This is a genomic window from Candidatus Eisenbacteria bacterium (assembly GCA_026388185.1).
Lineage (GTDB): Bacteria > Eisenbacteria > RBG-16-71-46 > JAFGJU01 > JAFGJU01 > JAPLKG01.
The window spans coordinates 57,672-113,977 of record JAPLKG010000020.1; the positions used below are offsets into that span (position 1 = coordinate 57,672).

The 56,306-nt window shown below is 56.7% G+C and carries 48 protein-coding genes (1 of these 48 only partly in view); 26 read left to right on the forward strand and 22 right to left on the reverse strand.

Annotation, left to right across the window (positions count from 1 at the left end):
• The 9 genes from NTX17_10865 to NTX17_10905 form a co-directional block, all read left to right on the forward strand.
• Positions 1–404 carry the end of a PP2C family protein-serine/threonine phosphatase gene (locus NTX17_10865; GenBank protein MCX5801868.1) on the forward strand. Its footprint begins 901 nt before the window's first position, so the window shows 404 of its 1,305 coding nt (coding positions 902–1,305); its start codon lies off the left edge, out of view; it ends in the stop codon at positions 402–404.
• An 82-nt stretch (positions 405–486) separates the two neighbouring features.
• Positions 487–612, forward strand: coding sequence for a hypothetical protein (locus NTX17_10870; GenBank protein MCX5801869.1), 126 nt, complete (start codon positions 487–489; stop codon positions 610–612).
• A gap of 2 nt (positions 613–614) precedes the next feature.
• Complete coding sequence (locus tag NTX17_10875) at positions 615–1,550, forward strand: phosphate ABC transporter substrate-binding protein (protein ID MCX5801870.1); 936 nt, start codon at positions 615–617, stop codon at positions 1,548–1,550.
• A 280-nt stretch (positions 1,551–1,830) separates the two neighbouring features.
• A complete protein-coding gene (locus NTX17_10880) occupies positions 1,831–3,075 on the forward strand; it encodes a fibronectin type III domain-containing protein (protein ID MCX5801871.1) in 1,245 nt (414 codons plus the stop codon).
• Between the two features lie 110 nt (positions 3,076–3,185).
• Entirely contained in the window at positions 3,186–3,848 is a 663-nt protein-coding gene (locus NTX17_10885) for a hypothetical protein (protein ID MCX5801872.1), read from the forward strand.
• An 18-nt stretch (positions 3,849–3,866) separates the two neighbouring features.
• Positions 3,867–4,742 carry a hypothetical protein gene (locus NTX17_10890; GenBank protein ID MCX5801873.1) on the forward strand — a complete coding sequence of 292 codons (876 nt, stop codon included), beginning with the start codon at positions 3,867–3,869 and terminating at the stop codon, positions 4,740–4,742.
• 12 nt (positions 4,743–4,754) lie between these two features.
• Positions 4,755–5,387 (forward strand): hypothetical protein, encoded by a 633-nt coding sequence (locus NTX17_10895; protein ID MCX5801874.1) that lies wholly within the window; start codon positions 4,755–4,757, stop codon positions 5,385–5,387.
• Between the two features lie 38 nt (positions 5,388–5,425).
• The gene (locus tag NTX17_10900) at positions 5,426–6,955 is read left to right on the forward strand and encodes a TldD/PmbA family protein (protein MCX5801875.1); all 1,530 of its coding nucleotides are present in this window, start codon (positions 5,426–5,428) and stop codon (positions 6,953–6,955) included.
• A gap of 22 nt (positions 6,956–6,977) precedes the next feature.
• A complete protein-coding gene (locus NTX17_10905; GenBank protein ID MCX5801876.1) occupies positions 6,978–8,327 on the forward strand; it encodes a TldD/PmbA family protein in 1,350 nt (449 codons plus the stop codon).
• A 50-nt stretch (positions 8,328–8,377) separates the two neighbouring features.
• Here the strand turns inward: NTX17_10905 and NTX17_10910 are convergent, their stop codons facing one another.
• Positions 8,378–9,826 carry a sodium:proton antiporter gene (locus NTX17_10910; protein ID MCX5801877.1) on the reverse strand — a complete coding sequence of 483 codons (1,449 nt, stop codon included), beginning with the start codon at positions 9,824–9,826 and terminating at the stop codon, positions 8,378–8,380.
• A gap of 404 nt (positions 9,827–10,230) precedes the next feature.
• Between NTX17_10910 and NTX17_10915 the strand changes: the two genes are divergently transcribed.
• Genes NTX17_10915 through NTX17_10935 form a run of 5 tightly spaced genes read left to right on the forward strand, consistent with a single transcriptional unit; the run spans position 10,231 to position 16,920 of the window.
• Positions 10,231–10,797, forward strand: a complete 567-nt coding sequence (locus NTX17_10915; protein ID MCX5801878.1) for a multiheme c-type cytochrome — start codon at positions 10,231–10,233, stop codon at positions 10,795–10,797.
• A gap of 3 nt (positions 10,798–10,800) precedes the next feature.
• The gene (locus tag NTX17_10920) at positions 10,801–12,159 is read left to right on the forward strand and encodes a cytochrome c biogenesis protein ResB (protein MCX5801879.1); all 1,359 of its coding nucleotides are present in this window, start codon (positions 10,801–10,803) and stop codon (positions 12,157–12,159) included.
• A gap of 47 nt (positions 12,160–12,206) precedes the next feature.
• Complete coding sequence (ccsB, locus tag NTX17_10925) at positions 12,207–13,007, forward strand: c-type cytochrome biogenesis protein CcsB (protein MCX5801880.1); 801 nt, start codon at positions 12,207–12,209, stop codon at positions 13,005–13,007.
• A gap of 29 nt (positions 13,008–13,036) precedes the next feature.
• Positions 13,037–14,500, forward strand: coding sequence for a cytochrome b/b6 domain-containing protein (locus tag NTX17_10930; protein MCX5801881.1), 1,464 nt, complete (start codon positions 13,037–13,039; stop codon positions 14,498–14,500).
• Positions 14,497–16,920 (forward strand): fused MFS/spermidine synthase, encoded by a 2,424-nt coding sequence (locus NTX17_10935; protein MCX5801882.1) that lies wholly within the window; start codon positions 14,497–14,499, stop codon positions 16,918–16,920. The genes NTX17_10930 and NTX17_10935 overlap by 4 nt, the downstream gene beginning before the upstream one ends.
• Positions 16,921–17,010: 90 nt before the next feature.
• Here NTX17_10935 and amrS read toward each other — a convergent pair whose 3' ends face one another.
• From amrS to hpt, 20 genes are all read right to left on the reverse strand, one after another.
• A complete protein-coding gene (amrS, locus tag NTX17_10940) occupies positions 17,011–18,222 on the reverse strand; it encodes an AmmeMemoRadiSam system radical SAM enzyme (protein ID MCX5801883.1) in 1,212 nt (403 codons plus the stop codon).
• A gap of 6 nt (positions 18,223–18,228) precedes the next feature.
• Entirely contained in the window at positions 18,229–19,296 is a 1,068-nt protein-coding gene (locus tag NTX17_10945; protein MCX5801884.1) for a DUF362 domain-containing protein, read from the reverse strand.
• Between the two features lie 116 nt (positions 19,297–19,412).
• Entirely contained in the window at positions 19,413–20,927 is a 1,515-nt protein-coding gene (gene amrB / locus NTX17_10950) for an AmmeMemoRadiSam system protein B (GenBank protein ID MCX5801885.1), read from the reverse strand.
• 167 nt (positions 20,928–21,094) lie between these two features.
• On the reverse strand, positions 21,095–21,568 hold the full coding sequence (locus NTX17_10955) for a dCMP deaminase family protein (protein MCX5801886.1): 474 nt from the start codon (positions 21,566–21,568) through the stop codon (positions 21,095–21,097).
• Positions 21,569–22,831, reverse strand: a complete 1,263-nt coding sequence (locus NTX17_10960; protein MCX5801887.1) for an MFS transporter — start codon at positions 22,829–22,831, stop codon at positions 21,569–21,571.
• A 118-nt stretch (positions 22,832–22,949) separates the two neighbouring features.
• On the reverse strand, positions 22,950–23,519 hold the full coding sequence (locus NTX17_10965; protein ID MCX5801888.1) for a hypothetical protein: 570 nt from the start codon (positions 23,517–23,519) through the stop codon (positions 22,950–22,952).
• A gap of 113 nt (positions 23,520–23,632) precedes the next feature.
• A complete protein-coding gene (locus NTX17_10970) occupies positions 23,633–24,994 on the reverse strand; it encodes a hypothetical protein (protein MCX5801889.1) in 1,362 nt (453 codons plus the stop codon).
• Positions 24,995–25,262: 268 nt separating this feature from the next.
• Positions 25,263–26,171, reverse strand: a complete 909-nt coding sequence (locus tag NTX17_10975) for a lamin tail domain-containing protein (GenBank protein ID MCX5801890.1) — start codon at positions 26,169–26,171, stop codon at positions 25,263–25,265.
• Positions 26,172–26,376: 205 nt separating this feature from the next.
• Positions 26,377–28,311 (reverse strand): T9SS type A sorting domain-containing protein, encoded by a 1,935-nt coding sequence (locus tag NTX17_10980; protein ID MCX5801891.1) that lies wholly within the window; start codon positions 28,309–28,311, stop codon positions 26,377–26,379.
• A gap of 681 nt (positions 28,312–28,992) precedes the next feature.
• The gene (locus NTX17_10985) at positions 28,993–29,634 is read right to left on the reverse strand and encodes an MBL fold metallo-hydrolase (GenBank protein MCX5801892.1); all 642 of its coding nucleotides are present in this window, start codon (positions 29,632–29,634) and stop codon (positions 28,993–28,995) included.
• The gene (locus NTX17_10990; GenBank protein ID MCX5801893.1) at positions 29,631–30,467 is read right to left on the reverse strand and encodes a purine-nucleoside phosphorylase; all 837 of its coding nucleotides are present in this window, start codon (positions 30,465–30,467) and stop codon (positions 29,631–29,633) included. Before NTX17_10990 ends, NTX17_10985 begins: the two co-directional genes overlap by 4 nt.
• 82 nt (positions 30,468–30,549) lie before the next feature.
• A complete protein-coding gene (locus NTX17_10995; GenBank protein ID MCX5801894.1) occupies positions 30,550–31,464 on the reverse strand; it encodes an ABC transporter permease in 915 nt (304 codons plus the stop codon).
• Between the two features lie 3 nt (positions 31,465–31,467).
• Complete coding sequence (locus NTX17_11000) at positions 31,468–32,556, reverse strand: ABC transporter permease (protein ID MCX5801895.1); 1,089 nt, start codon at positions 32,554–32,556, stop codon at positions 31,468–31,470.
• A 43-nt stretch (positions 32,557–32,599) separates the two neighbouring features.
• Positions 32,600–34,090: an ABC transporter ATP-binding protein gene (locus NTX17_11005; protein MCX5801896.1), complete on the reverse strand. Its 1,491-nt coding sequence runs from the start codon at positions 34,088–34,090 to the stop codon at positions 32,600–32,602.
• Positions 34,091–34,127: 37 nt separating this feature from the next.
• Entirely contained in the window at positions 34,128–35,171 is a 1,044-nt protein-coding gene (locus NTX17_11010) for a BMP family ABC transporter substrate-binding protein (protein MCX5801897.1), read from the reverse strand.
• Positions 35,168–35,824 (reverse strand): thymidine kinase, encoded by a 657-nt coding sequence (locus NTX17_11015; protein MCX5801898.1) that lies wholly within the window; start codon positions 35,822–35,824, stop codon positions 35,168–35,170. Before NTX17_11015 ends, NTX17_11010 begins: the two co-directional genes overlap by 4 nt.
• A 94-nt stretch (positions 35,825–35,918) precedes the next feature.
• Entirely contained in the window at positions 35,919–36,533 is a 615-nt protein-coding gene (gene udk / locus NTX17_11020; GenBank protein MCX5801899.1) for a uridine kinase, read from the reverse strand.
• Positions 36,534–36,549: 16 nt separating this feature from the next.
• Positions 36,550–36,834 (reverse strand): EutN/CcmL family microcompartment protein, encoded by a 285-nt coding sequence (locus NTX17_11025; GenBank protein ID MCX5801900.1) that lies wholly within the window; start codon positions 36,832–36,834, stop codon positions 36,550–36,552.
• Entirely contained in the window at positions 36,785–37,486 is a 702-nt protein-coding gene (locus tag NTX17_11030; GenBank protein ID MCX5801901.1) for a deoxynucleoside kinase, read from the reverse strand. Before NTX17_11030 ends, NTX17_11025 begins: the two co-directional genes overlap by 50 nt.
• Before the next feature lie 11 nt (positions 37,487–37,497).
• Positions 37,498–38,025 (reverse strand): hypoxanthine phosphoribosyltransferase, encoded by a 528-nt coding sequence (gene hpt, locus NTX17_11035; GenBank protein ID MCX5801902.1) that lies wholly within the window; start codon positions 38,023–38,025, stop codon positions 37,498–37,500.
• A gap of 243 nt (positions 38,026–38,268) precedes the next feature.
• Here hpt and NTX17_11040 point away from each other — a divergent pair, with 243 nt between their 5' ends.
• From NTX17_11040 to NTX17_11070, 7 genes are all read left to right on the forward strand, one after another.
• Positions 38,269–39,687 carry a 5'-deoxyadenosine deaminase gene (locus tag NTX17_11040; GenBank protein ID MCX5801903.1) on the forward strand — a complete coding sequence of 473 codons (1,419 nt, stop codon included), beginning with the start codon at positions 38,269–38,271 and terminating at the stop codon, positions 39,685–39,687.
• A gap of 236 nt (positions 39,688–39,923) precedes the next feature.
• Positions 39,924–40,355, forward strand: a complete 432-nt coding sequence (rpiB, locus tag NTX17_11045) for a ribose 5-phosphate isomerase B (protein ID MCX5801904.1) — start codon at positions 39,924–39,926, stop codon at positions 40,353–40,355.
• Positions 40,356–40,595: 240 nt separating this feature from the next.
• Positions 40,596–43,478 carry a TonB-dependent receptor gene (locus NTX17_11050; GenBank protein ID MCX5801905.1) on the forward strand — a complete coding sequence of 961 codons (2,883 nt, stop codon included), beginning with the start codon at positions 40,596–40,598 and terminating at the stop codon, positions 43,476–43,478.
• Between the two features lie 60 nt (positions 43,479–43,538).
• Positions 43,539–44,585 (forward strand): PorV/PorQ family protein, encoded by a 1,047-nt coding sequence (locus NTX17_11055; protein MCX5801906.1) that lies wholly within the window; start codon positions 43,539–43,541, stop codon positions 44,583–44,585.
• Positions 44,586–44,601: 16 nt separating this feature from the next.
• On the forward strand, positions 44,602–45,582 hold the full coding sequence (locus NTX17_11060) for an NHL repeat-containing protein (GenBank protein ID MCX5801907.1): 981 nt from the start codon (positions 44,602–44,604) through the stop codon (positions 45,580–45,582).
• A gap of 8 nt (positions 45,583–45,590) precedes the next feature.
• Complete coding sequence (locus tag NTX17_11065) at positions 45,591–47,603, forward strand: hypothetical protein (protein ID MCX5801908.1); 2,013 nt, start codon at positions 45,591–45,593, stop codon at positions 47,601–47,603.
• Positions 47,604–47,644: 41 nt separating this feature from the next.
• Positions 47,645–49,075 (forward strand): hypothetical protein, encoded by a 1,431-nt coding sequence (locus tag NTX17_11070; GenBank protein ID MCX5801909.1) that lies wholly within the window; start codon positions 47,645–47,647, stop codon positions 49,073–49,075.
• An 87-nt stretch (positions 49,076–49,162) separates the two neighbouring features.
• Here the strand turns inward: NTX17_11070 and NTX17_11075 are convergent, their stop codons facing one another.
• Positions 49,163–49,576 (reverse strand): AraC family transcriptional regulator, encoded by a 414-nt coding sequence (locus tag NTX17_11075; protein MCX5801910.1) that lies wholly within the window; start codon positions 49,574–49,576, stop codon positions 49,163–49,165.
• Between the two features lie 423 nt (positions 49,577–49,999).
• Between NTX17_11075 and NTX17_11080 the strand changes: the two genes are divergently transcribed.
• The 5 genes from NTX17_11080 to NTX17_11100 form a co-directional block, all read left to right on the forward strand.
• Entirely contained in the window at positions 50,000–51,211 is a 1,212-nt protein-coding gene (locus NTX17_11080) for a 2,3-bisphosphoglycerate-independent phosphoglycerate mutase (GenBank protein MCX5801911.1), read from the forward strand.
• A 14-nt stretch (positions 51,212–51,225) separates the two neighbouring features.
• Positions 51,226–51,807: a tetratricopeptide repeat protein gene (locus NTX17_11085; protein ID MCX5801912.1), complete on the forward strand. Its 582-nt coding sequence runs from the start codon at positions 51,226–51,228 to the stop codon at positions 51,805–51,807.
• Positions 51,807–53,615, forward strand: a complete 1,809-nt coding sequence (gene sppA, locus NTX17_11090) for a signal peptide peptidase SppA (GenBank protein MCX5801913.1) — start codon at positions 51,807–51,809, stop codon at positions 53,613–53,615. Before NTX17_11085 ends, sppA begins: the two co-directional genes overlap by 1 nt.
• A 241-nt stretch (positions 53,616–53,856) precedes the next feature.
• A complete protein-coding gene (locus tag NTX17_11095) occupies positions 53,857–54,477 on the forward strand; it encodes an MBL fold metallo-hydrolase (GenBank protein ID MCX5801914.1) in 621 nt (206 codons plus the stop codon).
• Between the two features lie 285 nt (positions 54,478–54,762).
• A partial coding sequence (locus NTX17_11100) for a hypothetical protein (protein MCX5801915.1) occupies positions 54,763–56,306 on the forward strand: 1,544 nt, incomplete at its 3' end.

Sequence of the window (56,306 nt, forward strand, 5' to 3'; positions counted from 1 at the left end):
CCACTCTGTTCTATGGAGTTCTGGACGCCGAGAGGCACGAGCTTTGCTATTCGAACGCCGGACACGAGTGGCCGTTTCTTTTCGGCACAGCGAAAGACCCTGCGCGACTTGAAGTGGGAGGCATGGTTCTGAGTTGTATGGAGAACTCCCAGTACGACGAGGCCGTCGTTCCTATCAATCCGGGGGACTTGCTCGTAATCTTCTCCGATGGAGTGACGGAGGCTGCGAATGAAAGCTGGGAGGAATTTGGCGAGCAGGGCCTTGCCGCGGTGATAAGAGAGAATTTGTCGGAGACTTCACGCGGGCTGATCGAGAAAATCGTGACCGCGGTAAAACGTCACGCAGGGAATCTACCGCAAACGGACGACATTACTCTTGTAGTAATCAGAAGAGAGAGGGCGTGAGCCCGGGGCGATTGCGGGGAGGAAGAAGGAAGCGTACGAATGGCTCGAGAGAGCCGTCGCTGCAGGGTGGAGAGACTATCAGATGTGCCAGATCGACCCGTGGCTTGAGAATGTGCGTAACGACGAACAGTTCAAACAGGTGATGGCACAACTGAAAGGGAAAGTGGACGAGATGCGTAAACGCGTGGAAGAAATGGAAGAGGAATAACCATGGAAGGAATGCGCAAGGCAGGCAGGGGTTTTCCGGGGCGCAGCGCACGGATTCTGGTTTTCGCGGTCGTCGTGCTGGTTCTGGCAGTCTTCGTTCTCGTCGTGGAAGGTTGCGGTAAGAAAAGCGAGAAGAAAGTCGAGACAGAAGGAACAGAGGCACGAACGCTCACGATAAAGGGGTCCGACACCATGCTGCCCTTGCTTACGGCCCTGGCGGAAGCGTATCAGAAGATACACGTGGACGCGCAAGTCTCCGTCGCGGGCGGTGGCTCAGCCCTGGGAATCGCGGCCCTGCTTGATGGTGCCACGGACCTCTGCATGTCCTCGCGCGGACTAAACGAAGAGGAAACCAAGAAGGCCGATTATCGCCAGACTGCCCCCCAGGACGTTGTGATCGCACGCGACGGCGTTGCCGTAATAGTGCACCCGCTCAACCCCGTGAGCGAGCTCACGATCAATCAACTGCGGCAGATCTTCAACGGCAAGATCAAGAACTGGACGGCAGTGGGTGGACCCGACCAGGCCATTCGCGTGATCTCACAAGACTCTGACTCCGAGACTGCCGCATTCTTCCAGGAACGTGTGCTTCAGGGGGAACACTACAAGCACGGAATCCAGCTGGCGGCGTCCAGCGCGGCGGTTGTTCAGTCCGTGAGCCGGGAACTCTGGAGCATCGGGTATGCGAGTTATGTCTTCACTCAGGGAACAGAAATGAAGATAATCGGTCTGAAGAAAGACTCTACAAGCCCTGCCGTATTGCCCGCGCCCGAAACGCTGCTTGACGGCAGTTACGCTCTGGAGCGGCCGCTCCACCTCTACGCCGGCAAGACGCTCGACAGCCTGACGCTGGACTTTCTTGAGTTTGTGCTCTCCGTCCGGGGTCAGCGAATCGTCAAGGAAAACGGGTTCGTCCCCGTGGGTCCGCGACCGGCCTAGAGTGGCGACGCCCCGATTATCCCAGCCCTCCTTTTATGTTGACCCAGGGGCTATCTAATTGTAACGTTTTCACATCTGTTCTTTCACAATCTGCCGCACCGGGCTCGCGTTGCCGGACGGCAAACATTTTGGCCCTGAGGAAGTGCTTAGCTGGCTTGCGATCTGAGCCAAACACGGTTAGCTCCGAAAGGAGGATGGGATGCCCAATCGCCCTCGTCATGCCAGGCTTCTGTCACCGCTGCCTTGTCCTCTACTTCGTTTTTTGAGAACAAGGAGGGTAGTGCCGAGAGACTTTCCCCCGCGGAGTTTCTCGGCAAGAGTTCCATCCCTGCTGTTTCTTGCCTGCGTTCTTGCTGCTCTCTTCTTTCTTGTTTCCACCTCTCAGGCCCAGAGCCAGGCTGCCGTGACGCAAGCCGAGGAAGTCCCGGCTCAGGCGACCGATCTGGTTCAACCTGCGCCGCCCCCGGTTACAGACCTGAGAGCCATTGATACTCCCAGCGACGAGGGTGGTTCGATAACTGTGAGGTGGACCGAACCCGCAAACGCCGAAGAACTGGGGCTCACGTATCAAGTGCTGCGCTCCGACAAGCCCGACGGTGGGTACGCGCCGGTGGGTCAAGCTGGAGCAGGCGAGCAAGAATTCGTGGACATGGGCCTCACTGACGGGCAGGCATACTACTATAAAGTCCGTTCAGTGCTCGGCGCGGGTGTCGCGGAGTCGGAAGCTACTCGGGCAGCCCAGGCCAAGGGCAATTGGTTCAGGTCTTACAGGCTCAACGCACTCGTGCTTCTGGTTGTTTTCTCTTCCTCGGTGCTCTACTACATCACGCGCGCTCGAAAGGCCAAACCGATATACATTAGAAAAATCGCAGGGCTTGACGCCGTGGATGAAGCCGTGGGAAGAGCGACCGAGATGGGTAAGAAGATGTTCTACATCCCGGGCATCATGAGTGTCGACGAGATACAGACTATCGCGAGCCTGGCGATACTCGGCCACGTCGCGAAGCTCAGTGCCACGTATAACGCCGATCTGGAAGTCCCCAACAAGGATCCTCTCACCTTCGCAGCGGCCCGGGAGACCGTGAAGGAGGCCTATCTCGAAGCAGGACGGCCCGACCTCTACCGCGAAGAGATGGTGAACTACGTCACGTATGACCAATTCGCGTACACGGCTTCGGTCACAGGGAAGATGGTCAGAGAGAGACCCGCCACAAACTTCCTCATCGGCTCATTCTACGCAGAGAGTTTGCTCCTGGCGGAGACGGGTCAATCAATCGGCGCCATCCAGATATCGGGTACTGCCGAGGTCGCACAGTTGCCGTTTTTCGTGGTGGCGTGCGACTACACCCTGATTGGCGAGGAGCTCTACGCTGCGAGCGCCTACCTTTCCAGAGAACCGATCCTTCTCGGAAGCATAAAGGGGCAGGACATAACGAAGTTCCTGTTGATCGTGGCGTTGGGACTGGGAGTCGTCCTTGAGTCCATTGGAATAAAATTCATGTCTGCTGCGTTCAGAATGAAGTGATGCAAGAGTAAATACTTGTGATGAGTTCGCGGAGATGCATAGCGGAGATACCAGGCGCCGCCCGAACCGGGCGGGCAATTGATACGTGTAGGCCATAGGGAGGTTAGTAGATGAAGAGGCAGCTTCCACTTTTGTTGACTTTCCTTGCGGGCACGATTCCCATCGTCGCTTTTTTTGTGCCGGAGAGACACGTGGGTCTTGTGAGCACGACGCTCGATTCCTGGCTGATTATTGTGGCCGGGTTCGCCCTGCTTCTTGGCGTCGTGAACGTCATCCAGATGAACGCAAACAAGATCCACAGGAGATCGTCCGGCTGGCCGTACGCAATCGTTCTTCTCTTGTCTCTTGCGATAATGGGATTCTTTGGTTTTGCAGGTGCGTTCGACATGTTTGGCGGTATTGCCACAAGGCCCGACGGTTCCTCCACGCCGTTTGACTGGCTTTATAAGTTTGCCTTCCTTCCCCTTCAGGGCACAATGTTTGCGCTGCTCGCCTTTTTCATGGCAAGCGCTTCATACAGAGCCTTCAGGGCAAGAAACGTGGAAGCCACCATACTGCTGATAGCAGCGTTGTTGGTCATGTTCGGAAGGATTCCATTCGGCGAGATGGTTTCCAAGTGGTTCCCGCTCGCCACGGAATGGATTATGGGCAAGCCTAACATGGCCGCCCAGCGGGGTATCATGATAGGCGCCGCTCTTGGCGCGGCCTCCATGGCGCTGAGAATAATTCTTGGAATAGAGCGCTCGTATCTCGGTATCGGAAAAGGCGAATAGGGGCGAAAGGAGAATCCGATGAATCTAGAAAGAGTAATGCAGGTTGACAGGCGGATTATCTACCTCTTCGTCGCCATAGGGACTATCCTTCCGATCATTTTTGTGATAGGCCTTCCGGTTTCCATCACACCGCCTGTGCAAATGGCGTTCGATAGAATTGAAAATGAGTTGCAAACAGGTGATATAGTCCTGATGTCCTTCGACTACGGGCCGTCATCGGCTCCAGAGAATGCGCCGATGGCCGACGCCATGCTGAGACATTGTTTCTCGAAGGGAATAAAGGTAGTCGTGATTGCGCTGTATCCGCTGGGCGGTCTTTCCGAAGCGGTGAACGAACTGAACAAGGTGACGGCGGAATTCCCCGAGCTAAAGTACGGGGTTGACTACGTTAACCTGGGATACAAGGACGGGGCCCAGGCTGCCATGAAAAAGATGGCCGAGAACATTCATGAAGTCTTCCCGACGGACGTGAACGGTACTCCGTTGGACCGGCTTCCCATCATGAAGAACATAAGGACCTACAGGGACATGAAACTCGTGGTGAGCCTTGCCACCGGGATAATCGGTGAATGGTGGGCGAATCTTGTGAATGCCCAGTTCGGGATTCCCGTGATCGTCGGGCCGACGGCAGTGTCAGCGCCCAAATACTACGCGTACCTCGAGGCCAAGCAGATGGCGGGTCTCTTGGGAGGGCTGAAGGGTGCTTCGGAGTATGAACGGCTGGTGGTAAACAGATATCCGAAGCTCGGCGAGGTATACGCGACTCCGGGCCTCTACACTGCAACAAAGGGCATGGATGTTCAATCCATCGTTCACTTGATCATGATTGCGTTTATCGTCTTAGGGAACGTCGTGTACTTCACCACAAAACGAAAACCGCGCAAGGCGAGCTAGGGAGGTCACGTCATGCCAAGCTTGGGAACATGGCTAGCAGCGTTTTTTACTCTCTGCATGCTCAGCTTTCTCTATAAGGACAATCCCTTCTTTAGGCTGGCGGAGAGTTTTTTCGCAGGACTTTCTCTGGGTTATTACATCGGCATCGTCATGAATCAGACGCTCAAGCCGAACCTTGTACTTCCTCTCATCCAAGATTTTCACGCCAACTGGAACCTGGTTTTTGCTGCGGGCCTCGGCGTCATACTGTACTTCCGCTACGTCAAGCGGGTTGCCTGGGTGAGCAGGTGGGCCCTGGCAGTGTACGTAGGCTACTACGTCGGCGTGAACATGATGCAGAAGCTTCATGGAGAGGTAATTCCACAGATAGGCAACACCATGCTGTCCCTGAGATACAGCGGCGTTGACACTCTGTCGAATCTCGTAATGGTCGTGGGCGTTCTAGCCGTTCTGATCTACTTCTATTTCTCGGCAGAGCACAAGGGCGTCGTCGGAGGAGTTTCGAGAATCGGAATCTGGTTCTTGATGATCTCGTTCGGTGCGGCCTTCGGCTACACGGTGATGGGTCGTGTATCGCTTCTCATCGGACGAATGGTTTTTCTCGTCAACGAGTGGGCCAGACCCTTGATAGGCTCGATAACTTGAGTGAGGTGGGTGGATCACATAAGTGAGAAGGGGGAAACATGGGTATTGACGAAATACTCGGGGAATCGATCCCGAGACGGAAATTTCTCAAGCGCACAATTATGGGAGGAGCCGTGCTTGCAGGAGCCCCGATAATTTCGAGCCTTTTTTCCGGTGAAGAAGCCTACGCCCAGGAAGAGCCCTTGAGCGGCGTTTTCGGGCGAGAGGAACTCGCGCGAATTCTCAGAGAGGCTCTCTCACAAGGCGGAGATTTTGCCGACGTATACGTCGAGAGAATACTCACGACGACCATCGCGTTCTCCGAGGGCAGAGTCGAGAGCGTGAAATACGGACTCGATCAGGGAGCGGGCGTAAGGGTTCTCAGGGACGATCAGACCGGCTACGCGTACTGCCAGGATCTGAAGCTTCCTTCTGTCATAAAGGCCGCACGTGCTGCGGCGATCATCGCCAGCGGCCCACGGAAGGAGAAGATAGCGAGGCTTTCTGTCCGAACGTCCGGCAATTGCGTGCCCTTTTCCTTGAATTTCCTCGACGTAAAAGAAAGAGACAAGGTCGCCGTGCTTGAAAAGGCAGACGCGGCGGCGCGTGCGGTCGATTCAAGGATCGCGCAAGTCAAGCTGACCTACGAAGAATCGATTGATGATTTCATCCTCGCCAACTCGGAAGGCGTCTTTGCCAGCGACGAGCTTCCCATGGTCTGGATTACCGTGGACGCGATCGCCGCTGACGGGGACAAGAAGAGACCCGGATACGTACGGCTCTCCGGCCGCAGCGGCTTCGAATTCTTCAATCGCAATAGCCCCGAAGACGCGGGGCGGAAGGCCGCAAAGCAGGCGATCACAATGCTAAATTCCAGGCCGGCACCCATGGGAGAGATGCCCGTGGTGCTTGCCTCAGGTGGGGGCGTGCTGTTTCACGAGGCAGTCGGGCACGGTCTCGAAGCCGACTCGGTGAAGAGGCAGACGTCCATGTTTGCAGGGAAGGTAGGTCAGGTGGTCGGCAGCGACAAGGTCACCGTGGTTGACGACGCCACGATCCCGAACTTGCGGGGAAGCTTCAACTTCGATAGCGAGGGTACTCCTGCTCAAAAGAAGGTTCTGATAGACAAGGGCGTTCTCGCCGGCTACATGAACGACCTAATCACGGCCAAGTATCTCAATGTGCCGCCGACCGGAAACGGGCGGAGAGAGACTTATCGGAATTTTCCTCTCGTCAGGATGACGAACACTTACCTTGCGCCAGGCGCGCTTGAGTCGCGGGAAATAATCGAGGCCACGCAGAAGGGCATTTATGCAAAAGACCTTGGAGGTGGAGAAGTCGACACGGCCTCCGGGGACTTCACGTTCGGCGTGAGAGAAGCTTACCTGATTGAAAACGGCAAGATCGGAGCGCCCGTCCTGGGAGCGACGCTCATCGGTAGCGGCCCGGAGATCATGAAGAGGATTGACATGGTGGGCAATGACATTTCTTACTGGCCCGGCACGTGCGGGAAAGGGCAGTATGCGCCCGTGACGAGCGGTGCTCCTACGCTAAGGATCTCGCGAATAACAGTAGGCGGCAGAGAATAGGCGACGCGCCTGGAGGCTCAGAATGTCCAGAAAGAGTTTGTCCAAGTGGCTGCTGGAAAAGCTGGCAGCAGCCGGAGCTCAGCAGGCCGAGGTTTTCATGCAGGAGGCTTCGACGCTTCAGCTCGAGGTGAGAGAGGGTAAGCTCGAGAGAATAAGCCAGGCCAAGACGGCCGGAGTCGGTGTCAGGACCATAGTAAATCAGAAGCTGTCCTTCGTCCACACGTCCGATTTCAGCAAGAATGCCCTCACGCAGACGATCGAGAAGGCCGTCGGGTTGGCGGCGCAAGCTTCTCCGAGTGAGTTTAACAAGCTTCCCACGGAGAAACCGAGAACGACCGTGATGGAGATATTCGACCCGGAAATCGTGGCGATTCCCATAAAGCGAAAAGTGGAGCTCTTGAGAGAAACGGAGGCCGCCGTTCTCAAGTACGATCCCTCCGTGAAGCGTTCGGAGTACGTCGGATATTCCGAGGCCTCAGGAACAGTCGTTGTGGCTAATACCAACGGGCTCTCTTATTCGTATGACGCCAGTTCCTGCCAGCTCGCCGTGGGAGCCGTGGCCGAGAGGGACGGGAGGATGGAAACCGGCTACGAAGACTGGACCGGCTGTTACTTCAAGCGGCTCCCGTCGCCCGTCGAAATCGGCAGGCGGGCGGCAAGAAGAGCAGTTGCACTCCTGGGTTCAAAGCCCGTCGCTTCGCAGAAGGTGCCGGTCGTGTTTGATCCTCAGGTTGGCACGACCCTTCTTGCGGCCCTTGCTCAGGCACTCCGGGGAGACAACGTCAACAAACGGATGTCGTATCTTGGAGAGCGTCTTGGCGAAAAAATAGCCTCGGAACTTGTGACCATTCACGATAACGGAAGGCTGCCATCGGGTCCTTCGAGCCGTCCCATCGATTCCGAAGGTGTGAGCACATCGGATCTCGTTCTGGTCGACAAAGGGACGCTCAGAAATTTCGTGTACGACTATTCCTCCGCACTTCGCGCCGGCAAGAAGCCCACCGGAAACGCGGTGCGAGGAAGCTACAGGGACCTTCCTCAGGTCGGTTTCAGCAACTACTACATGGAGAAGGGCAGTCTGAAGCCGGAAGGCATAATTGCGGACACGACCAACGGCCTCTACGTGACCAAGCTTGCCGGCTGGTGGCTCGGGATAAATCCGGCCTCTCCGGACTATTCGAGCGCCGCAAGCGGCCTGTGGATAAAGAACGGAGAATTCTCACATCCAGTCTCTGGAGTGACCATCGCCTCCACGATCCTCGATATGTTGGCGGGGATAGACGCTGTCGCGGACGACTTGACATTCAACGACGGGACTTGCTGCCCGACCTTCAGGGTGAGAGAAATGGCCCTCTCGGGACCGAGCGTGTAAGAGGGGACTGGGCTTGGTCGTGCCCGAGCGGATGGCTTTGGGTTCCCCGGCTAGAAGAATATGACTGTGACCAGAAGGAAAAGTGGAATCAGTATTCCTGCCGACCACAGCATGTAGCCGAAGAAACTGGGCATCTCGATGCGATTTTCCTCCGCTATCGAACGCACCATGAAGTTGGGCGCGTTTCCGATGTAAGTGTTGGCTCCGAAAAAGACCGCCCCGGCGGAAATGGCCTTCAGAAACGCCCCGAACTGCGCTTCTCCGGCGTGCTCAATCAAGCCGCTCAGAATTCCAGTCACGTGCGCCTCGGGAATCTGAAGCTTACCCAGCGCCAAGTTGAAAAACGTCAGGTAAGTGGGGGCGTTGTCCAGGAAACTGGACATTGCACCGGCGGCCCAAAAATAGTGGGCGGGCGAATTCACCGCGTTCACCAGAAACGCCAGGGCACCCGTGCTGCCGGCTCGCAGAATCATGAGCAGAGGGATGATTGTCATGAATATGCCGGCAAAGAGATAGGCCACCTCCTTTATCGGAAACCATGTGAAGTGGTTGTCGTCTCTCACCTGCTTTGAGGTTGTGAAAAGCGAAAGCGCCCCCATCGCCAGAATCAAGACATCCCTCACCTCGTCCTGAATCTGGAGGTGAACTCCCAGAAACGTGAAGGACGCAGCGCGCCAAGTGCCTGAGAGCAGCACTGCGACGATGATTCCGGCCAAGAACAGGAAATTGTGAGCACCCTCCAGGCGTATGCTTTCCGTTTGTCGCTGCACAGCTTGATGTTGCACCGTTGGATGTTGCGCCAACGCTTCGCGCGATTCCCTCCGGTAGAATAGAGTGTCGAGTGCGTAGAAGAGGCCGAGAAGCACGGCCGTTGCGAGAAGCATGTGCGGAAGAATACTGAACGTCCAGAAGAAGGGCACTCCGTGCAAGAATCCGAGAAACAGCGGAGGATCGCCGAGAGGAGTGAGGGCCCCGCCGATGTTCGCCACAAGGAAAATGAAAAATATGACCACGTGGCTCTTGTGTCTTCTGGAGGCGTTCGCCCTTATGACCGGCCGTATCATGAGCATCGATGCACCGGTTGTCCCCATCCACGACGCCAACACAGTTCCGATGAGAAGAAGTACGACGTTGACTCTCGGCGTCCCCTGAAGTCGGCCCCTGAGCAGGATTCCCCCCGACACAGTGAACAGCCCCCAAAGGAGAATGATGAAGGGTACGTAGTCGACAAGGAAAATATGAAGAATCTGGTGTAACGCCGCGCCCTTGAAGGCGACGAGAAACGGCAGGGCAAACACCGCGGCCCAGAAGAACGAAACCTTGACGTAATGCCGGCGCCAGAACACCGGAGCGAGCAGGGGGAACAGTGCAATCGAAAGCAATATCCCGAGGAACGGAAGTCCGGACCAGAGGGGAAGGCGACCGCCGAGGTAGAGGCCTTCGGCTTCCCTATCCACAAGCTTCTCGGGACCTGAGTAGGCGTGTGCAAGAACTATCATCAAACAGACAGAGACCGCAACTGCTGCGGCCATTACGATGGGCTTGCGAAAAATGTTCGACACTCGGAACTCCTCGGCCACGTGACGGATTCAGACGCCCCCGTCCCTGTGAGCTGCAATCTCGGGCGACGCGCAAGATTAATTCACAAAAGTGATTAATAATACCCCGGATTCTTTGGGCCATCAACAGAAACGAGAGGCAATCGAGCGCGGACGGGCGAATCGGAAAAGCCAGGCACTCACAACCGCAAAATAGGACATTCTTACTTTGCTAAGAATAGGACATTCTTATGTTGCTAGTACGGCATTGCTGGTACAGCGTGGCACAGATGGCTTGACGTCGCCACTGGTTCGGGTAAACTGTAGTAGTGGTGCCTGCGTCTTGTCTGCGAGGAGGAAAATAGATGAGGCCATCTTTAGCGAAGACCTTCTTGACGTTCGTCCCTCTTGTCATGCTAATGGTTACTGTCGGGCCGTCGTATGCTAACGGAACGACGACCGGAACCGTTCACGGACCGAAGCGCGCCGGCAAAATCGTTGGACATGCCTACGTCGGGGTTTCCAGGTGCAAGATGTGTCACATGCCCTATTTCAAGGCATGGGCCGGGACACCGCATGGCAAGGCGTTCGACGCGCTGAAGCCAGAGAAGAAGGAAGACAAGAATCCGAAGTGTCTCAAGTGCCACGGGACCGGTTCCGGCGCCGGCGGTCATGACGCAGCGAAGAACGCACCCGATCTCAGGGGTGTCCAGTGCGAGGCATGCCACGGTGCCGGCGCAGATTATGCAAAGATGGACGTCATGAAAAATCGAGCAAAGGCCAAGGCTGCCGGGCTGGTCTTTTCGATGTCCGCGGCAGTCTGCGTGAAATGTCACAACAAAGAGAGCCCCAACTTCAAGGGGTTCGACTACACGAAATATCTCGCAAAAGGCGTACACAAGGTGGAGAAGAAGGCTCCTGTGACCAAATAGCCCATGCGATATTATTCTTTCCTTGCGTCCTCGAGACTCGGACTTCTTCTGATACTTATCATAGGCTGCGTTTCTTTCCTCGGGATGTTCGTTCTTCAAAGCGCTCCTCAGGAAGAATACATTTTGAAATACGGCGAATCCTGGGGCAATTTCATCAGGGTGGTGGGGTTGGGTAATGTCTACAGTGCCTGGTGGTACCAGATACTCATCGTCCTGATCTCCATCAACCTGGTTCTCTGTTCCGTGAAACGCATTGGGCCGAGCTTCGGCCAAGCATTCTCAAAACCCAGGGCGCACGACCACGAGATTCTCCGCGACGCGCGTGCCGTCAGCGTACCCGTCGGACCGGCGACAGTTTTGAGCGGCGTCGAAACAAATCTCAGGCACAAAGGTTTCGCCGTTGACTCCCTCGACCGCGGTCCCGTCAAGCTGGTTGCAGCGCAAAAGGGAACCATATCACGCATCGGTTTTATCGTAACGCACGTCGCCGTACTCCTTGTCTTGATCGCCGGGGTAGTCAACGGCAAGTTTGCCTACAGGCACGAGAAACCTCTCGGCATCGGCGAATCTCTGGACGTGAGCAAGGTTGAGCCATCCGCACGGTTTAGCATCAGGCTGGACGATTTTGTGATAGAGAGGACCGAGGAGGGCAGGATACGGGCCTTCAAGTCCACGTTGACCGTGATCGAAAATGGGAAAGAAGTCATGACGAAGGTGATGGGCGTAAATCATCCGCTGACTTACAAGGGCGTAGGCTTCTACCAGGCCAGCTACGACGAGAGACCCGAAGGGATAAGGGAGGCGAGGATCTACCTGGTTGATGGCGGAACGTCGGCCGTCGGGATAGACGTGCCCTTCGGTGAGACCAGAGACGTACCGGGTACAGATCTTCAGATTCGAGTGACAGACTACGTTCCTTACTTTGTGAAAGATCTGGTAACGGGCGAAGTGAGCACTCGCTCGCTCGAACCGAGACTCCCTGCCGTCAAGCTGGAGGTGATGAGACTCGGCAAGATTGTGGACAGCGGGTGGCTCATCATGGAGATGGACAGCCATTCTGCGCGGGGCGAGCTTGCCCGATTTCATTTCGCCGACTACTATCCTTTGTCGTACTCGGTCATATCGGGCATAGACGTGGTCAGGAATCCGGGCACCTCCCTTATGTTCACGGGCTTCGGAATCGCCAGCATAGGTCTTTCGCTTTCTTTCTTTGTCCCGTTCAGAAGAATATGGGTGAGGATTTCTGAAGAGCGTCCCGGCCGGTCCGAGGTGAGAATCGCGGGTATCTCTAACAGGCAACCCCTCGCTTTGAAGCGCGAGATCGATGGCCTCTATGAAATCGTTGGCTCCGCGAGGAGCTAGAGACGCTGGAATCGTGCGCGGCTGAATCGCGTTGGAAGGAGAAACAAGTGCCGGCAAGCGACGTGCCTTTTTTCTGGGTGGCCCTCTTCGCCTACCTGATCGCGACGCTGCTTTACACGCTGGACATTGCCGTGCGTGGGAAATGGTACGGCAGAGCTGGTTTCGTTGTTCTGACCGTAGGTTTTCTCTTTCACACGGTTGCGCTGGTTGTTCGCACGCTTACTACGGGCCATCCTCCGTTCACCGGCATGTACGAGTACGCCTCGTGCCTTGCGTGGGCGACCGTGTTCTTCTATCTTGTGCTTCAACTGCGCCACAAAGCCGAGAGTCTGGGAGTTTTCGTCTCGCCGGTTGCGTTCGCCGTGATTGTTGTGGCCTCGCTATTCCCGAAGGAAGTGGAGCGCCAGTTGCTTCCTGCCCTTCAGAGCTATTGGCTGCAGATTCACGTTACGCTCGCGGTGCTTGGTGAGGGAGCCTTCGCAGTGGCGTTTGCGAGCAGTGTCATGTACTTGCTGAAGCTGAGGGGCACAAACAGACTTCCGTCGCTCGAAGTGCTTGACGACCTCACGTACAGAGCCATAGCAATAGGTTATCCTCTGTTCACGCTCGGCGCTCTGTTCGCAGGCGCCATCTGGGCCTGGAAAGCGTGGGGTCGGCCGTGGGGTTGGGATCCGAAGGAAGTCGGATCCCTCGTGGTGTGGCTCATCTATTCGGCTTATCTGCATGCACGAATCACGGCAGGATGGAGGGGCAAACGAGCAGCCCTGTTGTCGATTCTAGGTTTTGCCGCCGCCGTTTTCGCCTTCATCAGCAACCTTTTTGTCGGCGGATTGCATACCTACGGTTGACATCGAAGACCCGTAGCGAGGGGAATGACATGGCAAGGGCGCCTTTCTTCGTCGCGTTTCTGCTTGCTGTGACCTGTCTCGGTGGCGCATTTGTTTCCGGCGCCGCGGCGCAGAGTAACGAAGATTGCCTGGCGTGCCATTCAAGACAGGACACGACCCCACCCGTGGATCTCTCGCTGCTCAGGAGCTCGGTTCACGGTAGTATCGAATGCGTTTCGTGCCACTCCGAGGCTTCCACGCTTCCTCACCCCGAGAGAATGAGCCCCGTGAATTGCGGGGGCTGCCACGCCGACGCCGTCAAGACTTACGACCAGAGCTATCACGGTCTTGCGGCCAGGTATGGCTCCACGAAAGTGGCCAACTGTGCTTCTTGCCACGGGTACCACGACATCATGCTTGCCGATGATCCCGCCTCGTCCGTCAACAGAGCAAACATCTCCGCGACCTGTGGCAAGTGCCATCCCGGCGCCGGGCCGCGATTGGCCGGCGGATACGTTCATTCCGACCCCGTCAGAAGCAAGAACACCGTGGTGCGCTACGTCATTGTCTTTTACCTGGTTCTCATTTGTCTGGTAATAGGCGGCATGTTTGCGCATAACCTGATTGATTTCGCGAAGAAGTTCGCCGACCATTTCAGGATCACGAAGAGTCGTGCAAGCGAGCTCAGATTCGTGCTTTCAGAACGCTTGCAGCTCGTAGCGCTGGCGGTCGTGTTCTTTGTGCTCGCCTATTCCGGTTTCGCGCGGAGATTTCCAGACGCCTGGTGGTCTTCGCCGTTCAGACTTTTTGACAATCCCTCAGGCACACGCGGCATGATTCACAGAATTGCCGCGGCAGTGTTCATTGCTCTCTGCGTATATCACGTCTGGTTCGTTTCTCTGACTCGCAGAGGCAGAAAGCAACTGAGCGAACTCAAACCCGGGTTCAGAGACTTCAGAGATCTCTATTCGGTCGCGAGATACAACACGGGCGCTTCTGCGGCGCCTCCTCAGTTTGGCCGGTACAGCTACATCGAAAAGAGCGAGTACTGGGCGCTGGTCTGGGGTTCGACGATCATGATAATCACGGGGCTGGCTCTGGTTTTTGTGAACTTCACTTTGAAATATTTTCCTCTTTGGGTGGCCGAGCTTGTGACCTCAATCCACTTCTACGAGGCAGTCCTTGCAACGCTGGCCATGCTTGTCTGGCATTTCTACTGGACGATCTTTGACCCGCACGTATATCCGATGAACTGGTCTTGGATAACCGGGCGAACCACTGAGAAACGCTCGGAGGAACGGACGTCCGGGAGCTCCGGGAAAAAACCCGAAGCCAAACAACTCAGACCGGGAAAACTCGAAAAGTCCGAACCCGAGAAGCCCACGCCCGAAAAACCTGCGGAAAGTGCTGAATCCGGACAGGTCATGGACGGGGAAGGTGTCGATGATTCGAAGTCGGGCGGGCCCTCCCACGGACCCACCGGACCCGCGCGGCGCGCTGAAGGATCGGAATGATGCTGCTGCGCAGGTTCGCCCTTCTTCTCATCGGGTTCACTGCCACTGCCGGTCAGATTCTCCTTCTACGTGAATTCATAGGCACTTTCAACGGGAACGAGCTGGTCATAGGTATCTACCTCTCCGTTTGGCTCATCGCTACTGCGGTGGGGAGTGGGCCGGTGGCGAGGTTGTATATCGGAGGAAGCAGGGCTTCGAGCGCCAGAAGCGGGGCGGACGGCGCTCCGGTCGCGCGCTTCGCCGCCGTACAATTTCTGTCCGGCGTCTGTCTTCTCTGCGCCATCGTCGGGCTGCAGGTGCTGCCGAGCCGGCTCAGACCCGCTCCGGGCGAAGTTGCGAGCCTGGTCACGGCTTTTGCCGCGGCGTCGGTCTTTCTCTTCCCGGTCTGTCTGCTTCAGGGTCTTCTTTTTCCTCTGGGGACCAGACTTCTCGGCTCCGTACAATCCAGCCGAGAGGGGCCCGGTGACTCGGTCTCTCGAGTCTATTTCCTCGAATCGGTGGGGGCCGGCATCGGAGGCCTTCTGTTCGGCCTCGTTCTGATCCGGCTCATGAGCGTTTTCCAGAATATCGCCATCCTTTCGGCCCTCAACCTGTTCACGGCCTGTTTCCTCCTGAACGAGTCGGGCCGGCGCAGGTTGAGCCAGATTCTCTATCTTCTGGCGGCAGTCGTCGTGATTGTCTGCGTGTTCGATCCGATCACGCATTGGGCGGCGTCAAGAAGATGGAAGGGCTTCACGGTAATGGCGCTGCGTCAATCACACTACGGCAATCTGGCGATCGTCTCACGGGATTCGCAGTTTTCCATTTACGAGGACGGGTACCTCGTTTTCACGACTGACGACGTTCAGTCGGCGGAAGAGGCGGCCCACATCCCGCTGCTCGAGCATCCCGCACCGGCGCACGTGCTCTTGATCGGTGGAGGAGTGGGCGGCGTGGTGCGGGAGATGTTCAAACACAGAACGCTGACACGACTCGATTACGTCGAGCTGGATCCTCAACTCATCACTCTGAGTAAGGACGTGTTGCCTCGACGTTACGTATCCTATCTGGAGGATTCGCGTGTGAGAGTGGAGCACACGGACGGGAGGAGATTCCTGCAGAAAACTTCAGAGCGCTACGACGTGGTGGCCATGCATATTCCGTCTCCCTACACCGCGCAGCTCAACAGATTCTACACGAAGGAATTCTTTGCGCTCGTACGACGTCATCTGAATCCCGGGGGTGTGTTTGTCTTTTCTGCTCCGCCGGTGGCGGAGTACGTCGGTCAAGAGCTTGGAGCCTTCCTCGGTTCGCTTTACAGGACCTCGGAAAGCGTTTTCGAGTCGCACATCGTCATTCCGGCGGGTCGGAGTTTTTTCGTCTGCTCTCCCGGAAAGAACTCGTATCTGACGGCGTCGCCGGAGTCACTTCTTTCTCGTCTCGCAGAACGAAACGTCGAGACGTTCTTCGTCAGAGACTATTTTCTGATGTCGACGCTTTCTCCCGAGCGGCTCGCGTACGTTGAGAAGCGCATCTCCGCGTCGAAACTCTGCCCGGTCAATACCGATCTGAGACCCACAAGTTTCTACTACGACCAGGTCCTCTGGAGCGCCGAGTACCAACGCTTCATGAAGGGAGTCCTCGAGTGGATCTTCGGAAACCGTTGGAGTCTTTGGGCAGTCACGGCCGCGGTGGCCGGGGTCCTGCCCGTTCTCGCCAGGTCGAGAAAAAAGAGCAGGCTTGTGCTGGGCGCCCTCGCGATTTCGGGGTTCGCGGCGATCGTGCTCGAGCTCGAGATATTGCTTTGCTTCCAGCTACTGTACGGAAACCTGTTCGACAGAATCGCCGTCCTTCTGACCGCATACATGATCGGCCTGGCAGTCGGGGTCGTCCTGGAACGACGAGGGAATCATCCGGCGGCTGCGGGCCTCGCGGTCTTGAGGCGGCCGGCAGTCATTCAAATTGCGACTGCTGCTCTTGCTCTTTGTTTCCTGGGTTTCGTCTACCTTGTGACGGGAGCGGCCTCTGGTAGTCTCGGCGGCGAGCCGGGGTCGCACAACTTTGCCGCCGCAACAGTCGCGCGCGTTCTGGTCAACGCGTTCGAATGGTTCTTTCCCGGCCTTGCACTTGTCGCCGGAGGTCTCGGCGGAGCCATGTTTTCCTCTGCCAGCAGAGCCTTCTTTGCGTGTGACGCGGAGGATGACGTGACCGGAGTGACTGCGAGCGGAGAAAATCGCCCCGGGGGAGAATGTTTCTCAACGAGAGACGGTCACGCCGGTGGTGTCGGTATCACGTATGCATGGGACCTCGCGGGCTCATGGTTTGGTGCGGTTCTGTGCAGCGTGGTGCTCTTTCCCGTGTCCGGAGTTGCCGCCACGATTACCGCGGTCGCAGTCCTGCTCGTTGTTTCCGGTGTCAGCCTTGCGTGGGCGTCGCGCTGAGAGGGCCGGCTTCGCCTTCCGTGGGTGGCTGGCTGAGAGGACGATGTTTCGCGCCGAGACGGCGGGCGTCGGGCTGAGACGACAGGGGCTTTAGCCCCAGACTCCCGCGATTTTTGCCTTACAGTACGCGCATCTGCCTTCAGACAGTTTCCTTTCCACGATTGAATAGCCGATTCGCTTCACGACCGCCTTCTTGCAGCTGGGGCAGTAGGTGTTCTCGCCCTCGTGACCGGGCACGTTCCCGATGTAGACGTAGTGAAGACCGGCATTCATCGCAATCTTACGGGCTTTCTCGAGGGCCGAAATCGGAGTCTGCGGCAGTTTCGTCATCTTGTAGATGGGATAGAAGCGAGTGAAGTGCAGGGGCACGTCGGGGCCCAATTCCTGTGCGATCCACTTCGACGCGGACACTATTTCCGAATCGCCGTCGTTGAGCGTCGGCAGGACGAGGTAGACGATTTCGCACCAGACACCGGAACTCTTGAGAAGAACAAGCGTGTCAAGAACCGGCTTCAGTGTCGCGTCACATATTTCTGCATAGTACTTCTCCGTGAAAGCCTTCAGGTCGATCTTCACCGCGCCGAGGTGCTTCGCGGCTTCGAGCATCGGCTCCCGGTTTATGTACCCGTTGGAGATCATCACGGTCTTGATGCCGGACTTTTTGCCTTCGATCGCCGTATCCAGCATGTACTCGTACGCAACGACGCCTGGTTCGGAGTATGTGAACGCGACGGACGCACAGGAGGCTTGCCTCGCCTTCTCGACGGTCTCCTTCGGAGGAAGATGGACATTGCTTGTCTGTTCGGGTCTGGCCTGCGACATCTCCCAATTTTGGCAGAACTTGCAGTCCATGTTGCATCCGGCGGTTCCCAGAGAGAAGGCGTTTGTCCCCGGATGAAAATGGAAGAGCGGTTTCTTCTCGATGGGATCTACGTGAATCGCGCATGGCAACGCGTAGGCCAGGGAATAGTACACGCCGTTTCTGTTCTCTCTCGTGCCGCAGTAGCCCCGTTCAATGTCACCGACTCTGCATTTCCTAGGGCAGATCTCGCATTCCACTTCCATCTCGGGATGCTTTTTGTAGAACATGCATTCCCTGGCGTGGGAGGAGTTGACGGATGGCTCGCGCGAGCGTTCCTTCGAGGCCGAGGCCGGCGTCCCCGCCGATGCTGCGGTAGGTGATGCCCGTCCGCGTACGAGAGCGGGCAGCACGAGGGAACCTGCGGCCATCCCGGATAGGGCGCCGAGTCTTCTCAGAAAGCCCCGCCGGTTACAACTGCGGTCGTGCCTCTCGATCTTCATCGTCACCTACGCCAGCTCCATGTTTATTACGTCTATCCTTGAGCGATCAGAAATCCCAAGCAGATGAGCGCCGTCGGAAGCAACCGATAGATATCCGGGATAGCGTTTTTCCTCGCTCAGCGAGCGGAGGCCTGCCGACTTCCTCAGTCCGTCGATTCGCTCCGCGCCCACGGTGTCGATCGCAACGGGGTCGGTGCCGACCATGACGCCTTCAAAGTCGGACGTCCACCTGGGTTTGTAACCGGGCCCGCCGTGAAACTGAACGCCGAGAGCGTCACAGATAACAAGCCTTGTCTTTTTCTTTAAGGCCGGGTGCGCATTGACGTCGGCCACAAATGGAGTACAGCCGTCGGCGTGGTATTTGTTGGGATTGTGAATCGCTCCGTAGTTGTTCTTGAGCGCAATAGACACTCCGGCTACCGAGTGTTCTCTCAAGATGGGCACGTTTATCAGAGCCGTTGCGTCTTCAGTGACTATCCTGCTGAAGCAAGAGCCTACGGCTCCAAGAACCGTCGGAGAGGTCTCGTACCCCGCCGAAGGCGCGTCGGTTCCGTAGCAAAGCGGGCCTTCGCCGGCGAAATTCACCTGGAAACCGGCGGCGTCCAGCTCCCAACCGGCTCGGTCCCACACGATTATCTTGTCGGGGTGGACCCCACACGACGTCAACCCGTCGGCAATCGCCCTAACGAGAGCGGGCGAGGTAGACAGCTTTTTCCCTGCGATTGCGTTCACCTTGATCGCGACAACATCGTCCGGTTGGAAGAACTTCGCCCAGGCATCTTCCGGCCTTGCAGCAATGGCAAGACGCGCTAGAGAAGTGTTTATGAGAAGCTTGTAGAATGCGTGAAGGTCGTCGTCCCTGTTCGCCTTCCTTGCCACAATGACGAGGGCTCTCGAAAGCTCGCGGGAGGCCGGCGAGGCAGGTGCGGAAGTGGGGGACGGGCGAGGGTTGGATCCGGCGGAGCCTGCGACAAGACTCGACGCGCCGAGAGCCGTCGCCATCGAGAAGGACTTCCTCAGGAAGTCTCGTCTGGAGATACGGCTAACGAAATCGTCTCTGGCTCGCTTCCCCATTCGTCGTCCACCATTCCCATGTCACTGAGCCGCGCGCGGTGTCACCGTGATGGCGGGCGCACGATCTTTCTCGGACGCCGGTCGTCACGAAGATATGCGGCACTTGCCGCGCCGGGCTATTTCGTTTCTGCGAACACTACCGCGGTGAAAAGGAATACGTCGGCATCCCTTTTCCATGCGTCGGGTTCAAGACCCGCCTTTTCGGCGCAGCAGTGGTTCAGAAATTCATCCTTAGACCAGCCTGTTTCATCGGCGACCTGGGGAAGATAGCAACCGCTTCTCGCCCCCTTCACGATGTAGATTCCGTGCTTGCCCAGCTCAAGCTCCTTCACATCGGACATCTTCTTGAGAGGTGACAGCACAGATATTTCTATGTCGATCTTGCTCAACTCGGGAAGCGAGACGGGTCGAAACCTGCTGTCTTCTGTGGCCGCCGCCACGGCCATGCGCGACACCACTTCGTAAAGCGGCCTGTCCGCGACAAATCTGCCGATGCAACCCCTGAGGCTGCCCTCTCTGCGAAGCGTGACAAATGCACCGCAGGGAATCTTCAACTTCGGCTCGGTTACGCTGAATTCCGGGAGAGGTTCTCCGCCAAGAGAGGCCGCGATGGAGCTTCGCGCGATGGAGAGTAGCTTCTTCTTTTCGCCCCCCGTGAGCGAAAACTCCGTTTTCCCGGAGTTCTCGACGAAGGCTGCGGCCGCATATCCAACAACTCCGCTCTTGTCACCCGAGACGTCACCGGAGTTCGTGTACTTGAGGATGTCTGCGGAATCGGCTCCGAGGGCTTTCGAGGCTGCCATGACGATCATTATGGCCGAGCTTCCGCACATCGTGCACGCGAGGTTGCGTATACGTTTCTGGAGTATCTCTTCCTCCTTGGAAGCCACTCCCTGGAGGTCCATGCTCTCCCACGATCGGATCGTCTCACTGTCGACCCTGTTGGCGTCTTCGTAAGCCGGATAGTGTGACAGGTCGGAGCTCGCTACGAAGAGTACCTTTTTCCCTTTGACGCAATTCGCAAGAGCCTTGCCCAGCTCGTCACAGCGCGAGACCGGCAAATCGCCGGTCAGTATGGGAACGATTCTGAAGTTTCTCAAGACGGTCTGGAGGAACGGGAGTTGAACCTCGATAGAATGCTCCGCGAAGTGAGGCTCCGAGTCGTCAATGAATCCGAAGCCCGAGCTGACGAGTGCCCTTGCAGTCTCTTCGTCCACGTCAACGCTGCCGAGCGGGGTCTCGAAACTGCCGGAGGAGTACACGGCGGCCCCGTCTACGTTGATTCTGTGAGAAGGCCCTACGAGGCACACGACGTCATACGTGTTGTTCTTTACGGCCGCGTAAGAGTAGGCAGCCACCTGGCCCGAATACGCGTAACCTGCGTGTGGGCACACAATGCCTATCACTTTCCCCGACGTCTGTGCCGGTGCGACGTTGCGGAGAAACCCTTCGAGCGTCTGCCGGAGCTCGGTAGGCTGCCCCGGGTAGAAGGTTCCCGCTACGGCCGGTTTTCTCACCTTCCCCACCTCCTTTTGGGATCTGCCGGATGTTTCGGAGCTGGAGCAAGCGACGAGAACGGCCAGTCCGGCCGTGGCTAGGGCAATCGCGAAACGAAATGCGTTCCCTCTCATCGGATTACCCCCGCGTCGAACACGCTGTTAGTCCTATCGCACGTTCCATTCAAGAGTCTACCACACGCGTCAAGTCCGACACACACAAGTCAACGTCGGCTTGACCGAGCGTGCCTCCAGTTCTCATCCGGCTCCGGACTGACCTGAACGCAGTTGCCGGGGTCGCCCTAGTCACGCGTGCTTATCGTGAGACCGGGCCTTTCCAGTCGCGTGAAGTCAGTGCCGGCTTCCTTCAGCAGGGCGAGGGCATCCTCGTCCGGGTACGTCCCGCACGCCACCACTCTCTTGATCTTTGCATTAACGAGAATTTTCGCACACAAGATGCAGGGTGTGTGCGTACAGTAGATCGTCGCGCCCTGGATGGAAACTCCGTGAAGCCCGGCCTGTATGACTGCATTCTGCTCGGCGTGTATCGCACGGCAGATTTCGTGCTTCTCGCCGGAGAGAATCCCTCTCTCGTCTCTCAAGCAGCCCAGGTCGAGACAGTCTTTCGCCCCCGACGGTGCGCCGTTGTACCCCGTCGTGAGAATGTGCCTGTCTCTGACAACGACCGCTCCGACGTGGTGTCGCCTGCACGTCGAGCGCTCGGCCACGAGGAACGCGATCTTCGCGAAATATTCGTCCCAGGGGAGTCTTTTCACCTATATCTCTTTGAGTCCGAGTTCGTGTCGAGGGAACCTCTCTGCTTCGATGTTCCTGAAGAAGTAATAGTAGAGCACGCTCGAGAGCACGTACAGTATTATTGCAATAATGAATGGAAGAGTGTACGAATATCGCTCGATCAAACTCCCGCCGATTCGCACGCTCACGGCCCACGAGCCGGTCCAGGCAAGCAACAGCAGACTGTTGGTGACTGCGTGTTCCTCCTTTCTCACGGACTCCATGGCGAAATTGGTCGAGAGCGGCTGATTCATGTTCATCAGTGCCCCCCTGAGGAGGAATGACCCGACGACAACGGGAAAGTATCTTGACGCACAGAGTATCACCATGAAGGGAATGGACGCCATCTGCGTGATCACAAGGCTCCTCACCATACCTATTCTGTGCACCAGCGGCGGGCCCATCAGCGTCCCGGCCGTCATGAAGCACTGGAGCACTGCAAAGAGCACGCCTATTGTCTCTGCCGACGCTCCGAAGAGGTCTTTGAAGTACAGATTGAGGAAAGGAATGATGAGTCCCGCACCCAGGCCTACTATGAAAGTTGGAAGGCAGAACCTGCCGATGAGAGCCCAGTCGGTGTGCTTCAGATTTGCGAGAAATTCACCGTGCGACTTGAGGTCGGGCTTCTCCTCAACGATGGAGAAGAAAGGCAGCGAAGAAAACGCTATGAACAGGGCCGCGGTCAAGAGAGAGAGTCTGTACTGTTCGTAGCTGGTCGCGGCCATGACGGAGAACAGCCTGGGCAGGAAACCGCCCACCAGGCTTCCAACCAGGGCGCCTGCCGTGCTCACAGCGAAGTTCATGCTGAAAAGGTACATACGTTCCTTCTCAGTGCTGTGACGCATGAAAAAAGGGGCCGAGGCAATTCTGAAGACCGCCACTCCCAGGCCTCCCACGAACGCCGCCACGAGAATCGTCTCGCGATTTCCGGTAACTACCTGGACGGCGTAGCCCAGGGCGATCACGCCGGCGGAAAACGTCAAGACGGACTTGAACGTGAACCTGCCCATGATGAGCCCCATCGGGACCGCCAGAATGGCGGACGCCACTGCTCCTATCGAGAGTACCTTTCCGATGTAGGCCTCCGAAAAACCCAGTTCCTTGAAGTAGAGGTTGAGAAGAAGCGCGAACATGGAAGAGCCGGTCCAGAGGAGCAGACTCCCGACAAGAAAGGCCCTTGCGTTGGGTGGAAACAGGCGGAGATGTTCTACGTAGTCTTTGATACCGGAGAGAACTCTATCCAAAGGGGGACCTACGCGCCTCGAGCGACGCGTCATCAAGATGAGTTTCCATGTTTCAAACACGCACCGATTCGAGAACGGCAATGTGTCAACGTGATATCTACGGACAGAATCTGATTTTCTACGGGATGTGGCGCTTGGCAACGACGGTCGCCGTGAAACGTGTCAGAGTCTCCGTTCCCATAACGTTCCCGGGGCTATCATGCGAATTAAGTGTCATCTTTATGCCCACCTGAGCCGCCTTTCCAGTGAGAAGTTCGCCGAGCCTGTCGTCGCCGAGAGTGTTCACGTAGATAGTGTCGGCCGTGGCAGGCAGCAGGTGGATCTCCTCCTGCACGTATGGGGTTGTGCTGTAGGGATCGGTCTCGGTGTCGGCAACGAAAATCTCGAGCAGGACGTCTGCACTTCCTGTCTCATTCGCGAACTCCAGGTCCAGGTGGAGGGTCACACTCTGTACGTCCGTAATATCCGCGAGACCCTCGGTCAGGTTGATCTGCTGTGGTGGGGACTGGACTACGGCTACAGCGTTTGGCGGGATTATCGGGTTCTCGCCGTACGTCTGCGTCACCGCAGTAGAGTCCATGAAGCTCAGGAGGTCGACGTTGACAGTGAGAAGTCTGTCGCTGCAGCCGTACAAGAGCAATTGCGACAATGCGAGAAGCCCCATCATGGCGAGTAGTAACCTTTTCACTTCTTCACCCTTTGTTGAGGTTTAGCCACTTGTCTAGAGCAGTGCATGCTCTCAACAGATTTTCGAGCCGAACTCCGCGCCATGTACACGGAGACCCGCATTGAGACTGTCTTTCACAAAGACAACGAGAGAGCGAGATCGACTGCCCTGTCTCCGGTCAACACGCTGCTGCTTGTGATAAGCGCCATATCGAGTCCCACCACCCAGAGTCTGAATCCGGCTCCGGCGGAGAATTGGAGTTTTCCGTTGGCGTCAAGCCAGGTGCCGGTCCTCAGGGCCACGTTCTTCATCGCCGTTTCGCCGCCCAGATGGAAGGACGTCCTCGTTACGCCCTTTTCAATGTCAAATGCGAGTGTGTTCCCGCGCCATCGTTTTGCTGCGTTGAACACTACGAGGAGCGGCACAGTGCTCGTGTAATCGAAGTCCTCTGCCAGCGTGTATTTCTCGATGTCGTTCGTGGAATCGTCGAGAACTTGAAATTCTCTGTCCGCCTTCCAATGTATTTTCGTGACAACGTTCGTGAGGCCGAGGCCCACCTCGTAGCCGCCCCTGAAGGCCGAGGCCCCAAGGTCCAGGCCGGTGCCGTTTCCCATAATGCCAAAGCCGTCGTCGGGCAAAGACTTGATGATCATGCTCTCGAAGTCTATCCCGAGGGGTTCGTCACCGAAAAGGGTGTCTCCGGTGGTAAAGGAAACGATCGGATCGGCCTTTGCGTAGGCAAAGCCCATTATGTACTTGAACCTGCCGCCGGCAAAAACGGCGAGTTCGTCTGCGAATCTCGGGTCTTCCTTCTGGTCGCCAAGCACCGCATTGAGGCGCCTTGCATAGCCGACGCCCAGGGCGAGACCGGCCTGAGCTTCAGCATCCTCTTTCATGGAGTAACTCGTGTTGGGAAGAAAGTCGTCGCCTTCACCCAGGGCGTCCTTGAGTGACTGACTCAACGAGAAATCGCTCTTGGCAACGACGAGCGGAGAGAGGCCCGCAAAAACGCCCCTCACGTTCAAGCCCACTTCGGGCTGATCGAGTAACCCCCCGAGTTTGAACGATTCTTCGGGGACGACCCGAGCTATGTCTCCGAGGTCGATCGCCAGTCTGTCCCTCGCAATGTCTATTACTATGTCGTCCTCAATCACGTCGGGTTTCTTCAGCCGTAAGAAGACGGGAAAGTTGGTGACGAGATCGGCAATCTCAAAGGGATTGAAGTCCGCGTTGTCAGGGTCGAGCTCGGGTGGGGAAGCCAAAACCTGAATGATCCCGAGCGGGAGCGGAATGTTCCAGTGGGTCTTGCCTCGCGGCACGGCCCTGAAGGACACGTTTCTGTTCTGAGCTTCCGAGTATTCGGAAAGCACGACGCCGCCCATGCCCAGACGCCTGGCGTTAAAGGAGCCTGCACTGACAGGCGGAGGGATAAGTGTGCCGGAAATCAACAGTGATGCCGTGATAACCAAAGCCTGGGCGAGAATTCTACTTCTCACTTTCTCCTCCAAGTATCGGGCTTACTCCCAAAGAGACTTCCTCATAGGCGCCCCGAGCGATTCTCATTCACGTTTCATTGACGGTCGGGCGAAACTCGCACGAGAACCTAGCACGGTGCGGCGAAAATGGTCAAGCAGAATCGACCCACCACAAGTACTTGCGTGACCGGCGCCGTTGGTGTCACAGGCCCACGCGCAGCATAAAAGCAAAAGCGACCACCCCGTGAACCGGGGTGGTCGCTTCCTTCAAGCGAAGAGTCGCTCGGGACTAACGATAGAGGGTCTTTATCTGACCCCAGGTGCTCGTCGTAACGGCAGTCGGTCCGCCCGCTATGCAACCGTTGCCATTGGCAGCCTCCACACCCTCAGGTAGCAAGACTCGCGCCGAGCTGTTCGGAGCGGCGGGAGCAGTGACGGAGCTCTGGAGCGCGCTCGCCGTGTCGTTGTTGTAGACGGTGGCGATGACATCGATGTCCGGGCCGTCGCACGACAACCCTGTTTTGTCAACGCGCGAAGTGGTGGTCGCAGAACCCCAGGTCACGTAGTCCACGTCACAGACGTTATCCGAGATGCCGTCCCAGAAGAACAGCATTAGGAACTCGGACCCGTTCGTGAGCGTCGTGGCGCCCGCGGATATCACCGGCAAGTTATTGCCCACGTTGATCATGTCAGGAATCGTCGGGCTCGCAAAAGTGACCTCGTAGTCGGCCGTGCCCGCACCGTAAACGCTGTCAATGCCCGGGCCGTACAGGGCGACCACGATCGCGGCACCCGGAGCGATGCTGGCACCCGCCGGGAAACGCGAGCAGAAGTCGGTGTTGGTCGTGATCTGGTAGGTTCCCGAGGGATAGCTGTAGTACGAGAAAATCCCCCCCGTTGTGTACAAGGCGTCAGTAAGGTAGTACTTGGAGAGATCCACCGGCTCCGAAGTCGGATTGTAGATCTCCGCGAACTCTCTCTCCGAGCCCGCGACGGCGAACTCGCTTATGAGCAGATGGACGGCGGTCAAGGCCGGTGCAACGCCGGGAGTTGGTGCGCCGTTGGCCCATCTCGGGTTGTTCACTTCGCTGGTCTCGTCGTGTCCGCCTTTGGCCTGCTGAGCCAGAGCGGGCAGCGAAAGAGCAAGACCGAGCACGAGAACCATCATCAGAACTATGACGGACTTATGCAATTTCATTTTAAATTCCTCCGTATCTCAAAGATGCAAAACCATGATGAAAACACACACAGAGTTCTTACCGACAATGTTTCCCGGTGCCCACCTCCTTCATTGGTCTTCTCCACCTCTCTCAAAAAGAAGTTCTTTCTCACGAGATCGCATGCTGGAGCCGGCCTGAGCGACCTCCCGACTCGAGGTCGGCCCCAGCATTGCTTGTTTCAGATTACTTCAGAACCACCATCTTCATCTGGGCGACCTTGTCGGCTGCCAGGAGTTTACAGAAGTAAACGCCCGACGATACCGCGCGACCGGAATCGTTGCTGCCGTCCCAGGAAGCCTTGTGTGGGCCCGCCGCCATCGAAACTCCGTCGACCAGGGTCTTCACCAGTCTGCCCGAGATGTCGTAGACGTAAAGCCGTACTTCGGCCCTCTCAGGGATGCTGAAGGAGATGTTGGTCACGGGGTTGAACGGGTTCGGGGTGTTTTGCTCGAGAGCAAACACCTGCGGTTTCGGCTGAGTCCCGGGGTCCACGCCCGTCACATTGACGGTATCAATGTCGGCGTCTCTTCTCGGCTCGATTCTGTAGTTGTCGTAAACATAGTCAATGGGACCACAGATGTTCATCCACTTGCCGACCGTCGGGATGTAGCTGTAGTTGCCGGTGTGCCCGACCAACATCGTGTCAGGCGTCTGATCGGAAACGCGCCACTCACCGAACGCCTCGTAGCCTACAGTGTCAGCAACGAACACCGGGTTGCAGCGGACGAAGACGCCTTCGTAGCTCTCGGCGGTCGACGCACCAGTCCTTATCACGCTAGGATCGACCACGTCGGGTCCCGGTATTGTGTTACCGCTGCTCACAACACGCAAGTAGTCGACGGAAGTAATCTCGGTCTTGTAATAGTACTCGCTGACAAATCCCGCCACGATTATGCTGTCCCCTTCGGCGACAGGCGTCGGGATGCCTCCGTAGATCTGGACGCCGCTCCACGGTCCGCCGGGAGTGTTCTCGATGTAGCACTGCACGGTAAAGGCGCCGTAGTCGCCGGTCACTATGCCAGCAATCGTGGCTTCGTCGCCCGCGTACTGCGAACTGTCGTTCTCGGCCGACTTCGGAGTCTGCACGAGCGATATCGGGCAGAGGCCGCCCCTGAAGGAGGAGTTCTGAGCCGCAGGCATCACCGTGCCGCCCGCGCCCTTTATGCAGCAAGCAGTAAGGGTCTCGTACGTACCCGGGACCTGAGTGTCGGTCGTCAACGTCACGGTCATGGAATCGGCGCTCATGGTCGCCAGCGTGATGCTTGTAGCGCTACCCAGGTAGTAGTTGTTGGTGTTCTCGGCAGTCGTCTCGTCGAGCTTAGCATCGAACAGGGCGTCGATGGTAGTATTCGACGTGGCATAAGCCATGGCCAGATTCGGAGCCGGAGCCGCACCCAGGTAAACGATGTCGTCTCCGTCCCTCGGGACGATGTGGTACCTGCTGTTCTCGTAAGTGTGAAGTCCAGTTATCGAGACCAACGTGTCTCCGTTGTCAGGCGTGCCTGGCCCCGGGTTGATAAGCTTGTTGTTACGGACGTACATCGTATCGGCGCTGGTCGCGGGTGAATGAGGGTGGGCCTCAACCAGGAAGTAGCTCGTGGTCGGATAGGCCGGGTCGTGCTTCACAACGACCACGGTGTCGACCTTGACCAGAACTCCCTCCCATCTCTCGGCTCTGGAGGAATCCGAAAGAAGGAGACCGACGTCTCTGCACGAGAGCAGAACCGGGTCCGGGACCGTCGTATTCCCAACCTCTTCCCAGAGCCAGGAGTCATACGAATTGATCTCCGAAAGGGTACTGTACTCGGCATACACACCCGTCACGTTCATTATGTCGCCACGCTGAAGTCCCGTGGGGAACGTGGCGCCGGTGTAGCACAAGATACCGGAGAAGGGTCCGCCAGCCGCGTCCTGGGCCCAAAAACCGTAGGTGGCCGATGACACGTCAACGCCGGTGATTATTACGTTCATGGCCCTGACAGAGTCTCCGAGTACAATTCCATTCTGCAGAGTCTGGACGTCGCTGATCGAACAGTCCTGGGGCGGGTCCGCAGCTATGGCGATCATCCACGCTCCCAAGACAAGAAGCACCGTTGCAACAACACTAACTCTTTTCATCTTTCCTCCTTAACTGACGACGACGCAGATCCAACAATGTGAGCAGAAACAACTTTGGGCTAAGCATCACCTCCATGTGAAGTACAGAATTTTGACAGTTACACACGTTCGGCCCAAGTGTACGGGTGGGCTGTCCCCTTTGGCGGAGATCGTCTCTCGATCGAACGGCCAACTTTTTTACGGGTTTCCGTCCTGAAGCGCACGCCGAATAGCCGAATACAAGAAGGGTAGGTACGCTCCGTTGAAGGTCTCCGTCACTTTAGGGGCTTGTAATTCCCCTAACTTACTGAACCTATTATACAACAGAAGAGTGCCAATGTCAATTTCTTTCCGTTTCTGGGCGGGAATCACCGTCGTCCGTCCCCCGTAATGGTTCCCGTGAACGCCAGTATTTCCTTGATAAATCGAGAGATAGGACGCCTGAGGCCGACCGATTCGTTGTACCGACGGTCACAATCTGTGTACGGCCGGGGTCGGTTTGGCGTGTGGGGCTGGCCGATTCTTGGCGCCAGTGGTCACAACTTGTGGGCGAACCGCGTTCCCCGCCGGCACGCAGCACGGTCTTTTCCCGGAGGATTTTTCTAATCCGAACTGCAATAATAAATTAGGTCGTGGAATCCGTGCGCTGTTTGCCGGTTGGTCTGCGTGCGAGAGTCGACTGGGGTGAGTGTGGGGTCGTTACTACTTGATCCCGTGAGTCTTCTTGTATTCCAGCCAATTTTTCTTGAGCTCCAAGAAATCCTTGAAGCTCTTCCTCAAGAGAAAAGGATTTGTCCTCTTCTCCTGCCCGATGGTGGACGAAGGTGCGGCGCCGACGTCGTGGCCGGGCCAAACCTCGGTGTCGTCCGGCAGAGTCGTGAGCTTTTCGTTCAGGCTGCTATATTCCAGGCGCGCGCCTTCGCCATGATCGGTGCCTCCGACCTTGCCGACAAAGAGGGTATCGCCCGTCAACAGTCTGCCGGCTACGAGCAGGCAGACTGAATCGGGCGTGTGGCCGGGCGTGTGTAAGACCCTGGCCCTCAGAATCCCAATCTCAAGCTCGCTCCCGTCCTCGACCGAGATATCGTGTTTGGCCTTGGCGAGAGCGTGCATAACTATCTTGGCGTGAGTCTCCTTCTTGATGAGATCGTTTCCCGCGATGTGGTCGGCGTGATCGTGTGTATTCACAATGTATTTGACCGTCACGCAATGCGCCCCGATCCTCTCGAGAAGCTTTTCACATTCGAACGAGGGGTCAACAACGAGACCCACTCGTCCATCCTCATCAGCCAATAGATAGGCAAAATTTCTGTCGCCTCCAGCGGGAACTTGTTCGAATATCATCTCGCGATTTCCCTGATGAGCTCCCTCAGGAACGGCACTATTCGCTTGACGGTCTCACCCACCAGTCGAGTCACCTCGTCGTGGCTGAGTTCGCCGGTTCCTATCCCGGTGGCCAGGTTCGAGATGCAAGAGAGTCCCAGCACCTTGAGGCCCAGGGTGCGCGCCACCGCCACCTCGTGCGACGTAGACATACACGCCGCATCCCCACCTATCTTGTGCATGAATCGTGACTCGGCGGCAGTCTCGTAGCTCGGGCCCTTGGTCGTGCAGAGAGTCCCCTGATGGAGTACGATTCCCGTTCGCCTGGCGGCCTCTCTCGCCACTTCCATGTAGTTCCTGTCGTAGATGGCCCACGCTCTCCTCACAATCGGCTCACTTTTCCATCCGCATTGTCCCCTGAGGGGCGGACGGAACATCAAATCGATTTGATCCGTTACAAGCATTACTTCGCCCGGCCCGATTTTCTCCGTCAGGGAGCCACTTGCATTCGTGACTATCAATGAGTGAATGCCGAGCCCTGCAAGAACGCGCACCGGAAACACGACGTCTTCTATTGGGTGCCCCTCGTAGAGGTGCACCCTTCCCTGGAGGAAGGCCACGGTGGCGCCCCCGAGGCGCCCGAGGATAAGAAACCCGTGGTGGCCGTGCACCGACGGCACCCTGAAATGGGGGATCGTCTCGTACGGAATTGCACAGCCCAGCTCGATCTCCCGTACAAGCGGTGCAAAGCCGGAGCCAAGTATTACGCCCACAGACGGCAATAGAGAGCACTCTCTACGAATTCGTCGAACGGCGTCTGTCACCATCTGTTCTCGTTCGTCCCAGCTCTTCATCACGCACTCCAGTGCATTTGACGAGTTCCAAGGGGTCGCGACCCGAGGGCGACCCGGTAGCGACTCTCACATTGAGAGCGGCCTAAGGCTTTTCCTTCTCGTAAGGTACGCCGTCTGCGGCAGGGGGTATTGAGCGCCCTATCAGTCCCGCAAGAACAACTATGGTCGCCAAGTATGGTATCATTTGTATGAATTGAGTGGGGACATTTCGTCCTTGAAGCTGCATTTGCAGAGACTCGGCCGCGCCAAACATGAGGCAGGCGCCGGCCGCACCCAGTGGATTCCATTTTCCCACGATCATTGCCGCCAGCGCAATGTATCCTCTGCCGCTCGACATCCCATCCGTGAAGCTGTGCTGATCCATTGCAAGCCAGGCGCCGCCGAGGCCGGCCAGGACGCCACTCAGAGCGACTCCGGCGTAGCGCATACCCGACACGTTGACCCCCAGGCTCTCGGCCGCCTCCGGGTGCTCGCCGACCGAGCGCAGCCGTAAGCCAAACACCGACTTGAAGAGCAGAAACTGGGAAGCCACGATGACTACCAGGGTGGCCAGTATCAGTGGCGAGGAAAATATCGTTTCGATCACGGGAATGTCCTTCAGCAAGGGGATCTTCCACTCTGGCAGCCCGACGATTCTGTCCGAGTTGCTCGAACTTCCAAAAATGACTTTCAGAAGAAACCGCGTGGCTCCCATGGCAAGTATGTTTATCGCAAGGCCGCTCACAATCTGCTCTGCCTTGAAAGTCACGGTTACAACCGCATGTATCAGCGCGGTGGCCAACCCTCCCAGCATTGCGGCCAGGACGCCCACCCAGGGATTGCCCGTGTAATAAGTGGCGAGCACGCAGGTGAACGCACCGTTGAGTAGAATGCCCTCGAGGGCAATGTTCACGACCCCGCCGCGCTCCGAGAAGGTGCCGCCGATTGCGGCCAGCGTGTACGGCACGGATATGCGTATTGTCTGGGAGATGAATGTGAGAGCGATCATCCAATCCATAAACTATCCCAGGCTCTTCTTCTTGAGAGAAAGCACAAGCTTCCCGAAAACGTTTGTTCCAGCGATCACCACCAGGATCACGATTGCCTGAAGTATGTCCACCAATTCCTTCGGAACGATGGCGTTGACGACAAGCCCCCCATAACTGAGGGCGCCGAACAGCAAGGCCGCAAGCACCACGCCCAGCGGATGATTTCTGCCGAGAAGGGCGACCGCGATGCCCATGAAACCGATTCCCGAAGAGAAGCCCCCCTCGTAGTAATGCTTGTATCCCATCACGAAGTCCACTCCGACGAGACCCGAGAGAGCACCGCTCAGCGTCATCGCCGTTATCACGGCAGAGCCGACACTTATCCCGCCATACTCTGCCGCCGACGGATTCGAGCCCGTGGCTCTGAGCTCAAAGCCGAACTTCGTTTTCCACAAGAAGAGGTAGACGGCGACCGCGGCGCCGAGGGCGAGAAACAGGCTGAGGTTTACGGGCGAGCCCCTGAAGACCGGCCAGAACTCCTCCAATCTCGGAATCTGAGCCTGCGCGGCGATCCTCTGGGTGTGGACGGTTTCCGGAACGAAGTATACGTAGGTCACAAGATAGCCGGTGAGAGCCATGGCTATGAAATTGAGCATTATCGTGTTTATGACTTCGTGCGTGCCGAATCTAGCCTTGAGGTAGCCGGGGATGAACCCCCACAAGGCTCCCCCGAGAGCGCCGGCGAGGATGCAGAGCGGTACCAGAAGAAAGCCCGGAACGCCGGAGAAGGTGAAACCTACCCACGCTACGGCGAAGGCGCCGATGTAGAGTTGACCTTCCGCGCCTATGTTGAAAAGACCTGCCTTGAACGCGAGTGCGACGGAAAGACCCGTGAAGATGAGGGGGGTGGCCTTGAATAATACCTGGCCCAGGCCATAGAAGTTGCCGAAGGTTCCTCTCAGGAGGATGCCGTAAACAACTACCGGACTCTGACCTATTGCGGCTATGAACGCGGCTCCCGCCAGAAGAGCCGTTGCGACGGCAATAACCGGTACCGCTATTGCTCCGCTCAGCTTCTGGACCAACTGCCCGCGATCAAGTTGCCTAAGAATATCGTTCATTCAAAACCACACAATCGCGCTCGGGCACCCGCTGCAAATCCACTCACAATGCTCCGGTCATCATCATGCCAAGCTCTTTCTCGTCTGTCTGCCGGGGGTCGACCGTGCCGGCGATACGGCCGTTATAGATCACGGCGATCCTGTCGCTCAAGCTCAGGATTTCTGACAGGTCGGCGGAGACCAGCAAGATTGCGCAGCCGCTATCTCTCTGCGCGATGAGGCTTCGGTGTATGAATTCAATCGCCCCAATGTCAACGCCCCTGGTCGGCTGAGCGGCCACCAGGAGGACCGGGTTGCGCGAGAGCTCTCTTGCGACTATGAGTTTCTGCTGATTCCCGCCGGAGAGCGACCCCGCCGGAAGCTCCGGAGCCTGCGGCCTTATGTCGAAACGCCGGAGCACGGCCTGCGCGTTTCTTAGGATGGCATTGCGCTTCAACCACAGTTTTCCGGCGTACGGAAGCCCGAAGTGCGAGCCCAAGATGAGGTTTTCTCCGATCGTGAAATCGGAAATCAAGCCGCGCTTGAGGCGGTCTTCGGGAATGTGCGCAATCCGCAGTTTCAAGATTTCCTTTGGCGAGAGATTAGTGATATCCCTTTCCAGAAGTCTGATCGCCCCCGATGTGGGCCTCCTCAAGCCGGTGATCACTTCCACAAGCTCCGTCTGGCCGTTGCCCTCAACACCGGCTATGCCCAGAATTTCTCCGGAGAAAACCGACAGCGAAATTCCCTTCAGCTTCGGCACCTTCGACGCCCCCAGAGCGTGGACGTCCTCAAGATCGAGAACGACATTCTTCCTGACGGCCGGCCCTTTCTCCACTTCGAGCAGAACCTTTCTTCCCACCATGAGCGTAGCGAGTTCCTCGGTAGAAGTGTCACGCGTGTTCACGACGCCCACGACCTTACCGCGTCTCATGACCGTGACCCTGTCGGAGATATCCATCACCTCGGTCAACTTGTGGGTAATGAAAATGATCGTCTTGCCCTGCTCCTTGAGCTTTCTCATCACGGAGAAGAGCGCCTCGGCTTCCTGGGGGGTAAGTACCGCCGTGGGCTCGTCGAGTACGAGTAACTCGGCGCCCCTGAAGAGAATCTTCACTATTTCCACGCGCTGCTGGGCTCCCACGGAGAGTTTCTCCACGAGCGTGTCCGGCTCGACGGCCAGGCCGAACTTCTGAGACAGCGCGGCAATCTTCTCTCTGGCGGTCTTTGTGTCCAGCACGACTCCGGCCCTAACGGGTTCCGACCCGAGGATAACGTTTTCCGTGACGGACAGCGGCGGTATCAGCATGAAGTGTTGGTGGACCATCCCTATTCCCAGGGAAATGGCGTTGGCGGGGCTCTTGATTTCCGCGGGTTCTTCCCTGACGAATATTCTCCCGGAGTCGGCCCTGTACAATCCGTACAGAATTCGCATGAGCGTGGACTTGCCCGCGCCGTTTTCGCCCACCAGCGCGTGTATTTCTCCCACACGCACATCGAGATTCACGCAGTCATTGGCTTTCACGAGGGCGAAGCGCTTCGAGATGCCCTCCATGCGGACAAACGGGGTAGAAGGGGAAGCTGAGCGGACATCAGGTGGAAGGAACAACAATCTCTCCGGAAATTATCTTCTCCTTGAACTCTTCAACTTTGCTGCGTATATCATCACCGATTAGCTCTCGATTGTTACTGTCATAGACGTAGCTGATTCCACCCTCGGCGACTCCCAACATCTTCACGCCACCCTTGAACGTGCCGTTCTGAACGGACTTGATGGCCTCGTAAACGGCCACGTCTACGTCCTTTATCATACTCGTCAGCACGTGTCCCGGGGCTTCTGCGTACTGGTCAGAGTCAACGCCGATCGCCAGCTTGTTCATTTCTCTGGCCGCCTCGAACACACCCAACCCCGTCGAACCCGAGGCGTGGAATATGATGTCGGCACCCTTCGAGTACTGGCTCAACGCGAGCTCTTTGCCCTTGCTGGGGTTCTTGAAGGCGTTTGCGGTGACGCCGGCGTATGCCACGAAGACTTCCACGTCAGGCTTCGCGTACTTGGCGCCGGCCAGGTAGCCCGCTTCGAACTTTTTTATCAAGGGGATTTTCATGCCGCCCACGAACCCTATCTTGCCGGTCTTACTCTTCAACGCCGCAAGGGCGCCCACGAGGAAAGAGCCTTCCTCTTCCTTGAACTTGAGCGCGAGAAGGTTTGGCGGGATTGTCTGATCGGGGCTAACGGCATAGTCGACGCACGCGAACTTCTTGCCGGGGAAGTCTTTTGCAATGACGGTCACGTCGTCGGTGAAGAGAAATCCTGTTCCGAATATCAGCCCGGCATCGCCGCTCGCGAGAAGCCTCAAGGCAGACTCTCTGTCGGCTCCTTCGCCGGGCTCTATGTATTCGAATGTGACACCCAGCTCCTTCTTGGCTCTTTCCAATCCTCTGTAAGCCGAATCGTTGAAGGACTTGTCGCCCCTGCCTCCGACGTCGAACACAAGCCCGACCTTGAGGGGAGAAGCAGAGGTTTGTGCCTGTTCCTCCGATTGTCCGGGCTCTTTTTCCTTCTTGCCGCAGGAGATCGACGTCGCAACGAGCAGGACGAGGAGGGTGAAAAAGAAGGGTCCGGTGTGTTTCATCTCTTTGCACCTGTGTGTGTTTTGCCGGGGGCGTGCCGATGAAGTGTGCGTTTCTTGGCGCGAGAGCGTTTTACCGCCCGCGCGGGTGTTTTCTGGAGAGGTTCGAAGCAATTACGGCACCTCGCCTCGTAGACGTCGAAGGCACCCACCACGATTCTCTCGTCGCTGGCGACCTTCCGCTGGGTCCTGTTAGCCGGGTTGCCGCAGACCACACATATCGCCAGGGTCTTGGTTATGTACTCTGCTACGGCAAGAAGCTGTGGTATCGGCTCGAAGGGCTTGCCCCTGTAGTCCTGGTCGAGGCCGGCGACAATTACTCTCTTTCCTCTGTTTGCAAGCTCCTCGCACACTTCAACGAGCTCGGGTCCGAAGAACTGTGCCTCGTCTATTCCCACGGCGTCGGACTCGCTTGCCTTCTCGAGGATGTCTCTGCAATCTGCGATTTCCTTGGAAGGAATGCGCTGAAGGTTGTGCGAGACTATGTACTCCGTGCCGTATCTCTTGTCTATCTTGGGCTTGAATATCGCGACCTTCTGCCTCGCTATCTGGGCTCTGCGCAATCTGCGTATCAGTTCTTCGGTCTTGCCGCTGAACATGCTTCCGCATATGACCTCAATCCAGCCCACGTTTTTTGGTACGATGTTCTCAGTCATCTTGCGTCTTCCAAACAAGCAGCAAGTCTTGATGCAGTCTTGTGTGCGGCGTAAGAGGCCCGAGGCGGCCCCGCGCAGAGTGGCCTCAACGCCCCTACAGCAACGAACGAATCTTGGTCTTCAGAAGATCGATGGCGACGATGTTGTGACCTCCTTCGGTGATTATGATGTCCGCGTACCTCTTGGAAGGTTCCACAAACTGGAGATGCATCGGCCGCACACTCTTCTCATACTGGTCGATTATGGACTCGATCTTCCTGCCTCTTTCGTTCAGGTCGCGTCTCAGTCGCCTGATCAACCTCACGTCGGGGTCGGTGTCTATGAAAACTTTTATGTCCATCATCCGTCTGAGCTCGGAGTCGTCCAAGATAAGAATCCCCTCGAGCACGATCACCAGGTGCGGCCCCATCTTCTCCTTTTGTAGGCTGCGACGATGCTGAGTGAAATCATATATGGGACGCTCTATCTCGTCGCCGCGAAGTAGCCTTTCGAGGTGATCCCGTAGAAGGAGCATGTCGAAAGCGTCAGGATGGTCGAAGTTCTGCTTCGAGCGCTCTTCGTAAGGCAGATGGCTCAAATCTTTGTAGTAGGAATCCTGCTTTATGATGGTGACCTTGTCGGAGCCGAGTTCCTTGTCTATAGTGTCGGCGACGAGCGTCTTGCCTGAGCCCGATCCGCCTGCTATCCCAATCAATATGCCACGACTCATAAGACTCCTGTCTGCGTCACGAGCTGGAATCGCTCACAATGTCCACGTTGTCAACGACGCCCACGATCACCGTTCTCACGGGTCCCCTCTCCATTCCCAGTACTTGCGATGCGGCGTTGCCCTCATCGGCCACCAGCACTACGTCTCCGCTACCTGCGTCCACGCTGTCCACGGCGAGCACGGTCTTCCCCGTGGGAGCCAGGGAAGAGTCCAGGGGTCGAACAAGGAGAATCTTTCTACCGTGGAGGTCGTTATGCTTTATTGTTGCAACTATCTTGCCTACGACCTGCGCAAGGAACATCTTTGCATCCCGCTAACGTCTCTACGGAGACGGAATTGTGTGCCTGAACCAATTCGGCGATCTCGTCGACCTTGTGCTTTTTCTCCAGCAGGTTTACCACGTCCGTGTCGAGAATGTGAATGGAGGTCATCTTCCGCACTCTGTCAAACCACTCTTCGTAAGCTTCGTCCAGAATCCTCAAATAATCGAGCGTAATGGATTTCTCGCTTTCCCTCCCTCTGTTCTTGATTCTCTCGAGAAGGCTTTCGGGCTTCGCCTTCAGAAATATTATCAAATCGGGAGGTCTGATGAAATCGAGCATCGCGTCAAAGAGAGCCGTGTAGTTGGCGTAATCCCTGTCGCAAAGGTGGCCGAGACGGTTGAGCGTTCTGGCAAACACCTCCGCGTCTTCGTATATCGTCCTGTCCTGGATGAAAGAGATGCCGGCCTCCAACATTCGCTTCTGGGCTTGAAATCTCTTCGAGAGGAAAAAAATCTGGAGGTGAAAACTCCAGCGATCCATGTCGGCGTAAAAGTCGTCAAGATAAGGATTGTCAATCACAGGTTCGTAGTATGCGTGCCAGTTGGTGCGCATGCTGAGCTCTCTCGTGAGGAGCGTCTTGCCAGCGCCTATGTTGCCTGCAATCCCGAGGAAGAAGCTCTTGTTTTTCACTGTAGGTATCCTCACGTTTCTTGTATTTCAGATTCGTCAAGGACAGCCACGTACGGGAGGTTTCTGTATTTCTGGGCCAGATCAAGACCGTAGCCCACCACGAACTCGTTGGGAATTACAAATCCGACGTAATCGATCTTGATGTCTACCTCTCTCCTTTCTCGCTTGTCAAGAAGCGCACATATCTTGAGCGACTTGGGAAGCCTGGCCTGCAGCACCCTGCATATGTAAGCCAACGTGAGCCCGCTGTCGACGATGTCCTCAATGATCACCACGTTTTCGTCGCTAATGTCTCTTTCCAGATCCTTGAGGATCCTCACAACGCCCGAGCTCTTCGTGAGGTTGTTGTAGCTCGAGACGGACATGAAGTCGATTTCCGGAGAAATGGAGACTTGCCTGACGAGGTCCGAAAGAAAAATGAAGCTGCCGCGCAGAATGCCGATGAGTACGGGAGATTTTCCTTTGTAGTCACGAGATATTTCGGCGGCCAACTCCTTGACGCGCTTCTGTATCTGTTCCTCCGTGAGTAGAACCTGCATTGCCTTCCTCACAACGCGTGGCTGTGTCCTGAGTGGTTGTGGCTTGAGAAAAACATGCGTCGGAAACTGAAGCTCGCAAGGTGCCTCGAACTGAGAGCCCGCTTGACGGCTCCTGATGGCGCGTGTATAGTTCAGATTCGCGCCACGGGAGAATCTTCCGCGTCGAAGGGTTCTCTTGACCGCTCGTAAGCTCTGCGGGCAGTCTACAACGGGCACCAACTGGGTGTCAACTGCTAACTCGACGTGTCTTGGACGTGTGCATCCGCGGGCACTATCGAGCGGTCAGGTGCGTCCGAATCCGTCGGTGAATCCCTCAAGGAGGACATTCTGAGTAGCTCTCTTCTGCTCAAGGGCGGCACAATCGTGACCATGAACGCAAAGCGCGACGTGTTCGCGGGTGACGTCCTCATAAAAGACGGGATCATCGCCGCCGTCGGTGGGGCGTTGCAGGAAACCTTCGGCAGTGCGGGGAGGGTGATAGACGTCGGTGGGTGCTACGTGCTTCCGGGATTCGTACAAACCCACGTTCATCTTTGCCAGACGCTTTTCAGGGGGTTGGTCGAGTACGCAGGCCTCGGAAAATGGCTCGAGCGGGTCTGGAATCTCGAGGCCGCTCACGACCCACGTTCCATGTACTATTCCACGTTGCTCGGTTGCTGTGAGTTGCTCAAGAGTGGGACCACGTGCATTCTGGACATGGGGAGCGTCCACCACCAGGAACACGTCTTTCGTGCTTTGAGCGAATCGGGCATGAGGGCGTTCGCCGGGAAGGCGATGATGGACTGCGGTGACAGCGTTCCGGCGGGATTGAGAGAGTCGACGCGGCAGTCCCTCGAAGAAACCCTTGGCCTCATCTCGCACTGGCATGGGGCGAACGACGGGAGAATTCGCTACGCCCCAGCCCCGAGATTCATGGAGAGCTGCAGCGACGAGCTTCTGAGAACCGTCTCGGAAAAGGCGCGCGAACTCGGCCTCTTGATTCACTCACACGCCGCTGAAACCGAAGAAGAGTTGAACAACTGTAGGATCAAGCACGGAGTGAGTCCGGTAGCTTTCTTACATTCAATCGGCCTCACCGGAAGACACGTCGTGCTCGCTCACTGCGTGCACCTCGAGACCCAGGATTTCGGAATCCTGAGCGACACCGGGACCAAAGTTGCTCACTGTCCGTCCAGCAACCTCAAACTATCCTCCGGAATAGCCGACGTCGGTCGCATGCTGCGTTCCGGCGTGAAGGTGTCGCTCGGATGCGACGGCGCGCCCTGTAACAACAATCTGGACATGATCACCGAGATGCGCCTGGCGGCACTCTTGCAGCGATACCTGAACGGGGACGAATTCCAGTGGGCTCAGGCAGTCCTGGAGGCTGCCACTCTTGGTGGAGCGGGGGCGCTGGGTTTGAGCGACACGATCGGCAGCGTCGAGCCCGACAAGAAGGCCGACATTACCGTCATAGACGTCACTCGCGCTCACGCGTTCTGCGGCGCCGACTGTGATCCTAGTGCGAGAGTAGTCTTTTCTGCAAGAGGCTCGGACGTGAAATTTGTGATAGTCGAAGGTCAGGTGCTGGTCGAGAACGGCTCTCTGACGAAACTTGACGAGCAAAAGATCGTGGCGCAGAGCGCAGAGGAGTTGAAGAAGCTCGTTGTTCGCTGCAATTGATTAGGGACTCAATCAGAATCCGACGGAATCCGAATGGGCTGGAGGACCGCGTGGAAAAAGAGAAGATCACCCCGGGAAGGATAAGGGAAGTCATAAGGGAAGTCATGAGTGAGATCGCATCCGACCGAAAGCCCTCGGTGCCGAGCGGCTCCGAACGCGCGGGCTCGGGACGAAAGGACAAGGTCTCGGCGCCCGGAAGTGCGCAAGCCTCTCCCAAGACTCATTGCCGCGTTGCCATCGGCGCCGATCATGGGGGTTTCAAGCTGAAGGAGACGCTGAAGAAGTATCTAGAGGAAGAACTCGGCGTCATCGTAAAGGATCTGGGAACCATGAGCGAAGGGTCCGTGGATTACCCCGACCTTGCCGTGGCCGTCGCACGAGCCGTTGCCGCGGGAGAATGCGAGAGAGGAATCGTCATAGATACGATGGGGATAGGTTCTTCCATCGCCGCCAACAAGGTCAAGGGAATCCGAGCAGCCCTCTGCCATGATGTATCAACTGCCAGAAGCAGCCGTGGTCACAATGACGCCAACGTCCTCGCTCTCGGCTCCAAGGTGGTCAATCCGGGCCTTGCCCGCACGATGGTGAGAGCATGGCTCTCGACTTCCTTCGAAGGAGGAAGGCATGGCCTGAGAGTCCAGAAGATAATGGCCGCAGAAAAGGGATGAGTCGGCCTATTTCGGGCCGCGCCAAGAGAAAGCAGAGATTTTTTGCCGGGAAGTCTCCAAATTTTGTTGACGAAGATTGCGATACTCTGCTAGTGTCTCTGTCGTCAGTAATAGTAGACGGGGGGGGGTGGAAAGGGTTCCTCGCTCGAGAGGGTGCCTCATTGTGGCTCAGGCCATGGTTTCTCCCCACCATGTTTAGCCGTATCAAACCAGTCTTCCAGAAGAGAGGAGCTGTCTAACGTGGCCGCTTCCTTCAGGTCATCCTGTACCGCAAAATCCTCAATCGCAGTTTTTCTCGTGTTGGCAGTGCTTTTCTGGACCTCTGCTGCACTTTCTGCAGACGTGGGTCGTATCCTCGGCAAGGTAACCATAGGAGGCACAGGCAAACCACTCGCTTTCGCCAACATCGTTGTCCTAGGCACACAATATGGCGCCACGTCTAGCGGCGACGGTGAATACATAATCATCGGCATACCGCCGGGGGTGTATTCAGTTCGCGCCACATACGTGGGCTACACAACGGTCACGAGAAAAGACGTGGAGGTACGTCCGAATCAGGCCTCGAGAGTGGTTTTTGAGTTGCACGAGGGTGCGGTCGGTTCCGGCGAGGAGATCATCGTCCGTTCTGTCCGGCCCATGGTTGAGGTCGATGTGACTTCAACGTCCAGAACAATGAGCAGCGAGGAGCTCAACAATCTACCTGTTGGAGAGACGCTGAGCGACGCGCTTGCCACCCAGGCGGGCATCGTCAGCTCCAAGGACGAGTTCCACGTTCGGGGCGGCAGAACCGACGAGGTCGCCTACATAATTGACGGAGTCAACATGAAGGACGCCCTTTCCGGGAGCTCCACGGGCGAACAGTTGAACGCCCGCTCCGTGGCTGAGATGAATGTGATAACGGGAGGATTCAGCGCGAAGTACGGGCAAGCCCTTTCGGGCGTGGTCGACGTGAAAGTGAAAGAGGGGAGTTCCGCTTACCATGGCTACGCTGCTTACTCCACTGACAAGACGCCCTTTTTCAACTACTATAACTACGACTACCTGAATTTGCAGGTTGGCGGCCCCGAGCCCCTGACCTCATATTTGCTGCCCAAACTTCACGTGCGTCTGCCCGGGCAGATCACGCTTTTTCTTGATGCTTCCGGCGAAGTCTCCGACACGTATCTTCCCGACATAGGTGACCTTCGGAAGCAGACCAAGCTCACCGGATTCTCTGGATTGAGTCGGGTGTTGTTGCCCTGGTACAGGGCGTACGCGGGAGACGCCAGGCTTATTTCCAGCTACAAGGACAGTTTCTTTGGTAAGGAATATGGCTACGGTTCCTTCTTCTCGCCCAGAAGCGACAACAACTGGAGAGCGCTGGGGAAACTCGTGTGGAAGCTGAATTCCAACAACAAAATCGGGATGTCGGCCACCAAGTGGCTCAGCATAGGTGAAGGTTTCACGGAGCACGACATCGGAGAAGTGTCGCAGAACGTCAGCAGCTACCCGTGGTATTGGAGCAAGCGGCTCGATCACTACTACACGCTGACCAACGATCAAAACAGCTTTTCTGCGTTTTGGAGACAGACTCTGAGCAAATCCAGCTATCACAATCTGCAGATTTCCAGGTACTTCAGCGCCAGCCATAGGGACGTGGCCGGAAAACGCTGGAGCGAGTACGAGCAGCCCGACGACGCGGCTCTCCCGGACAGCCTCAACTCAATCTATTTCACCGACAGCGGGGACGCGTCTGATTGGAGAGACAGATACATTGAAACCTGGTCTCTCGATTGGGACGTGGTGAAGCGTTTTGAACCACATCATGAGGCGAGCGTCGGACTTGAAAGCAAGTACGAAGATGCGCAGTACATCAGCATCTCGAACCCGTGGGAGTACGACCCCGATGGATTGGGCGGGCAGCACGACATCTTTCACGTGTATCCCAACAAGGGCTCCCTGTACGCCGAAGACAAACTTGAATACGAGGGGTTCATTACGAGCCTCGGTATGAGATACGACTACTGGTTCCCGGGGGAGGCGGTCGAGAGGGCGGTGGCCGACACAACGAACAAGAACATCACGTCTTACACCAGAGCGAACTTCTATCACGATACCCAGGAGCTTTTCGGCCACCGATTCAAGGCCCACCTGAGCCCCCGTCTTGCGGTGTCGCACCCGATTACAGAGAGAGACAATCTCTTCTTCAACTACGGCCATTTCACGCAGTGGCCCACTTACTTCTACGTCTATTCCAAGATCGCTTCGGTTTCCAGTGAGACTTATCCGAGAATAGGTAATCCGAACCTCAACCCTGAGATTTCCGTTCAGTATGAACTGGGCGCCAGGCATCAATTCAGCGACGACAAGGCCGGCGACATTACGATCTTCTACAAAGACATCTACGACTATCCGACGGCCACTGCGTTCACGCTGAAGGCTGGGATAGACCCTTCGACGGGTCAGCCCCTCCTCACGACGTTTTTCATCTACAGAAACGTGGACTACGCGCGTTCCAGGGGCGTGGAGCTCACGTTCAAGAAGAGAAGGGTGCAGAATCTTTCGTACGCTCTTACGTACACGTATTCGCTCGCGACCGGTAAGAGCTCGGATCCGAACGCTGCAAAGTTGGTGCAGGAAGCCGGAGGCGACTTCAGCGAGGCCAATTTGGGCGAGGTTTACATGTGGTGGAACAGACCTCACAAGCTTACCGCCTACATGGACTACCGAGTGCCGCTCGACGGTCCCTCGGCTTCGATCCTTGGACTCAAGATACCGCCGGGTTGGGGACTATATCTATATTGGTACATCATGTCCGGTGAGGCTTACACTCCGCAGGATTCGGGAGGCCGGAATAGCGCCGAAGAGTACTCCCGCAACGGTCCTTACGAGAGCCTACTGAACATGAAGCTGACAAAGGCGTTCAAGCTGGGAAGTAGTACGTTCGAGGCAGTGCTCCAGGGATGGAACATTCTCGATAGAAAGAACACCACCCAAGTCGATCCTCAGACCGGCGAGCCATACACGGTTGGTAAGGGGTCCATGCTCACCGACAACTCGGAGTACTACAGAATTCAGTATGCCAATCCCGGTTACTGGGGAATACCCAGAAACTTTAGGATGGCGATTTCTTATGAATGGTAACGGCGTGCAGGGCGCTCGGGTGTGGGAGTCAACGCGCTTTGTAGGTGACACGGAGAGGTAATGAGAAAGTTTCTTGTGAGACGTTGCTGTCGTAAGGCATTGAAAACTACGGTTCTCTCGATAGCTGTCCTTTCGGTGGCGGTTGCTCTCCTCTGTCCGAGTCTTGCCCTCTCGCAAGCGAGTCTGGGGGGGCAGAGAGTGGGGACCGCTTCGGGAACCTTCCTCAAGCTACCTACCTCTGCGCGTGGGACGGCTATGGGTGGGGCGTACGTAGCTTTGACGGACGACGCCGCATCTGCCGGATGGAACCCTGCGGGGCTGGCTTCGATCACGCAGAAAGGCTTCTCGGTCTCGTACGTCCAGTGGTTTGCAGGCATTGACTACACGTTCGCCACGTATGCCCAACCGTGGCCCTGGTTCAGCGGTTCAGCGGGCGTCTTCTTCGGCTCTCTCAGCACAATGATGGATGAAACCTCCGAAGACATGCCGTACGGAACCGGGCGAAGATTCGCCTTCAACGACTGGGTCGCCGGAGTTTCCCTTGCGAGAAGGCTGACGGACAAGCTCCTCGTGGGTGCAAACATCAAGTACTTCAGGGAAGAGCTGGGAACGGACGTGGGCGGTCCCGTGACCAACACGTGGCTGCTTGACGTGGGGACTAAGTACTACGTGGGACTCAGCACCGTGCGGATGGCCATGCTGCTCAGGGATTTCGGCCCCGAGCTCAAGCCGTCGGGCACGTTCACCGGCACGTTTGACGGCGCCACGGTCACACAGGACTATGAAGGCTTCACGACTCCGACTACGTTCAAGTTCGGAGTGGCCTTCGACCCGGTGCAACGAGATCCTCACAAGGTCACGGCCACGCTCGAGATGAACCACTACGCCGACAACGCGGAAACCATCAGGGCGGGTCTTGAGTATACTGTGGCCGACATCGCGGCCCTGAGAGGTGGCTACGATCTTAACTCGAACGTTATGGGGCTTTCGCTCGGTGCCGGGCTCAAGGTCAAGTTCGCCGGCGTGGGTGGCACCCTGGACTACTCCTACTCGAAAACCGAATACTTGGGAAACGTGAACATCTTCAGCATGAATCTGTCTTTCTAAGAGGAGTCAAGCGAGAGTGGGACGAAACAAAAGAAATCTGGCCCGTGGAGATCTAGGCCTTGTTCTTGTTCTCCTTGCGGTTCTGCCTTCTCTTCTATTCTTGGGATGCGGTCAAAAGATCGGCAAGCCCGTGGAGACCCCCGGTGGAGGCGTGTCTATTCCCGACCAGTACGCACTGGCGTACGAGTGGAAGAATTTTCCCGGCACGACGGACATCGTCGTGACCACGGGTGGATTCGTATACGTTGCACAGGAAAGCACGACCGTGGCCGGATACAAGACGTTCTCGCCTCAGAGGCATCCCCTTATCAGCGATCTGACGGGGCTTTTGAGGCCGGTCTACCTTGCCGAAGGCGTCAACGAGGAGATATATGTCGCGGACGTGGGGGACACGTCCGTGAAGAGATTCTCGCGTTCGGGCGGCGCTCCGATTCAAGTCGTGAGGGACACCGCTTGGACACAGATCGGCGGCATCGCCGTTGACAATCAGGGCTTCCTGTACGTCGCAGATAGACAGAGAGAGCTCATATGGAAGTACAGACCTTCGGGAGAAAGAGATTCCTCTCTGGTACATCCTATATTGGGCACCCCGGGTCTCCTGACCGAGGGAGGCGAGGGGCTAGGCTACGTGCGCCGTCCCGGAGGCATGTGTTTTGACGGGCTTTATCTCCAGGTGACCGACACCGGCAAGAATAGGATTCAAAAATTGATCACGGACGAATTCGCCTTGAACGTGCTTGTCGTGCTTGGACCTTCACCCTCGGATCCGTTCAGCTCGCCTCTTGATTCTGATGCCGACGCCGACGGGAACGTCTACGTCGCCGATACCGGAAAGAACCGGGTGCTCCAATACGACAACTCCGGTACTCTTAAGAGGACTGTCACGTGGGACTCGACCGTCGTGATTGGTCCGCCCCCGGCGGTGGCCGCCAGGGACAAATGGGTCTACGTGGCTGACCCCGAGCATAGCAGAATACTTATCTATGAATTGAGGTAGTAGAGAACATGGACCGCTGGAAGTTCAAGCTCATTTCGACCGCGAATCTGACTACCGTTTGCAGGAAATCCGTGCTTACGTCGAGCGTTGTTCTTCTTGCTTTGAGCGTCGCCTTCCTGCTGCACGCGGATTGCGCGCTTGCAACCGATGCGCATGACGCTCCCTCCTGGCTTGAGCAGGGCGTGTATCCCACCACGGATCTTTCCGATTCTGTGAGATACGACATCCGCGTCCACGACGCGAGCAGGATAGGAATGACCGTGACGAACTACGGTTTTCTGGGAAACAATTTCATCAACAGAAGCGCCTCGCTTGAATATCCTCTTGGTTCGACGGTTGATCATCTCATCAGAGCGGGTCTGTGGGTAGGATCGATAGACTCCCAGGGAGACACGCTGGTGACCACGGGCACCGTTGACGGCTATTGGAATACCGCCAGCGCGGGCGGGGTCGAGTTTGCTCCCGCGACCCTGGGGATCGAGCAAGTTTCCGCCTTGTCCAACAGCAAGTACTATAGCACCGGGGCGTATTCGGAGCAGGACTTCATAGCTTTCTACAGTGACTCCTTTACCGCAACCAGCAAGCCGACGAACCACGTGACGCAAGGTCTTCTTGTGAAGCAAAGAAGCATGGTGTGGAGCTATGAGTTTGCCGACGCTTTTGTGCTCATTAACTTCACGGCGAAAAACATAGGCGAGAGCACGCTGCTTGACATGTACCTCGGGATGTACGGGGAGCTCGCCACGGGGAAAAAGAGCCAATACCAGACCTGGCCGCCTAGCGGATGGTTTAACAAGAAAGACATAACCTACTACGACACTCTGAGGATGGTTTCCGAGCATCATTACACGTTCGACAGTGGGAGGGCCACTTCTTGGGGGGCCATAAAACTCCTCGGCGTGAAAGTGAATGGCGATACGCTGGATCTTTCGACAAAGACAACTTCATTCAACTGGTGGGGTTGGGACCCGGGTGCGACGGATAAGGACGAGGATGTGGAGCGCTATCTACTCATGAGCAACGGTCAGATTACCTCGACCGCCGGTTCCGAAGCTCCTGCTTATGACGCAGTTGAGCTGCTCTCGATCGGACCAGTTGCGGCCTTGGGGATCGGAGACTCCCTCGAGGTGGCGTTCGCCTTTATTGGAGGAGACGATGAGGGGAACCTGATCGCGAATGCGAATTGGGCACAAAAGGCGTACGACTTTAACTTTGTCTTGCCCACGCCTCCTCCCTCACCGCTTCTCAAAGTAATCCCCGGCAAGGGCAAACTCACGCTTCACTGGGACGACTCTCCGGAGACAGCTCTTGATCCAGTGACCGGGGATCAAGATTTCGAGGGATACAGAGTCTATCTGAGTTCAGACAACGAAGATTTCGACACGATAAGACAGGTGGACATCGTCGATACCGCGGGATTCAATACCGGCCTCGAGCAATTGGCGGACCCCACCGAGATTGATGGTACGACCTACAAATACAAGCTGGTCCTCGACGGTCTCAAGGACGGTTTCAGGTACTGGGCCGCCGTCACTTCCTACGATACGGGCACGCCCGACGTGCCCAGCCTTGAAAGCGGGAAGCCGCAGAACAAAATCCTTGCCATTCCCGGCCCGGAGGAAGCAGAGGCCAGAGCGAGCAAGGCGCTTGTCTTTCCTAACCCCTACAGGGTGCGCGCAACGTGGGACGGCGAGTTCTTGCGAGACAGATACCTTTGGTTCACCAACCTTCCCAGGAAGGCCGTCATAAGAATCTACTCGCTTGCGGGCGACCTCATTGACGAAATAACCTTCGACGGTGACACCTACAAGGCCGAGGGCGCCAGGGGCGTTTACAACCCCGGCTCTGACCCGGAAGGCAGAGGTGCCCCGCTTCTATCCGGCTCCATGTATGCGTGGGACGTTATCTCAAAGAGAGATCAAGCCGTGGCCACGGGGCTTTACATCTTCGTTATCGAAGATAAGACTTCAGGCCCGACGCACGGCAAGACGGAGACAGGGAAGTTCCTCATTATAAAGTGAGAGCAGGAAGCTGAAAGGCTCCACGGAACAGGAATGAGATTATGTTGACACGGTCGCCGCAACACAAAGTGACGCAAAAGAGAATGCTGCTGGTTCTGGTGGCGGCAAGCATGCTTGCCCTGGCTCTCGTCTCAGGGTGCGAGAAAGATCTCGGGAAAATGCATGCCAATCGCCTGCCCGAGACGGGCCTCTTTCTTGAAGGTCCTCTTGACACCGTCCAATATGCAGTGAAGCTTTTCTGGTGGGGTCGGGACAGCGACGGAAACGTCATAGGATTCTATTACCGGTGGACGTGTACGGATCCTGCGTCCTTGCCCGACACCAACTGGGTGTTTACCACCGCGAACAGCGGGGAATTCATTCTCCCGGTTCCCAGTGGCTATGCCGTGCAGACCTTCTGGGTGAAGGCCGTTGACAACGCCGGGGAAGAGGATCCGACGCCCGCAACGCTGGATTTTCCGCTACGGAACGAAATGCCTTCGGTTACGTTCAACCTCGGTTCGCTGCCCGATACGACTCTGCCTGCGGCGACGTTCGCGTGGACGGGAACCGATCCTGATGGGGACAATACCATCGCTTACTACGTGTTGTGGCTGACCGGAAAAGAAGACTCTCCGGTCATCGTCGCGGGTTCGGACACGACTCTTGGACCCGACTACATCGACAGCTACGGCAACAAAACTCTGAACGTGAGAGCAGTCGACGAGGCACAGGGCGCAAGCCCGACGATTTCGCACACGTGGAATGTGATAGCACCGGTTGGAGACGTTCTTCTTGTGGACGATGTGCCCTCGACCGTCGCGGGTGCGCCGGCTACCGACGCATTTTACCGCAGCCTGCTCGATTCTCTTGAGGGTAGCGGTCAATACACGGTTTTCGACCTGGGAAATGCAAGCAGGGTCAAATCGGCACGAGAAGTGAGTTACGTTCTGCCGCTATTCAAGGAAGTTACGTGGTACGGTGACACTCGTAGTTCCGCTTCGAGTGCACTGACGATGGGAGAGACCGGCATCTCTGAGTTTCTTGATGGGGGCGGCAAGATATACCTGGAAGGAGTTGCCCTTCTTGGAACCGGAGGCAGCCTGTCTTATTCGTTCGCGGCCCAATATCTCGGCATAGACAGTCTGCGCACAAGATACATCTCTCAGAGCATCCCTAAGTCCACCAACTTCGACTTTACCAATGGGTGGGTAATACGGGGCAACAGCTCGTTGGGGTTGGACTCGCTGAAAGTAGTGGGAATTTACTCCGGATGCGAGATCATGCATCCCAGCGCCCAGGCAGAGCCGTTATACTATTTGCCGTCCGGCACGGTCACCGGACAAACTGGGGACTGCTACGTCGGGACGCTGTTGCGTGGGGGAGGCTTCAGCTCGGTATGCCTTACCTTCCCCGTTAGAAGGTGCAGCGGATTTGGCAACGCGCGGCAGGAAGTGGCGAAGCTGCTGACCCTGCTGGGCGTGGGCCAATAGCCGATAAGATTCGGCCCGGGTCGACAACGCAATTGCGAAGCCTACCCGGGCCTTTGTCTGTCGCGTTCCTCCAGACTAACGTCCTCTCTATCGCCTCTTGCTTTTCTTCTTCGTGTCGCCTTTCTTGAATCTGCTGGGAGTCATACCGACGTATCTTCTGAAGGCGTTGTAGAATGTTGACTGGCATCCGAAGCCGAGCTTGGGATACAGCTCTCTTACGAGAGACGGGGCGCCGCCCTTCAGCATTGTCTTCGCCTTCTCGACCTTGGCCCTGTTCACATACTCCCAGATCTTCACGCCCGTCTCGCGCGAGAACGTGCGTGAGAGATGTTCTCGACTCACCCCGAGTGCATTGCTTATGTCACTCGACGTCTCGATCGACAGCAGGTTCTTCTCTATGTAACCTGCCGCCTTTTTGACAACGGGTGAGAGCTGAGACGAGAATCGGACTCCTGGCACTACGCTTCTTGCCGTGTTCATGAATTTCTGCCGCTTCTTCATGTTGAAACGTCCTCCATGTTTGGGGTAAAAGACCTACGTAACACCACGGCTAAACTAACAACCCAAAACCTCTTTGTCGAATTCAAGAACGATCCAGTGACGGAACACATCCGATCCGTAAGTCCTGTGGCGTTAGTTTTGAGAGAGCAGCGCGCCTAACTGCTCCAACCACAGACTACATTATTCCAGTTCTATGTCAAACAAAAAGATACAAAAATGATGTAGCTTAGTGATATTTTTGGTCGCAATCAGGTGATTTCTCCCTATGTGACCCCTTTTCCTTGGCGTTTTCTGGCTGAGACTTTTCTTGCCATAGCCTTTGGCGTAGGCTAAATTAGTACAGGTTCGGAAGGAACCTCGCGCCGGATAGGCGGGCCGTCCCGAGAGGATTTGGAACAATGGAACGATCGGCCGGAGGGTTTAATGTCCCTGGTGAGATTGCCTGACGATGTCGTGATTACCGGAAACAGCAAGATCTTTCTTCTTGTGCTCGATGGAGTTGGCGGCATTCAGCACCCGCGCTTCAAGAAGACCGAACTTCAAGCCGCCCGCAAACCCAATCTTGACGCGCTCGCCTCTGAGTCTGTGTGTGGAGTGCTTGACGCCGTCATGCCCGGCATTACGCCCGGGAGCGGTCCGTCACACATGGCGCTGTTCGGCTACGATCCGCTCGAGCACAACATAGGCAGGGGAATCCTCTCCGCGTTGGGAGTGGATTTTCACCTCACAGGGAGAGACCTTGCCGCCAGGGCCAATTTCGCCACGGTCGACGAGAAGGGCAACGTCGTGGACAGAAGAGCCGGCAGGATATCGTCCGAAGTAAACGGCAGGCTCTGCGAGAAACTAGCCCGCTCCGTCAAGCTTCCGCACGACGTGAAGCTCTTCATCCAGACGGAGAGCGAGCACCGAGCCGTGGTCGTATTCAGAGGGGAGGGTCTCACCGGAGACGTATCGGACACCGACCCGCAGAGGTTGGGAGTCCCTGCCCTGGAGCCGGCGGCGCTCAGCCCCGAGGCGTCGAGAAGCTCTGAGATCGTGCGCTCCTTCCTAAAACAGGCGAGTGAAATCCTCGAGAGTGAGCATCCGGCCAACGCGATACTCCTCAGAGGGTTTGCGACGAAGAAGCCGTTCAAGTCTTTTCGCGATCGGTTCAAGATCGAGGCCGCCGCCGTGGCGAAATATCCGATGTACAGAGGCCTGGCGCGGCTCATAGGAATGGAGGTGCTCCCCGCGTGCGACGACATGGATGCCGAAATAGGTCTTGTCGAGCGGGAATTCCAGAAGTTCGACTTCTTTTACATTCACGTCAAGAAGACGGACAGCTACGGAGAAGACGGTAATTTCGAAGACAAGGTGAAGACCATAGAGCTGGTTGACTCAAAGATACCCTCGCTTCTTGCTCTTTCCCCCGACGTAGTCGTCGTGACTGCGGATCACTCAACTCCTTCTGCCATGAAAGCGCACAGCTGGCATCCGGTGCCAGTGCTTCTCTGGGCAAAGACGTGCAGGGTGGATGACGTTGTTCATTTTGACGAGATAAGCTGCGCGAAGGGTGGAATCGGCAGGATGCGGATGGTTCATTTGATGAGCCTCATACTTGCACACGCGGGAAGGCTCACCAAGTACGGAGCGTGAAAGGAGAGCTTACTTTGCCAGACGAAAAGAGTATCGAAGCGGCAATCGAGCGATGGCGCCGGGCGGCGGAGGACAATCCCTTCGATCCGCGCGCTCACTACGGCCTGGGAGTGGCGTACGGGCAGAGACGCATGTACCTTGAGGCCATAGCGGAACTCAGAACGGCCTCGGAACTTGCCCCCGACGATTGCGACATCAGGTTGGGGCTGGGTCTCATGTACAGCCAGGCAGGCTTTCCGGAGGAGGCAATAGAGCAATTGAACGTCGCAGTCTCTCTGGTGCCTGGCGACGCCGATGTTCACGCAAGTCTCGGTCACATCTTCATCCAGGCCGGCCGTTTTGACGAAGCCATCGCGGAATTGAAGCAGGCGGCCGCGGCGAGACCGGACGATCGAGAGATCTACTACACGCTGGGAGATGCTTACTGTTACAAGGGAATGTACGACGAGGCGGCGGCCGAATATCGAAAGGCGATGCGGGAATTGCAGCTTGAGTCCTTCAGGCAGCAAACCGGCACCCAGAAACAAAGCAGAGAAAAAGTGAAAGCCAGGTTGGAAAAACCATCCAAGGAGGATGAGGAAAGGAGGAACGATTAATGGGCAACAGGAGACCGCTCATTGCGCTCCTGGTATTCTTTGGAGTGCTCATTGCAGCCGCAGTGTTGTTTGTTGCTATGCTCGTTGGAAAGACACCGGAGGTCAAAGAAGGCAGTTTCCTGGTTGTGTCGCTCGGAGGGACTCTGCCCGAGGAGGCCACCAGTCTTTTTGACATGCCGCTTCTGGAAAAGCAACAGATCACACTGAAAGACGTGCTTGAATGCTTGGACAAAGCGAAAATCGACAAGAGAATCAGGGGCGTGGTCGTGAAGATCTCGCCCTTCTATTTCGGGTGGAGCAAGACCGAGGAGATAAGAGACAAACTGGTTTGGTTCAAGGAAAAGACTCACAAGCCTGTTGTTTGTTACCTCATCTCCGGAGGCGACAAGGAATACTACCTCGCATCGGCGTGCGACAAAGTGTACATGCCGGAAGCCAGCGATCTGTTCGTAGACGGCCTCGTGTCCGAAGTGACGTTCCTCAGGGGGACTCTCGATAAACTGGGCATCACGCCCGACATGGAGCACATCGGAATTTACAAGAGTGCCTCTGACATGCTGACTCAGAAGACCTTCACCGAAGCCCACAGAGAAGTCGCAAACGCAATGCTCGACGACTACTTCAACAGGCTCGTTGATGCGATCGCGAAGGCGAGGGGCTTCAAGCCGGAAGAAGTGCGCAAGCTGATAGACGAAGGTTCGTTCACCGCTCCGGAAGCGCTTCGCGCGGGTTTGGTTGACAGTCTCATCTACGAAGACGAGCTGCACACGCTTCTCGGCGTCAAGAAAGAGGCCGAGTTCACGACGGTTTCCCTCGAGGACTACGTGCGCGTGAGGCCGGCTTCGCTCAAGATCGCGCGGGGCCCCAAGATCGCCGTCATATACGCCGTCGGTACGATAACGGAAGGGAAGAGCTCGTACAGTCCTCTCTGGGGAAAAACGCTGGGTTCCGACACGATGGTGGAAGCCTTGAGAGATGCGAGGAAAAACAAGGACATCAAGGCGATCGTCCTTCGCATAGATAGCCCGGGTGGGTCGGGTCTCGCTTCGGACATCGTGTGGAGAGAAGTCAAACTGGCGGAGAGAGAGAAACCCTTCGTGGCCTCGATGTCCGACGTGGCGGCTTCGGGCGGCTACTACATCGCCATGGCCGCAGACACGATTGTTGCCGAACCAGGGACCGTCACGGGTTCGATCGGGCTGGTGAGCGGCAAGTTCGGGACGAAAGGACTATACGACAAGCTTGGGATGAACAGGGAAATAGTGACCCGCGGCGCGAACGCCGCGATGTTCTCCGACACGCGGAGCTTCACTCCCGCGGAACGGAGAAAACTCCTGGAGCAGATGTGGGAATGGTACATCGCGTTCGTGCGCAAGGTTGCAGAGGGCAGGGGCATGACGGAGAAAGAAGTGGACGGCGTTGCGCGAGGTAGGGTCTGGACGGGGGCGCAGGCAGTCGACGTAGGCCTTGTGGACGTGATCGGCGGGCTCGACCGCGCAGTGGAGATAGCGAAGGTGCAAGCGGGTATACCCAAAGATTCTCCCGTGACGCTCGCCATCTATCCCAAGAGAAGAGTGTCCGTCCTTCAAAGAATATTCAGGAGATTCTCGTCCGAGGCTTTGCTCAGGACGGCCGTGGAAGGGACCCTTGGGGGAGTTGTGGGGGGCACTCTGGACGGGGCTGTGGCGGGGGCCACGACCGGGCTTCCGTCCGACTTGAGAAGCGTGCTCGAGCCGCTGCTCGCACAGAGGCTCATTCGCCCGGGAAAGCCCTACTACCTGATGCCGTATCGCGTGGAGATAAAATAGGAGGTAAGCGATGCGAGCCTCAAATACGTTCCGCGTTTTGACAAACGCGACCGTCGTTTTGGTTCTGCTCGTCTCATGTGTCATGGTGCTTGCGGTCACTGCAACTACGTCCGCAAGGGCGGCGTCTCCCGCGATGGCGCCTGCCACGACGGGGTCTGCTGCGATGGCGTCCGGCGGCGCGGTGAATGTTTCGAAACAGGCGAATTCTAACGCGGCCGCCTCCAAGGAAAGGGTGAAGATGATGCTAAAGAAGATCCATTGGCTCGGTCACGATTGCTTCCGAATAGACACCGAGAACGTCATCTATCTTGATCCCCTCGAGCTCAAACAGGGAGCAGCATCCGCAGACATCATTCTCGTCACGCATGACCATTTCGACCACTGCTCGCCCGCGGACGTTGCAAAGATTCAGAAGAAGGGCACAGTGATAGTGACGACCGCCGATTGCGCAAAGAAGCTCTCGGGAGAGACGAAGATTGTGAAGCCCGGCGACAAGATCACTGTCAAAGGTGTGACAATCGAGGCGGTTCCTGCGTACAACATTGACAAGAAATTCCATACCAAGGACAAGGGCTGGGTAGGCTACATCATCACGGTTGGCGGAACACGCATTTACCATGCCGGCGACACCGATCTCATCCCCGAGATGAAGACCTTCAAGGCCGACATCGCATTTCTTCCGGTTTCCGGCATCTACGTAATGACGGCAGAGGAGGCCGCCAAGGCAGCCGACGCCATCAAGCCTCAAATGGCGATTCCGATGCACTACGGGGTCATCAAGGACCTGGGGACCGACAAGGACGCCGCGACCTTCAAAGAGAAGTGCAGCGTGCCGGTGGAGATACTCAAGCTGGAGAAATAGGACGTCGTTTCCGGCGGTTACGGATTTACGTCACTGGCGACGACGAAGTGTACCCTGGTTTCACTCGAGGTTTGTGACATGTGGTCCGGTCGTCGGGGGGCTATTTCACACAGGCAAGACGAGAGGCCGAGTTTCGGTCATGGGCCTGGCCATGGGTTTGGCCGCGCTCCTGGCCGCACACATCTGCTTGCCCGCACAGTACTGCTCTTGACGATCTTTGTCCTGTCTTCTGCTTTTCTCCTTTCAACAGCATTGCCTGCCTTTACCGCCACGTGGAGTCCTGAGATGCAGGTGAACGTGGAGGACACCTCCGACGATTTGAACCCCATGGTGGTTGTTGACAGTGTAGGGACGGCTTGGGTGTTTTGGATGGGTATTGACGCTAGTCAGGGTGATTTTGAGATTATGTACTCACGTTGGACGGGGGAAGGTTGGACACCCGAGGAGAGGGTGCACCCGGACAACGTGCAGAAGGATGCGTGGTTGGGGGGAGCGTCCATGGGGCGGGACGGTATTCCGTGGGTGGTGTGGGAGCGGTATCGAGGTGGGACGTCGCCTTACTGTGACGTGTTGACGACGCACTGGGCAGGTGCAGGATGGTGTGAGCCTGAGACGCTGTATGCGGAAGGCGGGGAAGGACAGAGCTATGAGATGGCGTGTTTGGACACTAGTCTGGTTTGGGGAGTGATAAGTGCGTATGTCAAGAGAGGAACCGCGTATGATTGTGATCTTTTCTTCCGCAGTCGTGCGGATGGGGTATGGTCATCGTTGGAACACATAGACAATCCGGTGATTGAGGATTGGGATCCTGACATAGCGGTCTCTGGCTCGGGTGTGCCTTGGGTTGTGTGGATGGAGAGAGACGGAGGCCATACGCTTCACTGCATCTATCGGGGCGACACAAGTTGGTCGGAGTCCCTTCTTTCCATTAAGGGCCGTGGTCCTTCGATATGTTTCAGTGGCAGTGAGGGACCTTGGATAGTGTACTTTGACAGCACTTCTGATATTTGCGGTGCCTTTTGGGATGGTGAGGATTGGAGTTTCAGTGGTCCTATTCCTTTGCCGTATGCGACTTCGGGTGAGTGGGACTACAAGCCCATGATGAGCGGCACTGTGGACGGTGGGCCTGTAGTAGTGTGGCCGAGGGCGGATCATAACAACGTGTATCGGGGGGACGTGTACGTGAGCCGGTGGGCGGGTTGTTGGTGGAAGGGAGAGGAGTTGGTGACCGAGCCTGACAGCGAGCTTGTGGCAGTAGATGGGTGGCCAGATGTTGGCGTAGGTACGGGAGGTCGGGTGTGGGTGGTGTGGGAGCGGCAAGTTAGTTCCGGTGGTTGGGACTATGACATCTGGGCTCGGTATTCGGATGATTTTCTGTCCGAGCCGTGGGTCAAGGGTTTCAGCGCTCGTGTAGAGGGAGAGCGGGTGGTGGTTGAGTGGAGCTGTCGGGGACAGGTGAGGTTCAAGGTGTACCGTGCAGAGTTGGGACGGAGGTATCGATACTGGTTGGATGTGGAGTCGCCTTTTGGGGAGTTGTGCGAGGAAGTGGGACCGGTGTTGGTGAAGCCGTGTGAGGGAGGAGTGAGAGTAGGCTTTATTGGAGTGAGGCCCAACCCGTCAGGAGTGGGTTTCATGTTGGGTTATTACGCGGGGGCCAGGAGAGAGGCGGAGTTTGAGGTTATGGATATATCCGGGAGGTTAGTGAGGCGTATAGAGTGTCCAGGGGGAGAGGGAGAGGTATTGTGGGACGGTAGGGATGAGAAGGGTAAGGAGGTGAGACCCGGGGTCTACTTTGCTCGTTTCTTGGCAGGAGGGCGTGCCAGAGGTGG

Bases quoted from the DNA above. Each gene is read 5' to 3' on its own strand.
- NTX17_11065 (MCX5801908.1), top strand. From the start codon at position 45,591: ATGGACCGCTGGAAGTTCAAGCTCATTTCGACCGCGAATCTGACTACC.
- amrB (MCX5801885.1), bottom strand. From the start codon at position 20,927: ATGAGAGGGAACGCATTTCGTTTCGCGATTGCCCTAGCCACGGCCGGA.
- udk (MCX5801899.1), bottom strand. From the start codon at position 36,533: ATGAGTCGTGGCATATTGATTGGGATAGCAGGCGGATCGGGCTCAGGC.
- NTX17_11005 (MCX5801896.1), bottom strand. From the start codon at position 34,090: ATGGAGGGCATCTCGAAGCGCTTCGCCCTCGTGAAAGCCAATGACTGC.
- NTX17_11000 (MCX5801895.1), bottom strand. From the start codon at position 32,556: ATGAACGATATTCTTAGGCAACTTGATCGCGGGCAGTTGGTCCAGAAG.
- NTX17_11010 (MCX5801897.1), bottom strand. From the start codon at position 35,171: ATGAAACACACCGGACCCTTCTTTTTCACCCTCCTCGTCCTGCTCGTT.
- NTX17_10885 (MCX5801872.1), top strand. From the start codon at position 3,186: ATGAAGAGGCAGCTTCCACTTTTGTTGACTTTCCTTGCGGGCACGATT.
- NTX17_10935 (MCX5801882.1), top strand. From the start codon at position 14,497: ATGATGCTGCTGCGCAGGTTCGCCCTTCTTCTCATCGGGTTCACTGCC.
- NTX17_10945 (MCX5801884.1), bottom strand. From the start codon at position 19,296: ATGGGGAAGCGAGCCAGAGACGATTTCGTTAGCCGTATCTCCAGACGA.
- NTX17_10870 (MCX5801869.1), top strand. From the start codon at position 487: ATGTGCCAGATCGACCCGTGGCTTGAGAATGTGCGTAACGACGAACAG.
- NTX17_10895 (MCX5801874.1), top strand. From the start codon at position 4,755: ATGCCAAGCTTGGGAACATGGCTAGCAGCGTTTTTTACTCTCTGCATG.
- NTX17_11080 (MCX5801911.1), top strand. From the start codon at position 50,000: ATGTCCCTGGTGAGATTGCCTGACGATGTCGTGATTACCGGAAACAGC.
- NTX17_10905 (MCX5801876.1), top strand. From the start codon at position 6,978: ATGTCCAGAAAGAGTTTGTCCAAGTGGCTGCTGGAAAAGCTGGCAGCA.
- NTX17_11015 (MCX5801898.1), bottom strand. From the start codon at position 35,824: ATGACTGAGAACATCGTACCAAAAAACGTGGGCTGGATTGAGGTCATA.
- NTX17_10910 (MCX5801877.1), bottom strand. From the start codon at position 9,826: ATGATAGTTCTTGCACACGCCTACTCAGGTCCCGAGAAGCTTGTGGAT.
- NTX17_10915 (MCX5801878.1), top strand. From the start codon at position 10,231: ATGAGGCCATCTTTAGCGAAGACCTTCTTGACGTTCGTCCCTCTTGTC.
- NTX17_10900 (MCX5801875.1), top strand. From the start codon at position 5,426: ATGGGTATTGACGAAATACTCGGGGAATCGATCCCGAGACGGAAATTT.
- NTX17_10875 (MCX5801870.1), top strand. From the start codon at position 615: ATGGAAGGAATGCGCAAGGCAGGCAGGGGTTTTCCGGGGCGCAGCGCA.
- NTX17_10985 (MCX5801892.1), bottom strand. From the start codon at position 29,634: ATGATATTCGAACAAGTTCCCGCTGGAGGCGACAGAAATTTTGCCTAT.
- hpt (MCX5801902.1), bottom strand. From the start codon at position 38,025: ATGCAGGTTCTACTCACGGAGGAACAGATACAGAAGCGCGTCAAGGAG.
- NTX17_10990 (MCX5801893.1), bottom strand. From the start codon at position 30,467: ATGAAGAGCTGGGACGAACGAGAACAGATGGTGACAGACGCCGTTCGA.
- amrS (MCX5801883.1), bottom strand. From the start codon at position 18,222: ATGAAGATCGAGAGGCACGACCGCAGTTGTAACCGGCGGGGCTTTCTG.
- NTX17_11055 (MCX5801906.1), top strand. From the start codon at position 43,539: ATGAGAAAGTTTCTTGTGAGACGTTGCTGTCGTAAGGCATTGAAAACT.
- NTX17_11095 (MCX5801914.1), top strand. From the start codon at position 53,857: ATGCTAAAGAAGATCCATTGGCTCGGTCACGATTGCTTCCGAATAGAC.
- NTX17_11075 (MCX5801910.1), bottom strand. From the start codon at position 49,576: ATGAAGAAGCGGCAGAAATTCATGAACACGGCAAGAAGCGTAGTGCCA.
- NTX17_10980 (MCX5801891.1), bottom strand. From the start codon at position 28,311: ATGAAAAGAGTTAGTGTTGTTGCAACGGTGCTTCTTGTCTTGGGAGCG.
- NTX17_10890 (MCX5801873.1), top strand. From the start codon at position 3,867: ATGAATCTAGAAAGAGTAATGCAGGTTGACAGGCGGATTATCTACCTC.
- NTX17_11025 (MCX5801900.1), bottom strand. From the start codon at position 36,834: ATGTTCCTTGCGCAGGTCGTAGGCAAGATAGTTGCAACAATAAAGCAT.
- NTX17_10930 (MCX5801881.1), top strand. From the start codon at position 13,037: ATGGCAAGGGCGCCTTTCTTCGTCGCGTTTCTGCTTGCTGTGACCTGT.
- NTX17_10995 (MCX5801894.1), bottom strand. From the start codon at position 31,464: ATGGATTGGATGATCGCTCTCACATTCATCTCCCAGACAATACGCATA.
- NTX17_11070 (MCX5801909.1), top strand. From the start codon at position 47,645: ATGTTGACACGGTCGCCGCAACACAAAGTGACGCAAAAGAGAATGCTG.
- NTX17_10920 (MCX5801879.1), top strand. From the start codon at position 10,801: ATGCGATATTATTCTTTCCTTGCGTCCTCGAGACTCGGACTTCTTCTG.
- NTX17_10975 (MCX5801890.1), bottom strand. From the start codon at position 26,171: ATGAAATTGCATAAGTCCGTCATAGTTCTGATGATGGTTCTCGTGCTC.
- sppA (MCX5801913.1), top strand. From the start codon at position 51,807: ATGGGCAACAGGAGACCGCTCATTGCGCTCCTGGTATTCTTTGGAGTG.